37 protein-coding genes are annotated in these 42,654 nt (G+C 67.2%); 17 read left to right on the top strand and 20 right to left on the bottom strand.

What is annotated here, in order from left to right:
- Positions 1–211: 211 nt before the first annotated feature.
- From LPN03_RS11715 to LPN03_RS11705, 3 genes are all read left to right on the top strand, one after another.
- Entirely contained in the window at positions 212–1,198 is a 987-nt protein-coding gene (locus LPN03_RS11715; protein ID WP_262454349.1) for a hypothetical protein, read from the top strand.
- A gap of 94 nt (positions 1,199–1,292) precedes the next feature.
- Positions 1,293–2,063, top strand: a complete 771-nt coding sequence (locus LPN03_RS11710) for an EfeM/EfeO family lipoprotein (protein WP_262454348.1) — start codon at positions 1,293–1,295, stop codon at positions 2,061–2,063.
- 15 nt (positions 2,064–2,078) lie between these two features.
- On the top strand, positions 2,079–3,350 hold the full coding sequence (locus LPN03_RS11705) for a Dyp-type peroxidase (protein WP_262454347.1): 1,272 nt from the start codon (positions 2,079–2,081) through the stop codon (positions 3,348–3,350).
- Between the two features lie 73 nt (positions 3,351–3,423).
- On the opposite strand, the gene LPN03_RS11700 is transcribed toward LPN03_RS11705, so the two are convergent.
- From LPN03_RS11700 to rpmB, 6 genes are all read right to left on the bottom strand, one after another.
- Positions 3,424–5,355, bottom strand: a complete 1,932-nt coding sequence (locus LPN03_RS11700) for an NHL domain-containing thioredoxin family protein (protein WP_262454346.1) — start codon at positions 5,353–5,355, stop codon at positions 3,424–3,426.
- A complete protein-coding gene (locus tag LPN03_RS11695; RefSeq protein ID WP_165183185.1) occupies positions 5,355–7,448 on the bottom strand; it encodes a cytochrome c oxidase assembly protein in 2,094 nt (697 codons plus the stop codon). Before LPN03_RS11695 ends, LPN03_RS11700 begins: the two co-directional genes overlap by 1 nt.
- 229 nt (positions 7,449–7,677) lie before the next feature.
- The gene (locus LPN03_RS11690) at positions 7,678–7,965 is read right to left on the bottom strand and encodes an HU family DNA-binding protein (RefSeq protein ID WP_165183170.1); all 288 of its coding nucleotides are present in this window, start codon (positions 7,963–7,965) and stop codon (positions 7,678–7,680) included.
- A 339-nt stretch (positions 7,966–8,304) separates the two neighbouring features.
- Entirely contained in the window at positions 8,305–8,610 is a 306-nt protein-coding gene (gene rpsN / locus LPN03_RS11685; protein ID WP_165183169.1) for a 30S ribosomal protein S14, read from the bottom strand.
- 4 nt (positions 8,611–8,614) lie between these two features.
- Positions 8,615–8,782: a 50S ribosomal protein L33 gene (gene rpmG, locus LPN03_RS11680; protein WP_038465687.1), complete on the bottom strand. Its 168-nt coding sequence runs from the start codon at positions 8,780–8,782 to the stop codon at positions 8,615–8,617.
- On the bottom strand, positions 8,782–9,018 hold the full coding sequence (rpmB, locus tag LPN03_RS11675) for a 50S ribosomal protein L28 (protein ID WP_110502513.1): 237 nt from the start codon (positions 9,016–9,018) through the stop codon (positions 8,782–8,784). Before rpmB ends, rpmG begins: the two co-directional genes overlap by 1 nt.
- Positions 9,019–9,730: 712 nt before the next feature.
- On the opposite strand from rpmB, the gene LPN03_RS11670 reads away from it, so the two are divergent.
- Positions 9,731–12,352 (top strand): helix-turn-helix transcriptional regulator, encoded by a 2,622-nt coding sequence (locus LPN03_RS11670; RefSeq protein WP_262454345.1) that lies wholly within the window; start codon positions 9,731–9,733, stop codon positions 12,350–12,352.
- A gap of 33 nt (positions 12,353–12,385) precedes the next feature.
- On the opposite strand, the gene LPN03_RS11665 is transcribed toward LPN03_RS11670, so the two are convergent.
- Entirely contained in the window at positions 12,386–13,156 is a 771-nt protein-coding gene (locus tag LPN03_RS11665; protein WP_262454344.1) for an SGNH/GDSL hydrolase family protein, read from the bottom strand.
- 66 nt (positions 13,157–13,222) lie between these two features.
- On the opposite strand from LPN03_RS11665, the gene LPN03_RS11660 reads away from it, so the two are divergent.
- Complete coding sequence (locus tag LPN03_RS11660; RefSeq protein WP_262454343.1) at positions 13,223–14,650, top strand: MFS transporter; 1,428 nt, start codon at positions 13,223–13,225, stop codon at positions 14,648–14,650.
- Positions 14,651–14,729: 79 nt separating this feature from the next.
- Here LPN03_RS11660 and LPN03_RS11655 read toward each other — a convergent pair whose 3' ends face one another.
- On the bottom strand, positions 14,730–16,571 hold the full coding sequence (locus LPN03_RS11655) for an ABC transporter ATP-binding protein (protein ID WP_165183165.1): 1,842 nt from the start codon (positions 16,569–16,571) through the stop codon (positions 14,730–14,732).
- A gap of 108 nt (positions 16,572–16,679) precedes the next feature.
- Here LPN03_RS11655 and LPN03_RS11650 point away from each other — a divergent pair, with 108 nt between their 5' ends.
- The gene (locus LPN03_RS11650) at positions 16,680–17,150 is read left to right on the top strand and encodes a MarR family winged helix-turn-helix transcriptional regulator (protein WP_165183164.1); all 471 of its coding nucleotides are present in this window, start codon (positions 16,680–16,682) and stop codon (positions 17,148–17,150) included.
- Positions 17,151–17,322: 172 nt separating this feature from the next.
- Here LPN03_RS11650 and LPN03_RS11645 read toward each other — a convergent pair whose 3' ends face one another.
- The 7 genes from LPN03_RS11645 to LPN03_RS11615 form a co-directional block, all read right to left on the bottom strand.
- Positions 17,323–17,736: a VOC family protein gene (locus LPN03_RS11645; RefSeq protein ID WP_165183163.1), complete on the bottom strand. Its 414-nt coding sequence runs from the start codon at positions 17,734–17,736 to the stop codon at positions 17,323–17,325.
- 74 nt (positions 17,737–17,810) lie between these two features.
- Complete coding sequence (locus tag LPN03_RS11640; RefSeq protein WP_165183162.1) at positions 17,811–18,773, bottom strand: siderophore-interacting protein; 963 nt, start codon at positions 18,771–18,773, stop codon at positions 17,811–17,813.
- Positions 18,770–19,615, bottom strand: coding sequence for an ABC transporter ATP-binding protein (locus tag LPN03_RS11635; RefSeq protein ID WP_262454342.1), 846 nt, complete (start codon positions 19,613–19,615; stop codon positions 18,770–18,772). The genes LPN03_RS11640 and LPN03_RS11635 overlap by 4 nt, the downstream gene beginning before the upstream one ends.
- Position 19,616: 1 nt before the next feature.
- The gene (locus LPN03_RS11630) at positions 19,617–20,681 is read right to left on the bottom strand and encodes a FecCD family ABC transporter permease (RefSeq protein WP_410468586.1); all 1,065 of its coding nucleotides are present in this window, start codon (positions 20,679–20,681) and stop codon (positions 19,617–19,619) included.
- The gene (locus LPN03_RS11625; RefSeq protein ID WP_262454341.1) at positions 20,678–21,781 is read right to left on the bottom strand and encodes a FecCD family ABC transporter permease; all 1,104 of its coding nucleotides are present in this window, start codon (positions 21,779–21,781) and stop codon (positions 20,678–20,680) included. The genes LPN03_RS11630 and LPN03_RS11625 overlap by 4 nt, the downstream gene beginning before the upstream one ends.
- Positions 21,782–21,792: 11 nt before the next feature.
- On the bottom strand, positions 21,793–22,842 hold the full coding sequence (locus tag LPN03_RS11620; RefSeq protein WP_262454340.1) for an iron-siderophore ABC transporter substrate-binding protein: 1,050 nt from the start codon (positions 22,840–22,842) through the stop codon (positions 21,793–21,795).
- A 149-nt stretch (positions 22,843–22,991) separates the two neighbouring features.
- Positions 22,992–23,483: a MarR family winged helix-turn-helix transcriptional regulator gene (locus LPN03_RS11615; protein WP_262454339.1), complete on the bottom strand. Its 492-nt coding sequence runs from the start codon at positions 23,481–23,483 to the stop codon at positions 22,992–22,994.
- Between the two features lie 139 nt (positions 23,484–23,622).
- Between LPN03_RS11615 and LPN03_RS11610 the strand changes: the two genes are divergently transcribed.
- Positions 23,623–24,258, top strand: a complete 636-nt coding sequence (locus LPN03_RS11610; RefSeq protein WP_165183158.1) for an NADPH-dependent F420 reductase — start codon at positions 23,623–23,625, stop codon at positions 24,256–24,258.
- Between the two features lie 31 nt (positions 24,259–24,289).
- Here the strand turns inward: LPN03_RS11610 and LPN03_RS11605 are convergent, their stop codons facing one another.
- Complete coding sequence (locus LPN03_RS11605; protein ID WP_165183157.1) at positions 24,290–25,291, bottom strand: glutathione S-transferase family protein; 1,002 nt, start codon at positions 25,289–25,291, stop codon at positions 24,290–24,292.
- Here LPN03_RS11605 and LPN03_RS20945 point away from each other — a divergent pair.
- The 7 genes from LPN03_RS20945 (at position 25,290) to LPN03_RS11575 (ending at position 32,412) form a co-directional block, all read left to right on the top strand.
- Positions 25,290–25,703: an HAD family hydrolase gene (locus LPN03_RS20945; protein WP_410468587.1), complete on the top strand. Its 414-nt coding sequence runs from the start codon at positions 25,290–25,292 to the stop codon at positions 25,701–25,703. The genes LPN03_RS11605 and LPN03_RS20945 overlap by 2 nt on opposite strands.
- A gap of 119 nt (positions 25,704–25,822) precedes the next feature.
- Entirely contained in the window at positions 25,823–27,094 is a 1,272-nt protein-coding gene (locus LPN03_RS11600) for an ATP-binding protein (protein ID WP_262454338.1), read from the top strand.
- Positions 27,095–27,343: 249 nt separating this feature from the next.
- The gene (locus tag LPN03_RS11595) at positions 27,344–28,516 is read left to right on the top strand and encodes an ABC transporter ATP-binding protein (protein ID WP_262454350.1); all 1,173 of its coding nucleotides are present in this window, start codon (positions 27,344–27,346) and stop codon (positions 28,514–28,516) included.
- Complete coding sequence (locus tag LPN03_RS11590) at positions 28,516–29,214, top strand: ABC transporter permease (protein WP_165183154.1); 699 nt, start codon at positions 28,516–28,518, stop codon at positions 29,212–29,214. Before LPN03_RS11595 ends, LPN03_RS11590 begins: the two co-directional genes overlap by 1 nt.
- Entirely contained in the window at positions 29,211–29,954 is a 744-nt protein-coding gene (locus LPN03_RS11585) for an ABC transporter permease (RefSeq protein WP_165183181.1), read from the top strand. The genes LPN03_RS11590 and LPN03_RS11585 overlap by 4 nt, the downstream gene beginning before the upstream one ends.
- A gap of 43 nt (positions 29,955–29,997) precedes the next feature.
- Entirely contained in the window at positions 29,998–30,981 is a 984-nt protein-coding gene (locus tag LPN03_RS11580) for an ABC transporter substrate-binding protein (protein ID WP_165183180.1), read from the top strand.
- A gap of 9 nt (positions 30,982–30,990) precedes the next feature.
- The gene (locus tag LPN03_RS11575; protein WP_165183153.1) at positions 30,991–32,412 is read left to right on the top strand and encodes a dihydrolipoyl dehydrogenase family protein; all 1,422 of its coding nucleotides are present in this window, start codon (positions 30,991–30,993) and stop codon (positions 32,410–32,412) included.
- Positions 32,413–32,451: 39 nt separating this feature from the next.
- Here the strand turns inward: LPN03_RS11575 and LPN03_RS11570 are convergent, their stop codons facing one another.
- Positions 32,452–33,555 (bottom strand): serine hydrolase domain-containing protein, encoded by a 1,104-nt coding sequence (locus tag LPN03_RS11570; protein ID WP_165183152.1) that lies wholly within the window; start codon positions 33,553–33,555, stop codon positions 32,452–32,454.
- 36 nt (positions 33,556–33,591) lie between these two features.
- Positions 33,592–35,622, bottom strand: a complete 2,031-nt coding sequence (locus LPN03_RS11565) for a glycogen debranching N-terminal domain-containing protein (protein ID WP_165183151.1) — start codon at positions 35,620–35,622, stop codon at positions 33,592–33,594.
- Positions 35,623–35,827: 205 nt separating this feature from the next.
- Between LPN03_RS11565 and LPN03_RS11560 the strand changes: the two genes are divergently transcribed.
- Positions 35,828–37,792 (top strand): acyl-CoA dehydrogenase family protein, encoded by a 1,965-nt coding sequence (locus LPN03_RS11560; RefSeq protein WP_262454337.1) that lies wholly within the window; start codon positions 35,828–35,830, stop codon positions 37,790–37,792.
- A 131-nt stretch (positions 37,793–37,923) separates the two neighbouring features.
- Positions 37,924–38,265 (top strand): hypothetical protein, encoded by a 342-nt coding sequence (locus LPN03_RS11555; protein ID WP_262454336.1) that lies wholly within the window; start codon positions 37,924–37,926, stop codon positions 38,263–38,265.
- 65 nt (positions 38,266–38,330) lie between these two features.
- Here LPN03_RS11555 and LPN03_RS11550 read toward each other — a convergent pair whose 3' ends face one another.
- Together LPN03_RS11550 and LPN03_RS11545 are read right to left on the bottom strand one after the other, a co-directional pair.
- On the bottom strand, positions 38,331–38,756 hold the full coding sequence (locus LPN03_RS11550) for a universal stress protein (RefSeq protein ID WP_165183148.1): 426 nt from the start codon (positions 38,754–38,756) through the stop codon (positions 38,331–38,333).
- Positions 38,757–38,857: 101 nt separating this feature from the next.
- A complete protein-coding gene (locus LPN03_RS11545; protein WP_262454335.1) occupies positions 38,858–41,704 on the bottom strand; it encodes an FAD-binding and (Fe-S)-binding domain-containing protein in 2,847 nt (948 codons plus the stop codon).
- 96 nt (positions 41,705–41,800) lie between these two features.
- Between LPN03_RS11545 and LPN03_RS11540 the strand changes: the two genes are divergently transcribed.
- Positions 41,801–42,448: a GntR family transcriptional regulator gene (locus LPN03_RS11540; RefSeq protein ID WP_262454334.1), complete on the top strand. Its 648-nt coding sequence runs from the start codon at positions 41,801–41,803 to the stop codon at positions 42,446–42,448.
- The last annotated feature ends 206 nt before the right edge of the window (positions 42,449–42,654 follow it).

The raw sequence follows: 42,654 nt of genomic DNA, 5'->3' as shown, positions 1-42,654 counted from the left end.
GGGCGCCGAGGTCATGGGCGCCTTGGGCGGTGCGCTGGGCGGCGGAGTCAAGAGCATGATCCGCTCCATGGGCTCCCAGCTGGGCCGGAGTCTGATGCGGGACATGTTCGGCACCGCGCCCCGGAGGCGCCGCTAGTTGGTGAAGCCGGTCCGTAATGCTGGTCCGCGCCGGATTCAAGGCGGGCAGGTGTGACCCGGTACAGTGGACCGCGTGAAGAACGGGGCCAAACTCATCAAGATTGGTGCCGCATGGCTGCTGATCCTGATGCTGGCCATCGCGGCCGCCATTGTGACCATTTCGGTGGTCAACGCCCAGTCCTTCGGCCCGCAGCGGACAGTGCAAAATTACCTGGACGCACTGCGGGCCGGCGACGGGGCCAAAGCGCTGGGGCTGCTCAACGCCCGGGTGCCGGCCGGAAATGCGGCCGTGCTGGATGGTGCCGGACTGGCCAAGTCCCAGGAGTCCATCAAGGACGTGTCCATAGGTAAGCCCGTGGACCAGCCCAACGGGCAGCGCAAGGTCACCGTCAGCTACCACGTCAATGGCACGGAGCTCGCCACCGATTTTGAGCTGGAACCCGGGCCCAGCCACTGGCTGTTCTTTGACAGCTGGACCATCCTGCCCACCACCCTGCCCACCATCAACGTCTCCGTGGTCAACGCCACGGAGGCGCAAGTGAACGGCGTGGCCGTGAACATGCCGGGCGGCAAAAACACCTTCGCCGTCTTTTATCCCGGCAACTACGAAGCCGAATACCACTCTTCGCTTTTCGCCGCGTCGCCGGTGACCCGTTCCGTCAGCAGCCCCATGGCGAGCGTTCCCGCCGTCGCACTGGCCACGGGACCCACCAGCGAGCTGCTGAGCCAAGTGGATGCCACCATCCACCAATACCTGGACGGGTGCGCCAAGCAGGCCGTCCTGATGCCGGCCAACTGCCCCATGAGCGCGGCCACCGATAACAGGGTGGTCTCACCCATCGCGTGGAGCATTGTGAACTACCCGTCCATCTCGATCACACCCTACGGCGGGAAGTGGATCATGGGGCCGCTGACCGTCAAGGCCCAGGTGTCCTACCAGGAGCAAAACCTGTTCACCGGCGCCGTGGCCCCCGTCAAGCATGCCGAGGATTTTGGGTTCACCGCCAAGCTGGCCATCAGCGGCACCACGGTGAGCGTCACCCCCGTGGTCAGCTACTAGGGCTACGCAAAGGGTAATTAGCGAACGGAAGAGTGCCCTTATTGGGGTACTATAGGCAAGCCAAGCCTTACTTCGTCCCACGCCAAGGATCCGCATGCCCGATTCCCTGCCCGCACCGGCCCCCACCATGGACGGCGTGGTTGCTGCTTACCGCAACTACGTCTCCGGCCAGCTCGACACCCTCACCGGCCAGGTCCTCTCCCTGAAAGCGTCCATCGGCAACAACAGCCTGGAAGTGGCACGCCGGCAGTGGCTGGATGCGCAAATGACGTGGCAGCGCGTTGGTGCGGCCTACGGCAGCTTCGGCGATCTCGGTTCGGCCATCAACGGCCTGCCGTCCGGCCTGCCCAAGGGCTCCGCCGACCCAGGGTTCACGGGGCTCCACCGGCTGGAATACGGGCTGTTCCACGGGCAAGGCCCGGCCGAACTGGCTGCTGTGGCCAGCAAACTGTACGCCGGCGTCGTCGAACTTCACTGGAAGCTGCCCACCATGGAGCTGGCGGGTTCGGACATGCCGCTGCGGTGCCACGAAATCCTGGAGGACTCCCTCCGCGACAACCTTTCGGGCAACAACGACCAAGGCAGCGGGATGGCCCTGGCCCTGACCTCCGCCGACCTGGACGGCACCCGCGTGGTGCTGGCACTGATGCACACGCTGGTTGACACGCTTTCCCCCGGTTATACGGCCAAGGTAACGTCCACCCTGGACCGCCTCGGGAACGCCCTGGCACGGACGCAGGACCAAGGCACGTGGCCGGCCTGGCGCACCCTTCCGCTCGCGGCACGCCAGCCCGTGACCGGGGCGCTGGGCGCCGCGCTGGAGTCCCTGGCCTACGTGCCCGCCCTGTTTTCCACTGACGACTAACCCGGATCTGGACCCATGACCTCGAACCCACCCACACCCCCACGCCCGGGGCGCCGCTCCTTCCTGATCGGTGCCGGCTCCGGTGCCGCCGTCACAGCACTGGCCGCGACGGCCGCGAACGCCGCCATCCATTCCCCGCCAAGCACGACGCCGGCAGCCGCCACCGCGCCCGCCGTCCCCTTCCACGGGGCTACCCAGGCGGGCGTGTACCGCCCGGCGGACCAGCAGCGCCAGGCCTGCTTTGCCTCCTTCCGCGTGCTGGCAACGACCAAGGCGGAACTAAAAACCCTCCTGCAAGTGCTCACGGCGCAGGGCGTGAAACTTTCCACCGGCGTGCGTGCCGCGGACCCGGTCCCGGCCGAGTCGCTGCCCGCCATCGCGGGCGGTCCGCCGCAGAACTCTGGAGTGCTGGGCGAGGACGTGCCGCCGGACTCCTTCACCATGACTGTGGGGCTGGCGGCCAGCATTTTCGACAACCCCGCCTTTGGGCTGGCCGGAAAGAAGCCCAAGGGCCTGACGAAAATGACGGTCTTCCCCAACGACACCCCTGACCCGGCGTGGACGGGCGGGGACCTGCTGCTGCAGCTGTGCGCGGACTCCACCGACATGGTCCACTACGCGCTGCGGGAAATCACCAAGGCCACGCGCGGCCTGCTGGCCCTTTCCTGGAAGATCAACGGATTCCACTCGGCCCCGCGCCCTGCCGGCACCCCGCGGAACCTGTTTGGCTACAAGGACGGCATCGCAAACCCCGCCCAGGACGAGCAACTTGTGTGGATCACGCAGGGCTCGGGGCAGCCGGACTGGGCCGTGGGCGGCACGTTCATTGTGGTCCGGCTGATCCGCATGCTGGTGGAGTTTTGGGACCGGGTGGGCCTGGGTGAACAGGACGGCATGATAGGCCGGCACAGGGTCAGCGGCGCCCCCTTGGGTGCGGTGAAGGAGACGGACGTGCCGGACTACGCCAATGACCCGGACGGGCAGAACATCCCACTGGACGCCCACATCCGCATGGCCAATCCGCGCACCAAGGCCACGGATGCCTCACGGCTGCTGCGGCGCGGCTACAACTACGACCTGGGCGTGGACCTGAACGGAAACATGCAGGCGGGACTGATCTTCGCCAGTTTCCAGCGGGACATCCAGGCCCAGTTTGAAGCCACCCAGCTGCGCCTGGTCAACGAACCCATGACGGACTACATTGAACCGTTTGGCGGCGGCTACTTCATCGGGCTGCCGGGAGTGACGGCGGCCAACGGCTTCCTGGGCGAGGGATTGTTCACTTAAACCCCCTCCGAACGGGCACTTAACGTGGATGTTGCGCTGAAACATCCACGTTAAGTGCCGGTTCGGGAAGGTGTTAGTCCATGCCGCGCAGGTCCAGCGCCAGCTCCGTGGCACCGTCGGCGGCCAGCAGCACGGGAATTCCCCAGTCCTGCTGGTACAGGTGGCAGGCAGCGTGGTCAGGGATTTCCCCATTGGCGTCCTCCGGGCCGTCGCAGGCCGCTGCGCGCGCCGTCAGATGCAGCACGCCTTCGGGCACGTCGGGCGAGAGCACCAGGGTGCGGCTCAGGCCCACGGAGGTGCCTCCGCCGGACACCAGCAGCTCCGGCGGGGTGGAGGAAATCTTCAGCTGTGTGGGATCCCCCCAACGGTCGTCCAACTTCTGACCGGTGGGGGCAGAAAAGTTAACCTTCAGGGCCAGCTCGCCGGGCGCCACGTTCGTCTTGGGGCGCTGGGTCTGGGCAGCACCCTCATCCACCTGCAGGGCGTTCTTGGGCAGGGGCAGGCGGATCAGCTGGTGGCGGTTCGCCTCCACCACAATCAGCAGCGGCACCTCGCCGGACTCGTCCAGCAGCACGTCGCTGGGTTCCAGCAGGCCGCGCGCCAGGGTGCTGACTGTCTTGGAGGCGGGGTCGTAGCGCCGCACGGCGCCGTTGTAGGTGTCGGCCACGGCCACGGAGCCGTCCGGCAGCACGGCAACGCCCAGCGGGTGCTGCAGGCGGGCCTGGCCGGCGTCGCCGTCGCGGAAGCCAAAGTCGAAGAGCCCCTCACCTATGGCTGTCTCCACCGTGGTGCCCCCGGGGCCAAACTTCAGCACGCGCAGGGCCGAGGTTTCCGAATCGGCCACCCAGATGTTGCCCTGGGCATCCTCCGTAACGCCGGACGGCTGGGCAAACCAGGCCTGGTCGGCAGGGCCGTCCAGCAGCCCCTCCAGCCCGTTGCCCGCGACGATGGACACGGCCCCGCTGGCCGGCTCAAAGGCGAAAATCTGGTGCGTGCCCGCCATGGCGATGACCACCGCCCCCAGCGCTGACGAATACGCCACGTCCCAGGGCGAAGACAGCGCCACCTCGAGCGGCGCGGTCCCGAGGTGGGTCGCAGAGGCGGCAGCGCCGTCGTCGTCCACCCGGGCGGGGCCCGCCTCCAGAAGCCGCTGGACGCCGTTGCCGGCGATGGTGCGCACGCGGCCGTCGGCCAGCGTCACGCCGCGCAGGCGGTGGTTGACGGAGTCGGCCACGACCACGTCGTAGCCCACTTCCGCCGCCAGCTCACCCGGGAGCAGCGCCAGCCCGTGGGGCTCGTTGAATTCTGCGGCCTCGGCGGGGCCGTCGGCCAGGCCCTTGGCTCCCGTGCCGATGGTGCGCACCACGGCGGCCAGGTCCGAGCCCATCTCCACGAGGCGGTGGTGGCCGGTGTCCGAAACCAGGAAGTTGCCGCCGGCCAGCGGAAGGACCTTGCCGGGGAAGCGCAGGTCCCGGGCCACGGGCTCGGGTGCCACGTAGGGGCCGCTGCCGCGGTGCAGGGTGCCCTTGGCCTCGTGTTCGGCAATCAGTTCAGGGATGAAGGTGGCCAGCCCCGCGGCATGGCCCTCACCGGAGAGGTGCGCCACAATGTAGCCCTCCGGGTCCACCACCACCAGGGTGGGCCAGGCGCGGGCGGAGTACGCCTGCCAAGTGACCAGTTCCGGATCGTCCAGGACGGGGTGGGCAATGTCGTAGCGCTCCACTGCGGCGGCCAGGGCAACCGGGTCCGCTTCATGCTCAAACTTGGGCGAGTGCACGCCCACGGTGACCAGCACGTCGCTGTACTGCTGCTCCAGGGGCCGCAGCTCATCCAGCACGTGCAGGCAGTTGATGCAGCAGAACGTCCAGAAATCCAAGATGACAATCTTGCCGCGCAGCTTTTCCAGGTCCAGCTCGGCGCCGCCGGTGTTCAGCCAGCCGCGGCCCTGGAGTTCCGAGGCCCTCACGCGGACAGTGGCGGCGGTAGGGGTGGTGGTGGATTCCACTAGTGCATTTCTCCTTGTGAACGGCGTTCGGGTGTTCCGGGCGCGTGCGGGCCGGATGCGTGTGAACTTCGCAGCGGGCTCGACGGCGCGGAAGCGTCGCGTGCTGCCAGCTGGGCAAACATGTCATTGTAAGCGTTGAGGTCGGCGTCCTTATTCCTGTCCGCCGCCCTGTCCTTGCGCTTGGTCTCCCGGGCATCGGAGCGGGACCACATGTAGGCCACGCCCATGGCGATGGCCAGGGTGGGGATTTCACCGACACCCCAGGCCACGCCGCCGGCCGTCTGCTGGTCGACAAGCGCCGAACCGCCCCAGGCACGGCCCATGTTGCCAAAGTATTCACCCGACAGCAGGGCCGTGGCCATCATCAAGGAGACGCCAAAGAAGGCGTGGAAGGCCATGGTGGCCAGCAGCAAGAGCAGCCGGAAGGGGTAGGGGAAGCGGCGCGGCAAAGGGTCGCTGCCGATCATGCTCAGCACGAAGATGTAGCCCGTGATGGTGAAGTGGATGATCATCAGCTCGTGGCCCACGTGGTAGCGCATGGCCAGCCCGAACAGCGGCGAGTAGTAGAAAATGATCAGGCTGCCGGCGAAGTTGGCGGCCGCAAACAGGGGGTGGGTGACCAGCTGGGAAAACTTGGAATGGACCAGCACCAGGATCCACTCGCGGATGCCGCGGGAGCCGTCGCGGCGCGGGGCCAGCGCCTGCAGTGCCAGGGAAACCGGTGAGCCCATGGCCAGGAACAGCGGTGCAATGACCATCAGGGCCATGTGCTCCACCATGTGGGCGCTGAACAGCACGTCGCCGTAGACGGCAGGGCCGCCGGAGGTGATGTAGACCAGTACAAGCAGCCCAACAATCCAGGAAATGCTGCGCAGCACCGACCATTTGTCGCCGCGTCGGTGGAGCTTGAGCATGCCGGCCAGGTAGGCGGCCCCGGCCACCAGGGCGAAGGCCACCCATAGCCAGTCCATGCGCCACTCGGTAAACCAGCGGCTAAACGTCAGTTCCGGCGGCAGCGGGTACCCGGTGAGGATCTGCGCCGGGGACAGGGAGGACGTCACCAGTTCCCGTGACTGCGGCGGGGCCGATCGGCTCAGGCCCACGGCAAGGCCGCTGATGATGCCCATGATCAAAAGCTCCACAAAGATCAGCTGCCAGAGCAGGCGGCGGGTGGGTGCTGCCGCCGTGCTCTTCTTCCCCCCGGCCAGGCGGGGGATGATCCAGGTACGGTGCATCCAGCCGATGACGCCCAGCACCATGGTGGCGGAGAACTTGGCCAGGATCAGCTGGCCGTAGGTGGAGTAGAACAAATCGTGCCAGTTGGTCACGCGGATGGCCGCGTTGACAATGCCGGAGCCTGCCACGCCGGCGAACGCAAAGATCGCCAGGGCGGAGAAGCGCTGGAGGGTTTGCGCCGTGAGCTTGCCCAGGACGCCGGAGACCACCACCAGCACAATGATCCCGCCCACCCACAGCGAGGCGCCGGTGATGTGCAGGAACAAGGAGTTCACGGCACCGTTGTGGTCCGCGCTGGAGGCGGAGTGGCCCACCAGGGCTTGCGGGACGAAGGCCAGCAGCGCCACCACCAGGGGGACGGCGAGGCCGCTGACGCTCCTGATGCCAAAAACCATGGTGGTCACGACGGCGGCGCAAATCACCACGGCCAGCCACGCCTGGCCCACCGGCAGCCCCGTCACGAAGAAGACCAGCTGGTTGTTGTAGTCCTGAGTGCCGGCGATGGGAAGGCCGGAGACGCTGGAATAGGTGAGCACCAGGACGGCGATTGCGCTCAGCGTCCACACGCAGCCGGCCACTGCGGCAAGGTTCATGACCCGGGTAAAGGCGGGGTGCTCGGGCACTGGGGCGCGCCTTCCGGCGTCGTCCTTCTGTTTGCCGGTGTGCGGCCGCCGCGCCTTGGCGTCCTTGGGCAGGATGACGACGGCGAACACCAGCGCGCCCACGACGGTGGCCAGCGCCATGTTGTGAATGGTGGTGGCGGCGGGCAGGCCCCAGCGGGTGAACGCGCCGGGATCGGCGAGCTTTTGGACGGCGGCGGCGCCGGTCCACATCAGGGCGCCCACCATGCCGGCCATTCCGGCCACGAAGCCCAGCCACCACCAGCGGCTGCGAATGCCATCGGCAAAGGTGCCGGGGACGGCAGGGGAGGCTATGGCGGGGGACGCTTCAACAGGTGGCACCCTTCCATTGTCTTGCACGCGGCGCAGATTGGGCGAATCAGGGAATGCACAGGAAGAGGGTTAAACAGCGTGGGGGCGGCCGGCGCATGCGCCGTCCGCCCCCACGTGAAGTGTCGTAGAAGGACTACTTCTTCTTGGCGACTGCAGCCTTCAGCTTGGAGCCGGCGGACAGCTTGACGCTGTGGCCTGCTGCGATCTGGATGGCCTCACCCGTCTGCGGGTTGCGGCCGGTGCGTGCTGCACGGTCGGTGCGCTCAACGGAGAGCCAGCCCGGGATGGTGATCTTTTCGCCGGCTGCAACGGAGCTCTCGAATACCGAGAACAGGGCGTCCAGCACGCCGTTCACTGCGGTCTGGCTGGTCTCAGCCTTTGCAGCAACTTCAGCTACCAGTTCGCTACGATTCTTAGCCATGTTTGTCCTCCTGGACGTCAAGAATTTCTAATTCCACGCGGTTGCGTGTCAACCACTGCTAGCGAACATACCAGCAAAACCGCGGAACTGACGGCAAATTCCGCCATTTCTCGGCGTTTTTCGGGCCACTTTGAGGGCTTTTTCGCTCTCAGCCAAGCTGCGGAGGGCCTGCGGGCGGCTATCCGCCCCTTGAGTCAGCAGCGATGGCGACTTTGGCGGATGCTTGGCCACCATCGCTGCATACTGACCAAGGCGTCAGCGCCACTGGGCAAGCCGGCCGCCGAAAGAGGGCAGCAAAAAGGCGGCGACCCGAAGGTCGCCGCCTTTTTCAGCGGGATGTTACCAGCTGGACTTCTTGATGCCGGGCAGTTCGCCAGCGTGCGCCATCTTGCGGAAGCGGACACGGGAAATGCCGAACTTCTGGAGCGTTCCACGCGGACGGCCGTCGATGGCGTCGCGGTTGCGGACGCGCACGGGCGATGCGTTGCGGGGGAGCTTCTGCAGGCCCAGGCGGGCAGCTTCGCGCTCTTCCGGAGTGGAGGCGGGGTTGACAAGGGCCTTCTTCAGGGCGAGGCGCTTTTCGGCGTAACGCTCGACGATGACCTTGCGCTTCTCGTTCTTCGCGATCATGGACTTCTTGGCCATAGTCTTAGCGCTCCTCTCGGAATTCGACGTGCTGACGGATCTTGGGATCGTACTTCTTCAGGACCAGGCGGTCCGGAGTGTTACGACGGTTCTTGCGGGTCACGTACGTGAAACCGGTACCCGCGGTGCTCTTGAGCTTGATGATCGGACGTACGTCCCTGTCCTTTGCCATTAGAGCTTCACCCCGCGAGCCAGAATCTGGGCGACAACGGCGTCAATACCGCGCACGTCAATGGTCTTGATGCCCTTGGCGGACAGCTGCAACGTCACGTTGCGGCGCAGGGACGGAACCCAGTAGCGCTTCTTCTGGATGTTCGGATCGAACCGGCGCTTGTTGCGGCGGTGCGAGTGCGAAATGCTATGTCCAAAGCCCGGCTCGGCTCCGGTCACCTGGCAATGTGCTGCCATGATCACTCCTAGTTAAATATGTGGATACGGTTCACTGCTGCAAACCGTGCGCTGAGGCAGCGTCCGCCCTTGGACAGCATGATTCCCCGCCTCATTTTCATGATGAAAGGAAAAGGTGCCCGTCCGGCGAATACCCGAATGCACGCAACTTGAGCCCCTAACTACCGGCCCACGGGAGGATAATCACCGCAAACCGGAGCAATTGCACACGCTCCGCGCCACCTAGCGCCTACCCAGTCTAGTGGCACGTGCCGTTTAAGGCGAATTGGCCCATATCACTTCGCGGCCAAAGAAGGAAGCACCGCGGGTCAGTACAGCGGGCCAGTTCAGCGGGTCAGTGCAGCGGGGAACAATTCCTGCGGGGCCAGATACCCGCGATGTCCGGCCCGGAATGGCCCGGCCGAGCATCCTGGGCATGGCGCCGCGGACTGGTCCGTGCGGCGCGCAAAAGAGGTTGTTTGGCCGGATCCGCGGGATTGGCCACGGCGGCCCCCAATGGTCTGCCGTGGCCCAACGTCTCCCCCACCGTGAACTGTCCCGCTGCTCCGGACGCCTTTTCAGGCCCCGCCGGAATTCCCTTTTTGGCCACGGCCGCTCCCCTTCCCCTGAGCATGCAACGCGTAAATCCATTCCCACCCCTTACGTTAGGGACGGCATCCACGCGGCACATCAGTAGTTACTACGCAAGTTCCCGGGCGGTAATGTTTTCCTTGTGAGTGCGCCCGCGATATTCCCGACTGCCTGGCCCGTTTTGGAGCGCGACGGCGACCGGATGCGGGCCCTGCGCGCGTTCGCCACGGGCGTCCAAAACTTGGGTTCGGCGGGGCTCCCCAACCATGCCACGGGGCACACTGCGGGCTTGGTGGTTGCCGGCGAGCCGGGCGTGGGGAAAACGACCTTTGCTTCGGGGCTTGTTTCGGCCTTGCTGGCGGACGCCCGCAACTCCCCGCTGGTGGTGCCGGTCTTGTGCACCGCCACCAGCAACTCCCTGCCGTGGTCCTCACTGGCACCGAGCATGTCCACCGAATCCCTGGCGGCAGCAATGGAATTGGTCGCCAGCGCACCCCCGAAACCGCAGGCCAGGCCGGTGCTGTACCGGATCGAGGACGCACACCTGCTGGACACCATGAGTGCCACGTACATCAGCTGGCAGGTTCGTGCCGGGCAGGCGGAGCTCGTGGCAACGGTCCGCCAGCTCTCAGCCTTGCCGGAGTCCCTGCAAATGCTGCTCAAGGATTCCGTGGTGGAATCGCTGCGGCTGGACCCCCTCGACGCCGCAGACACCCGCCTGCTGTTGGACAAGGCCGTGGGCGGGCCCGTGGACCCTGACGCCGCCCGGCACCTTTACACGCTGACCCGCGGCAACCCCATGTACCTGCGCGAAGTGGTCCGTTCGGCCCTGCAGTCAGGGGACATGTTCAATACCTCCACGGGATGGCAGTGGCGCAGGGCCAGCGCCGTCCCGGGCACCTTGTCACGCCTCATTGAGCGCGACATGGCCGGACTCCCCGACGCCCTCCGGGACGTGTTGGAGCTCGTTGCCTTCAGCGAGCCCATCGCCTTGCCGCTGCTCTTGAAAATGGTCCGCCCCCAGGACTTTGACGCCTGCCTGCGCGCCGAGCACATCGCATTTGTCCAGCCCCCGCGCAGCCTGGTCCCGGATGTGGTGTCCGCCCATCCCCTCAAGGGCGAGGCCATCCGCGCGGCGGTCAGCGTAAGCAACCGGCTGCGGCTGCACCAAATGGTGAACGTGCACCGGGCCACGGCCGACGACGGGAGCCCGGCTTCCATGCTCCGCTCCACCTTCTGGGCCCTGGAATGCGGGCTGGACGTTGCCACGCCCACGCTCATCAGGGCGTCGTGGCTGGCGGGCGAGCTGCAGGACTTCGGGCATGCCGTGCTGCTGGCTGACGCTGCACTGGCCAGGACAGGGCTGAGCCCGGTGCAGCGGCTGGGCACCCTGGCAGCCAAGGCCTTTGCGGCCAGCTTCATCCCGGGGTCCGACGGCGGCGTGGCGGACCTGGAGTCCGCCTGGGTGCTGTTGCCCGCCGCGGCCCGCCAGGAGGCGGAACGCCACCATGTTGGCCCGGACGCCGTGGCCGCACAATTCCTGGAGGGCGCCCTGGCCGTCACGGCCCTGCGCGCCAATTTCAAGCTGTTCCGCCACGACTCCCCCGCGGCCGCCCTCGAAGCCCTGGACCAGGCGGAATTGCTGCTGGGGCCCGTGGCCAAGGCCACGCTGGAAGGGCTCCGCGTGCAAATCCACGGTTGGGCCGGCAACTTTGCCCCCGTCATCGAAACGGGCGAGGCCGCACTGTCGGCCAACGGTGGCGAGGTGGACGAGCCCATGCTGGCCTACCTGTCCATGTTTGCGCTGGGGCTCGGCCACCGGGGCGGACTGTTCCGCGCCCTTGACCTGTGCCGGGAAGGGCTGCAGGTGGCGCGCCGGTGCACCGCTGACTATCCGTGGGCGGTGGGTGAGCTGCGCAGCGTGGCCCACCACCTGATCCTGTGGATCGGGGACATTGAACAGCTGGAGCAGGCGCGGCTGGAACGCCGCGACTTTGACCCTCCGGGCATCCAGTACGACTACACGCTGGACCTGGTGGCATCCGCCAACGTTGCCCGGGCCCAAGGGCGCTGGATGGCGTCCGCCGCCGATCTGCAGCTGGCCGTTGAGAAATATGGCGCTTTCGACCGCAACGGACTGGGCGCCTACGCCCGCGCAGCCCTCGCGGCCGTCCTGGCGCTGGCCGGGCGCAAATCGGAAGCGGCGAAGGCCCTGGCACGGTCCCGGGGCGGCGCACTGCGCGGTTCACGCAACATCGAGGCTGAGATCCTTTTCATGCAGCTCACCGCCCAGGCCGTCCTGGGCGATGCCGGCCCGGCCGAAGCCCTTGAACTGGCGGACTGGGCCGCCGCACGGGATGCCCGGGTCACCGAGCTGGACGCCCTGCACCTTTACGTGGAGCTGGACCCCGCAGCGGGCGCCGCCGTCGTGCCCCGGCTTGTTACCTGCGGGAAAATGATCGACGGCGGCCGCGCCCGGTGGCTGGTGGAGCATGCCCTGGCGCTGCTCGCCTCCGATCAGGTGGCGGCGCGCCGGGCTCGTGACAGCCTTGCCGTGCATGGTGTGTGGGTCGGCGCCAGGAATGCGCGGCCGGCGCTGACGGCGCGCGAACATCAAATTGCGGTGCTGGTCGCCGCCGGGCTGGGCAACCGCGAGATCGGCGAACGGCTGGTCGTTTCGGTGCGGACGGTGGAAAGCCATGTGGGCAGGATCTTCACCAAACTGGGGATCAACAGCCGGGACCAGCTCGCAGCCAGGCTGTAGCGCAGGCTCCCGAAGGCTGCACTGCCCACACTCCTATAGCGGCGTGCGCAGCTGCGGCCACCGGGCGGAGAGGTTGTCCCCGGAGGACACCCCGCGCAGGCGGCGGCCAATCCACGGTCCCACGTACTCCTTCGTCCAGGTGGCGTTGTCCCTGAGTGATTCCGCCGTCGTTTTGACCTGGATGGGCGGCAGTTCCGGCATGGGAATGCGGGCCGCCTCGCCCAGCGCCTCCAGGACCCGGTTCGCCATGTTGACGTGCCCGGGCGTGGACATGTGCATGCGGTCCACGTCCCACAGCCGCCAGTCGTTGTATTCGCGGAAGCGCCAGTAGTCCACCAGCTCGGCTCCGGTGTTTTCGGCCGCCTCGCGGACCAATTCGTTGTACACGGCGGTGCGGCCGCGGATGCCGGCAAAAACCTTGGAGGAGCTGGCATCAAAGCCGGTAAAAACCAGCACCCGGGCACCCGTAGCTGCCAGCTTGGCCAGGCCGCCGGAGTATTTGGCGATCATGGCGTCAATGTCCACCTTGGGCCGCAGGATGTCATTGATGCCGGCATAGATGGTGACCAGGGTGGGGTCCAGGGCCACCGCGGCGTCAATTTGTTCCGCCAGGATCTGCTTCATCTTTTTGCCGCGGATGGCCAGGTTTGCGTAGCCGAAGGTGCCTTCGGGGCGGGCCAGCGCAAGCTGTTCGGCCACACGGTCTGCCCAGCCGCGCACCTGGTTGGGGAGCGTGGTGTCCTCGTCGCCGAGGCCTTCCGTAAACGAGTCGCCCAACGCCACGTACCGTTGTGAAAATTCCACCTGTTCTCCTTGCCGCCCCATCTATAACTAGGCTAATCCTATGTGTGAGAATCCGTGCCGGCAGCTGTGAGCTCCCCCGCATCCATCTGGGGCCCCCAATACCGCAGCGCCACCGCCGGCTTCTTCGGCCTGGCGTTCATGGTTGCCTATTCCAGCGCCGCCATCACCACCGCAATGCCACGTGCCGCCAACGAACTCAACGGCCTGCCGCTTTACGGGCTGGCGTTCGGCATCACCATGGCCGCCTCCGTGGTGTCGATGACGCTCGCCGCAATTTGGATTGACCGGTCCGGCCCGCAAACCCCGCTGCTGGCCGGCGTCGGCATTTATGTGCTGGGCATGGGCCTGGCCGCCGCCGCACCCACCATGGAGCTGCTGGTTGCCGCGCGCGCCCTGCAGGGCTTTGGTTCCGGGCTCGACGGCGTGGCCCTGTACGTGGGGATCGCACGGGTCTTCCCCGTGCACCTGCGGCCCAGGATGTTTGCCGCCCTGGCCGCGGCGTGGCTGCTGCCCTCCATTGTGGGCCCGGCCCTGTCCGGGGTGGTGACCGACCATTTCGGCTGGCGCTGGGTGTTCGCCACGGTTCCCGTGCTGGCCCTCGGGGCCGCCGCCATCATCTACCGCGGCACCAAGGGAAGCGGCATGAATGATGCTCCGGCGCGCGCTGACGGGCTTGCCGGAAACCCTGGATCTCGACAGGCTCGATCACCGGGGACAGGCCTGTCACTGGGGACAGGCCGATCACCGGGGAGTGGCCGATCACTGGACGTGTGGCGCGCCCCGGCCTGGGCAATTGTCGCGTCGGTGTCCGTGCTGCTGCTCGGCGACGCCAGCGCCCGCACCCGCGGTTGGTGGCCCGCGGAACTGGGTGCCGCCGTCGTGCTTCTCTGCATGGCCGTCAGCAAGCTGCTGCCACGGGGCACCTGGCGGATGGTGCGCGGGCTGCCGGCGTTGATCCTGATGCGCGGGCTGATGGGCACTGCCTTCACCATCGCGGATGTATACCTTCCGCTGTATATGATCGACCAGCGTCACCTGCCCGCCTGGCTGGCCGGGCTGTCCCTGTCTGTGGGCGGCGTGACGTGGGCCGTGGGCGCCTGGCTGGCCGGGCGGGGGCGGTGGAAGCCGGCCACGTCGCTGCATTGGGGCTCGCTGTCGATGCTGGCGGGCATGGCCGTTTCCTCACTGGTGCTGGTGCCCGGCTGGCCGGTGTGGATCGCCTGGGTTGGTTGGATCGCGGCCGGATTCGGCATTGGCCTGGCCTACCCCACCCAGTCGGTGCTGGTGCTGGAGCGTTCGGCCGTGCACGAACAGGGCGCCAATTCGTCAGCCCTGCAACTGAGCGAAACACTGACCACGGCTGCCGCGCTGGGCGTGGTGGGGGCCGTTTTTGCTGCGCTGCTGTTGCTGGGGACTGCCAGCTACGTCATGGCGTTTGGCGTGGCCGTGCTGCTGGCCCTGGCCACCCTGCTGGTCTCGCGCCGGGCGGCCTGACGCGGGGCAAAAACCGCCCACGATGCCGCAACGGACATTTGAACCTGATATATCGGGCTCACTAGTCCGTTTCGGGATCCTAGGTGGCCGGCTCCAGTTCCTCGCCCGCCGCGAGGAGGCTGGCATATGCTCCCCCGGCGTCCCGGAGCACGGCGGGCGGCCCCACTTCCACCAGCTCGCCGCCGGCCAGCACGGCCAGCTGGTCGGCATCGTCCACCGTGGAGAGCCTGTGGGCGATGGTCAGCGTGGTGCGTCCGACGGCGAGCTGGTCCAGTGCCGCCTGCACCTGCGCCTCCGTGGTGTTGTCCAGCGCCGAGGTGGCCTCGTCCAGGATCAGCACCTTGGGGTTGCGCAGGATGGTGCGGGCAATGGCCAGGCGTTGCTGCTCGCCGCCGGAGAAGCGGTGGCCGCGGGCGCCGACCAGGGTGTCCAGGCCGTCCGGCAGCCCGGCCACGAGGTCGGCGATCCGGGCCGCGCCGAGCGCCCGCCACAGCTCGGCGTCGCCGGCATCCGGTGCGGCCAGCAGCAGGTTGTCGCGGATCGAGGCGTGCACCAGGTACGTCTCCTGGGACACCACGCCCACAATGCGCGACAGCACGCCCGGGGCAATGTCCCGGACGTCAACGCCGTCAATCGTGATGCGGCCCGCCGTGGCATCGTGCAGCCGGGGCACCAGCGCACCCAGGGTCGACTTGCCCGAGCCCGTGGGACCCACCACGGCCGTCGCGGACCCGGCGGGCAGCGCAAGGTCGATTCCGCGCAAAACGTCGGGGCCGCCGTCGTACGCGAAACGGACACCCTCGAAACGGACCTCGCCCCGGACTGTGGCAGGATCCAGCGGCACGGGCGATACCGGCGCGGTGATGTCCGGGACCAGGTCGAGGTATTCAAAGATGCGGCTGAACAGTGCCATGGCCGTGACCCATTGGACGCCCAGGCTCAGCAGGCCCATGATGGGGCGGAATATGGTGGCCTGCAGCGCCGTGAACGCCACGATGGTGCCGATGGACATGGTGCTTCCGGGCAGGCCGCCAGCGAAGTAGATCAGCGCCGGAATGGCGGAGAAAATGATGCCCATGGTGGCCATGCGCCAGCGCCCGGCCAGCTGCGAGCGCAGTTCCAGGCCGATCAGGCGCTGGGAGCTGGCGGTGTAGAGAGCGGCGTCCCTGCCCGTGGTGCCGAGGGTTTTCGCCAGCCGCACTCCGGAGATGGACAGCCCCTCCTCCACCTGGGTGTTCATGGTGGCGAGCTCGGCCTGCATGGTGGTGGTGATGTCGCGCCGGAGCAGGGCCACGCGGCGGGAGAACCAGACGGCCGGCGGGATGATCACCAGCGACAGCAGGGACAGCCGCGGGGAGAGCGCCACCATGGCCACCGCCGTGCCCACCGCCGTGGTCAAGTTTGACGCAACGCCCGTGGCCGTGGAGGTGATGACAGTCTGCATGCCGGAAATGTCGTTGTTCAGGCGCGACTGCACCTCGCCGCTGCGGGTCCGGGTGAAGAATGCCAGCGACTGCTTTTGCAGGTGGATGAACAGGCGCGTGCGCAGCGTGTGCATAATTTCCTGGCCCATGGCCGTGGCCATCCACGTCTGGACCACGCCAATCGCGGCAGTGGCTGCGGCCACCGCGATCATGGCGCCGGCAAGCCATGCCAGCAGCGGCATGTTTTTCTCCGGCAGTGCCCGGTCGATGATGCCGCGCACCAAAAACGGCTGGGCGAGGCTGATCACGCTGGATGCGGTAATGAGGAGCACGACGACGGCGATGGTCCCCTTGTGTGGGGCGAACAGGGCCGCGATCCGCTTCAGGCTCACCGGATGGGCCTTGATTTGGCTCTTGTCTGCGGGGTTGACGCGGGCGGGGCCGCGGTCGGCGCGGGGGCCCTGGCCTCCGCGGGGGGAAGTATTCATCTCCGTCATGGGGACCTCCGGAGGTTGTGCGGGGTGCGGAATTCGCACCAACTAATAAGGAGGTTACCTCACTATGAGGTTGTAGGTCAAACGTGCGGCCTTGGATAGACTGGGGGCATGGCAAATTTTGGTGGTTCCGCAGACCTGGGCGAGTTGTTCCACGCCGCGTTCCGCGGGCTGCGGCGCACGTGGGCGGAGCAGCTGGCGCCCTGGGAACTGACGCCGCACCAGTGGCGGGCCCTGCAGACGCTGGTGCGCGGCTGCGGCCCTGGGGCCGGCTCAGGCGCCGGCTCAGCCGCCGGTGCCTCGGCCGCCGGCCTGCGCCTAAAGGACTTGGCGGACCGGCTGCGCATTGCGCCGCGCTCCGCCACCGAAGTGGTGGACCAGCTGGAGTCCAAGGACCTGGTGCGCCGGGACGCAGACCCGAGCGACCGGCGGGCCACCCTGGTGGTGGCCACGCCGGCCGGGGAACAACTTTTTGCCGAGGTCAGCGCCGCGCGCCGCGACAAGTCAATGGAATACTTTGCGCAGCTGGCCGAACCGGACCGCACCGAGCTGGCCAGGATTCTGGCCCAGCTCAGCCACTAGCACATAGACGCTCCCTCATCTTTCGCGGCCCCGCGAACGACGCTCCCTCATCTTTCGCGGCCCTGAGAACGACGCTCCCTCATCTTTCGCGGCCCTGAGAACGACGCTCCCTCATCTTTCGCGGCCCTGAGAGCGACGCTCCCTCATCTGCCGGGTGCCGTGCCGCCGGGGGCTACGCCGCGGGGGTGCCGGCGATGTTGACCAGCCACGGCACACCGAACTTGTCGGTGAACATTCCGAAGGTGTCACCCCAGGGCGCCTTGGCCAGCTTCTCGGCGATGGTGCCGCCGTCGGACAGCTGGTTGTAGTACCCGGTCAGGGTTTCCTCGTCGTCCCCGGACAGCGAGACCGTTGAGTTGGCGGTGATTGCCATGGAGCTGGGGACGTCGGCGCCCATGAGGACCAGGCCGTTGTCGGCCGTGAGCTGGCCGTGCATGATCTTGTCTGCCTCGGCCGGGTCATCGGAGGCATGGAATTCGGCAAAGGTGCTCAGGTCCAGCTTGCCGCCGAAGACGGAGTGGTAAAACTCCATGGCCTCCTTGGCGTTGTCGCGAAAGTTCAAATACGGGTTCAATCGAACAGTCATGATTGGTCTCCTGATGGGTTGGGTCCTATTGGGACACCTGACATTATCCCCGCATTGGAAACCCCTGTCAGCAGTTATCCCGGCAGGGCCCGGCCCATCCGCCAATAACCCATGAAGGCCACCGCATTCCGGTCCATGCCCACATCCCGCACCAGGTACCGGCGCAATCCGCGGACGGTGGCGGCCTCCCCGGCAATCCACGCGTACAGGCCTTTTCCCGGCGCGGATTCCGGGGTCTCCCAGAGAACTGCACCGTCAATGTCGACGTCTTCGGGCTCCTCACCCCGCAGGCACGCGGCAGGCAGAATCAGCTGCCGAACGTCTGTTGCCAGCAACGCGCCGTGGCCGCAGCCATTCCTGGCATGCCAGCGCACTTCCACCCCTGCCGGGCAGGCCATGTCCAGGAAGTCAGCCGCGGTGGGCACCTCCAGCACGGCGTGCCCGGAAACATGCGAAGGCAGCGACTCCAGGATCGCGGCGATGGCCGGCACTGCGGTTTCGTCCCCGGCCAGCAGGACCCGCCCGGCGGTGCCCGGGGCAAATTCAATGCCCAGGCAGTCCCCCCACCGGGCGCACGGGCCAACCACCATCAGCGGATCCCCCGGCCGCGCGGCAGCAGCCCAGGATGCGGCCGGTCCGAAGGCTCCCGGGTGCAGCACAAAGTCAATGTCCAGTTCCCCCGCGCTCGCCTGCCTGCCCGACGACGCCGGAACCTCCGCGCGCAGCGCCCTCACGGTATACGTCCGCATCACCCCGCGCGCAGCTTCATCCAGCGAGCGCCAGCGCTGGTACCAGTCATCCTGCAGTGAGCCGCGGACAGTGTTCAGCTGCGGGAGGTCCTTGCCGGGCGAGGGAATGAGCACCTTGACCCGCAGGTCCAGCGTTTCCCCGCCCGGGCCCGCGCCAAAAAGCGCCAGGTCTGCTCCGGTGAAGGTGATGCGCCGGAAGTGCGGCGTCAGCTGCTGAACCCGCGCAACGGACAGCCGGAATGCCCGCATGGGGCTGACCGGATCCTCCGCCACGGCTACTGCACTCATGCGGGCGCCCCCGCCAGAGAGGCCCCCGCACCCAGCAGCGCGGCGCGGCGCCCCAGGGGAACCACCAGAGGGGTGCCTGTGACAGGGTCCGGGACCACCACGGATTCCAGGCCAAACACCTCGCGGACCAGCGCGGCGGTCAGCACGGCCTCCGGCTTGCCTTCGGCCACCACCCGGCCAGCTTTCATGGCCACCAGATGGTCCGCGTACCGTGCCGCCAGGTTGAGGTCGTGCAGCACAATGGCCACAGTGGTCCCCCTGCGAGCGTTGAGCTCGGACACCACATCCAGCACCTCCACCTGGTGGGCGAGGTCAAGGTAGGTGGTGGGCTCGTCCAGCAGCAGCACCTCTGTTTCCTGGGCCAGCGCCATGGCAATCCACACACGCTGGCGCTGCCCTCCGGAGAGCTCGTCCACGGTGCGCCCCGCCAGCCCCAGCGTTCCGGTGACGGAGAGCGCTGCCGCCACGGCGTCGTCGTCGGCCCCGGTCCACTGGCGGAACCAGCCCTGGTGGGGGCTGCGTCCGCGCCCCACCAGCTCGGAAACGGTGATGCCCTCCGGCGCGGTGGGGGCCTGCGGCAGGATGCCCAGTTCGCGCGCCAGGGCACGGGTGGGCATCCTGTGGATGTCCGCCCCGTTGAGAAGTACAGCGCCGGACCGGGCCGAAAGCAGCCTGGCCAGCCCGCGCAGCAGCGTGGACTTCCCGCAGGCGTTGGCGCCCACAATGTAGCTCACCTTTCCCGCGGGCAGTTCCAGCGAGAGCCCCTGCACGATGGGCGCACCGGCATAGCCGAGGGTGATGTTCCGGGCGCTGAGCCGTGCCGGGTGTGAATTGAGGGCCATGTCAGCCTCCTTGGTTGGAGCGGTTGGATGAAATAAGGAGCCACAGCAGGAACGGCGCCCCGAGCGCACCGGTCACCACACCCACCGGCAGGGAGACCCCGGGGATGGCATTGACGGCGGCCAAGTTGCCGGCCAGGACAATTCCTGCACCCACCAGCGCAGCCACCGCCAGGGACGGGGCCCCGTTGTTGAGCCGCCTGGCGATAGGCCCGGAGAGGAAGGCGACGAAGGCAATGGGCCCGGCCGCGGCCGTGGGAAGGGCGGCCAGCAGCACGCCAAGCAGGGTCAGCAGCAGGCGGGCACGCGGAACGTTGAAGCCAAGCCCGGCGGCAGTGTCGGCACCGAGTGCCAGCCCGCGCAGCTGCCGCGCGCCCGGCCCGGCAAGCGGCAGGAGCACCAGCAGGGCTGCGGCCAGGAACGCCACGCGCTGCCAGTTCGCCGGGGCCAGCGAGCCGCTCAGCCACACCATGACATCCCGCGCGTTGCCTGTGTCGGCGCGGGATAGCAGAAACGTGACGGCGGCCTGCAGGAACGCTGCCGCCCCAATGCCCACCAAAATCAGCCCCGTGCCGCCCCGGCCGCGCGCCAGCCAGGTGATCAGCACCGCCACCACCAGCGTTCCGCCCATGGCCGCCAGGGACACACCGGCCCCGCGTGCGCCAAAGACCACGATTGCGGCAACAGCGGCCGCACTGGCACCGTAGCTGATGCCGATGATGTCAGGGCTGGCCAGCGGGTTGCGCAGCATGGCCTGGAAAATGGCCCCTGCCACGCCGAACGATGCCCCGGCCAGCAGGCCCAGCAGCGCCTGCGGCAGCTTGTTTTCCATGACGATAAAGCTGGCACCGGGAATCTCGGCCCCGCCCAGCAGCCGCAGGAAATCCGGCACCGTGACGGTGTAGCTGCCCAGCAGGACATTCGCGAAGAACAGGCCGGCCACGGCCGCGCCGAGGATTCCCGCAACCCAAGCACGACGGCGGCGGGGCGCCTTGCGCCGTTCACGCACGCAGGCGCCACCCAGGACGGCGGCACCGGCGGGCAGCTGCGCCTTGTCCAGGACGCTCACAATTCGGCCCGCCGCCCGCGGCGGACCACGGCAATGAACACGGGCGCCCCGATGAGGGCGGCGAGAATGCCCGCCGGAACCTCCCCCGGCAACAGGACCACCCGCCCCGCCACGTCCGCCGTCAGCAGGATTGCCGGGGCCGCCAGGAGCGACAAGGGCAGCAGCCAGCGGTAATCCGGCCCAACCAGCCCGCGCAGCAGGTGTGGAACCACCAGCCCGATGAAGCCGATGGGGCCCGCAAGTGCCGTGGCGGAACCGCACAGCAACACAATTCCCACGGCGGAGACCGCCCGCCCCGGTCCGGGGCGGTGGCCCAGCCCGCGGGCCATGTCGTCGCCGAGGGCAAGGGTGTTGAGCAGCCGCCCGGTGGCCAGCAGGATCGCCGCGCCTATCGTGACGAACGGCAGCACGGCCCCGACAGCGTCCCAGGACTTTCCGGCCAGCGCACCCACCTGCCAGGTCCTGAAGAGCTCCAGGGAGTCCTGGCTGGTGACGAGCATGGCGCTCATGAGCGATCCCATTCCCGCGGCTGCGGCCGCCCCGGCCAGTGCGAGTTTTACAGGGGTGGCCCCGCTGCGGCCCAGGCTGGCCACACCGTAGACCACCACGGCCGCCACGGCGCTGCCGGCAAAGGCAAACCACGGATAGGAGGACACCCCGGCTGCGCCGAAAAAGAAGATTCCCGCCACCACGGCAAGCGAGGCTCCCGCATTGACACCCAAAATGCCGGGATCGGCCAGCGGGTTGCGGGCCACGCCCTGCATGGAGGTGCCCGCCAGGCCCAGGGACGCGCCCACCACCAGCCCGGCGACGGTTCGCACCAGGCGGGAGGCCACCACGGCGTGGTCGCCGTTGGCGGGGTCAAAGTGCGCAAGGGCATCAAACACGGTTGGCAGCGGCACAGTGCGGGCGCCGAACGCCAGGGACATCAGCACGGCCGCCGCCAGCGCGGCTGCCAACGCCAGCAGCCAGGCCAGCTGGCGAACGGCAATGAAGCCCCTGCCTGGCCGCCCAAGCACCCCGGCGGCAGGCGGCAGGGGCACAGCGGAGGGGACCGGCGTCGTAATTCCTAAGGGCGGTGTCAGTGCGGGTGCACCCATCCGGACGGGCCCTACGCCTTCGAGGCCGCGGCGCCGAGCTGCGGCAGGAACGCTTCCAGCGCCCAGGGCAGGCTCAGCGGGGAGGAGGCGGAGATTGCGTACGTGAGGGTGTTGTCCGAATCGGCCACGAAGGCACCCTTCCTGATGGCGGGAATCTGGCCCAGGAGGGGGTCCGTGGTGATTGCGTCCTTCGTCTTCTTGTCCGGCACCCAGCTGACAAAGACCTGCGACACCAGCTCGTTGGCCTTTTCGGCTGACCATGGGATGAAGAATCCGGTTTTCCCCTGCCCTGCGGCGACCACCACGGGAGCCAGCTGCATGCCGATGCTGGCCAGGAACTTGGGGCGGTTGTCGCCGGAGAGGTAGACGTTGACGCCGTCGCTCTTGTCCGGCTCCAGGTTGCCGTAGATGAAGGTCTTGCCCTTGATGGCAGGGTACTTGGCGGCCTGCGCGGCAATGGTTTTCTCCGTGGCGGCAATGAGGTCCTGGGCAGCCTGGGACTTGCCGAGGGCGGCACCGATCATGGTGGTGGAATCCTGCCAGGACGTGGCGTACGGGGCTTCCGGGTAGGCGATGACCGGGGCGATCTTGCTGAGCTTGTCATAATCGTCCCGGGTCAGGCCGGAGTAGGCGGCCAGGATGATGTCCGGGTTGACCTTGGCCACTTCCGTGAAGTTCACGCCGTCCGCCTCGGAGTACTGCACCGGGGCCATTGCGGTGCCGAACGCCGCGCCCGCCCTTTCCAGCGCCGTGTCCTTCCACGGGGTGGAACCCTGCGCGTTGCCGCCCCAGTCGTCCTTCGGCATTCCCACGGGCACCACGCCCAGCGCCAGGGCCACGTCCGCGTTGACCCAGGACACCGTGGCAATTCGCTGCGGGGCTGCCGTGAGGACCGTGTTGCCGAACTTGTGCTTGACCGTGATGGGGAAAGCGTCCGTGGCAGCATTCCCGGATCCGCCGGCCGAGCCGACCGCACCGGTGGAGCAGCCGGTCAGTGTGGCGGCGGTGGCCGCCACCGCCAGCAGTCCGAGCGAAAGTCCCTGTCGACGCGATAATTCCACAATTGATCCTTACCGTAGCTGTGATGGCGGCCCGCAGAAGTTAAGCAAGCCTTACCTACCCTAGCGGATCTTCTGGACAATAGGGAACACTAATGTGACGTAATAGCTGGGGCGTTACGCTCCGCCTGCTGCCTTACGGTTACCCGGGCTTACGGCGCCGGCGTGCGCAGGATCCAGTGGTTGGCATCCAGGCCGCGCATCAGCTTGCGGCCAATGCGGGCCAGGTCGGCTACGTCCTCTTCGTCCAGCTGGTCAAAGACCAGGCCCCTGACGGTTTCCATATGAAGCGGCGCCAGCTCCCGGATCAGTGACAGCCCGGAATCCGTGATGGTGGTAGACGTAACCCGCGCGTCGTCGGCATGGGTGGCGCGCTCCACCAGCCCGCGGGCCTGCAGCTTCTTGGCCACGTGGGAAAGCCTTGACAGCGAGGCGCTGGTCCGCGCTGCGAGCTCGCTCATCGGCAGAGTCCCGGTGGATGCCTCGGAGAGCATGGCCAGCACGTTGTAGTCAAAAAGCGACAGCTTTGCAGCCTGCTGCAGCGGGGCTTCAAGCGCCCCGGGCAGCAGCGTGGTGGTGGACAGCAGCGCCAGCCACGCGGCGCGTTCATCGGCGCTCAGCCAGCGCGGCCCCGGTTCACTCATGCCAACCATCTTTCCACGGTTGCCCGGCGCCAGACGGGACCCGACAACTTTTTACTTGACACATCAACTAAACTCACCTAAATTTACTTGTAGCTTCAAGTAAATACTTCCAGCACACCCCTTGGAAAGCAGGAACACCATGAGCACCATCACCATCATTGGCTCCGGAAACATGGCCCGCGGCATCGCAACACGGGCCCTCGCCGCTGGACGGAGCGTGGAAATCCTCAACCGCGACGAGGCCAAGGCAGCGGCCCTGGCCGCCGAACTTGGCGCCAACAGCACCTCGGGCAAGCTGGGCCAGGTCCCGTCGGGCGAGATTGTGGCACTAGCCCTGCCGTTCGACGCCGCCAAGGAAGTGGTGTCGGCCTACGGCGACACCCTGGCCGGCAAGACGGTCATCGACATCACCAACCCGGTAAACTTCGAAACTTTTGACTCGCTGGTGGTTGCCCCCGGCACGTCCGCTGCCGAGGAAATCGCAGCCCTGACGCCGGCCAACGTGGTCAAGGCCTTCAACACGACCTTCGCAGGTACGCTCGCCACTGGCGAAACCAGCGGACAGGCACTTGACGTGTTCATTGCCGGCGACAATGCCGAGGCGGCCGCGGCGGTCTCTTCCCTGGTGTCCGACGGCGGAATGCGCCCCATCGTTGCCGGGCCGCTCAAGCGGGCCCGCGAGCTTGAAGGCTTCCAGTTCCTGGTCATGACGCTCCAGGCCAACCCGGCCTTCGAGACCTTCAACTGGAACACTGGCTTGAAGATCGTGGACTAGTCCCCAGGCGCTCCCACGCGCGGAACGGCCCCTACGCGTCCACCGGGCGGGTGGGGGCCGTTCCGTTGCCAAAGGGCCGCCCGCCCAGCGACTCGCGGCCGTGCGCCGTGGCCCATCCCGAGGTGTCGGGGCCCAGCGGGACAATCTGCGTGGGGTTCAGGTCCTCATGCACCACGTAGTAGTGCTTCTTGATCTGTTCAAAGTTGACGGTGTCGCCAAATCCGGGCGTCTGGAACAGGTCCCGGGCGTAGGCCCACAGCACGGGCATTTCGATGAGCTTGTTCCGGTTGCACTTGAAGTGCCCGTGGTAGACGGCGTCAAAGCGGACCAGTGTGGTGAACAGGCGAACATCCGCTTCGGTAATGGTGCTCCCCATCAGGAATCGCTGCGTGGCGAGGCGTTCCTCGAGCCAGTCGAGAGCGGTGAACAGGCGTTCGTAGGCAGCGTTATACGCTTCTTGCGAACCGGCGAAGCCGCAGCGGTAGACGCCGTTGTTGACCTCGGTGAAGATGCGCTTCATCACCGGGGCCATGTCCTCGCGCAGCGCTTCCGGGTACAGCTCGGGCGCTCCTTCCCGGTGGAATTCGCTCCATTCGGTGGAAAAGTCCAGCGTGATTTGCGGGAAGTTGTTCGTCACCACGGCCCCGCTGGGCACGTCCACAATGGCGGGGACGGTGATCCCACGCGGGTAGTTTGGCGTGCGCTTGAAGTACGCGTCCTGCAGGCGCGGAATGCCCAGCACGGGGTCCAGGCCGTCCGGGTCCAGGTCAAACGTCCAGCTCCGCACGTCATGCGTGGGGCCGCAGACACCGATCGAAATGGCGTCTTCGAGGCCCAGCAGCCGGCGCACAATGGTGGAACGGTGCGCCCACGGACACGCCCGCGCCACCACCAGGCGATACCGCCCGGCCTCCACGGGGTAGCCGTCAGCGCCGTCCCGGGTGATCCGCGTTTCAATGTAGTTGGTGTCCCGCGTGTACTCGCTGCCCGTCACGTACGTGCCCTTGGTGCTGAAATCCTGCTGAGTGTCCATGAAGCCAGCCTATGCCCGCCGCCGGAAACCCGACAGGTCCCGGCCCCGCGCGCAAGCCAAGCACGACGGCGGCAGGCTGGATCAGTGGCCGCCACGGCTAAGCTGGGGATGTGGAAATTCGAGCCGTCTTGCCTGGACTTCTTTTCCTGACGCGGCGCCCACCCTGCGGCGCCTGCGGGACCTCGGACTTCGCGTCGGCGTCATCACCAACGGCAATCACGAACACCAATCAATGAAAATCGCGAGACTCGGGTTGGAACCACTGCCGGACGTGTTCTTCAGTTCAGAACAGATGGGCCACGCCAAACCCGACAAATCAGCGTTCGCCTGGACCGTGCGGGCATCGCAAGGCAGTTGGCCCAGCACAGGGGACGCGACGGAAACCAGCCATGGTGCGCTCAAAAAGGTTTAGTAGATTTACTCAAAAAGGTATCGTACGAATGCTCAAAATGGTAGTGTAAAGGCACTCAAAAGAGTATGGTGGCCGCATTCAAAGGGCGCGGGAACATGGCAGCGGAGGAGACTGGTCGCGTGCAAGGCTACAGCAGACGGATCGTTGACAACTCAATCGATGAACTCTTCCCTTCGTTCGCCGCCATCTCCATTGACGGGGCCCGCGCGATCGGGAAGACCTCAACAGGGGCACAACGGGCAAAAATGATTCTCAACCTGGACCTCCCTGAAATTCAGCAGTTGATCCAGGCAGACCCAAACTATTTGGGCCGGGCGGACACCCCCGTTCTCATCGACGAGTGGCAAAACGTCCCCGAGGTTTGGGACCGGATCCGCCGGCTCGTAGACAACGACGCAACCGGAGGACGGTTCATCCTGGCCGGAAGTGCCGCACCCATTGGTGTCCGGCTGCACTCCGGCGCTGGCCGAATCATCAAATTCCGGATGCGCCCGCTCTCCATCGCGGAACGCGGCTTGGCCACCCCCACCGTCCGGGTCCGCGATCTTCTCGAGCCAGGCGCCACGAACATCACCGGCTCCAGCGATGTCGACTTGCGAGGCTACGTTCGTGAAATTATCGCTTCTGGATTCCCGCAAGCCCGGCAGATGAACGATCGTGCCCGTGGGGTGTGGCTGGATGACTACATCGAGCGCGTCATCACCCACGATTTTACCGAACAGGGCCACCGCATCCGGCGACCGGAACTTCTGCGGGGATGGTTGCGGGGCTACGCCTCGGCCACAGCTTCCGCAACCACGTTTACAAAAATCGGGGCCAGTCTGGACCCGGGTGAACCGGCTGGACCGGCCAAAACAACGTCGATCGCCTACCGTGACGTTCTTAGCAGCCTCTACTTGCTGGACCAAGTCGATGCCTGGTCGCCCAGCAAGAAGATTTTGGCACGTGCCGCACTCGCGCCGAAGCATTTTCTCGCCGACCCGGCCCTCTCTGCGCGCCTGCTCAACCTCAACGAGGCCAAGCTGATGTCCACCACCGGACCGGCCACCAACACCGGTGACCGGACCCGGCTCGGTGACTTCTTTGAGGCACTGGTCGCCCTCAGCCTGCAGACATATGCCGCGGCCAACGATGCCCAGCTCTCCCACTTCCGCGACCATGACGGGCGGCGCGAGATTGACTTCATCCTCCACCGCGGGCACGCTGAAGCAGTGGGCTTTGAGGTGAAGCTCAAGTCCTCAATCAATGACAACGACGTTCGCCATCTGCTCTGGCTCAAGCAATCACTCCCCGAGCAAATAGTCGACCTCGTCGTCATCAATAGCGGCACCCACGCCTATCGCCGCAAGGACGGCGTGGCTGTAATCCCGCTCGCGCTGCTCACCGCCTAAAGCTCCACCCAAGCCAACCACCACCAACCCACGCCCGACGGCGGCACCCGGGCGCCGCCGTCGTCCGCGCTAAGCGAAACCCGCCAACATGCGGCCCAGGAGCTTTACTCTCCAAAATCACCCTGCATATGATCGAGGGCAGCAGGTGAGTGCCACCTACAGTGAGGACCTTCCATGGCGGCCCCAGAAGCAGTCCGCTCCCCCGCGGGCAATGCCGCAAACCAAACCATCAGCCAGGCCGGATCGGCAATGGTGCAATTTCAGGGCGTGCAGAAGGCCTACCAGGCCGGCCAGCCCGCCGTCGACAACCTGAACCTGAGCATCGACGCCGGCAGGATCACCGTCTTCGTGGGCCCGTCGGGCTGCGGGAAAACAACCTCGCTGCGCATGATCAACCGCATGGTGGAACCCACTGCGGGCACCATCACGGTGGGCGGGCGGGACATCAGCACCATCCCCGCACACCAGTTGCGCCGCTCCATGGGCTACGTGATGCAGTCCGCCGGGCTGCTCCCCCACCGCACCGTGCTGGACAATGTCACCACCGTGCTGCGCCTGAACCGGGTGCCGCGCGCCGCAGCCCGCGCCCGCGCCGCCGAACTGCTGGAGACCGTGGGCCTGTCCGCCGACATGGGCAAGCGGTACCCCAACCAGCTCTCCGGCGGGCAGCAGCAGCGCGTGGGCGTGGCCCGGGCGCTGGCCGCAGACCCTCCCATCCTGCTCATGGACGAGCCCTTTTCCGCCGTGGACCCCGTGGTGCGCGCCGAACTCCAGCAGGAACTGCTCAGGCTCCAGCGCGAGCTCGCCAAGACCATCATTTTTGTCACACACGACATTGACGAGGCCACGCTCCTGGGCGACAAGGTGGCCGTCTTCGCCACGGGCGGGCGCGTGGCCCAGTATGCCGATCCGGAGGAGATCCTGCGGGCCCCCGTGGACGACTTTGTGGCGGCATTTGTGGGCCGGGACCGCGGCTTCCGGCACCTGTCCTTCAGCCCTGGCGCCTCCGTGCCCGTCCACCCGGCGCCGTCGGTGGCGTGGGACGGCGCCGCCCTGATGGACGACGGCGCTGCTGCCGCCGGCCTGCGCCCGGAAGCTCCCGGCGCGGACGGTTCCGGCTGGCGGCTGGCCGTGGATGGAGGCGGGCGCCCCCTGGGCTGGCTGGCACCAGGCACTGCCGGTACCCCTGGCACCGCCGAAGCCGGAGGCCCGCTGGTGCCCGGCGGATCCCTGTTCCACACAGGCGACCCCCTCCGCAATGCCCTCGATGCGGCCTTGTCATCCCCGTCCGGGCTGGGCGTTGCCGTTGATGCGGACGGCCTGGTGCAAGGCGTGGTGCGTGCACCGGAGGTGCTGGCGGCCATCGAGGCAGCCCGCGAATCCCGGACCGCCGAAGGCCAGACCCCTGAAGGCCGCGGCTGATGCAGTGGTTCCTGGCCAACCTGCCGCAGGTCCTCGCCCTCAGCGGATCCCACCTGGTCCAGGCCGTGGTGCCGCTGGCACTGAGCGTGGTCATCGCCGTCCCGCTGGCGCAGCTGGCCCGCCTGAACAAGGGCCTGGGCGCCTTCATCCTCTCCGCCGGCTCCCTGCTGTACACCGTCCCGTCCCTGGCGCTGTTTGTGATCCTGCCCGGCATCCTGGGCACCAAGATCCTGGACTTCGCCAACATCATCGTGGCCCTGACCATCTACGCCGTGGCACTGCTGGTCCGCTCCACCCTGGACGCACTAAACTCCGTGGACGACGGCGTCCGGCAGTCCGCCACCGCCATGGGGTTCAGGCCCCTGCAGCGCTTCCTGGCGGTTGACCTGCCGCTTTCCGTACCGGTGCTCTTTTCCGGCCTGCGCGTCATCTCCGTCAGCAACATCTCCCTCGTTACCGTGGGGGCGCTGCTGGGCATTCCCAGCCTGGGCTTCTTCTTCACGGACGGGTTGCAGCGCAATTTCCCCACGGAGATTGTGGTGGGCATAGTGGGCACCCTGGTGCTGGCGCTGCTCATGGACCTGGTCCTGGTGCTGCTGCAGCGCCTCCTCACGCCGTGGCTGCGCACGGCAACACCGGCACCAACGGCACCAACGGCAACACCGACGACGGCGGCACAGCCGGGGGTGGCCGCATGAGCCTGCCCGCCACCACCTACACCGCCACGGGCCCCTTCGCCGAAGGCTGGCAGTGGCTCACGGACCCGGCCAACTGGCAGGGCCCCATGGGCATCCCCGTGCGCATCACCGAACACCTGGGCTACTCGGCGCTGACCCTGCTCATCTCCGTGGCGATAGCCGTCCCCATCGGACTGTACGTGGGGCACACGGGCCGGGGACGCGTCGTCGTGGTTTCCCTGGCGGGGCTGCTGCGGGCCCTGCCCACGCTGGGCATCATGACTCTGTTTGCCCTCATGGCCACCTCCACGCTGTCGCTCATGCCCGCCATCTGGTCGCTGGTGCTGCTGGCCGTCCCGCCCATCCTGACGGGGACCTATGCGGGGATTTCCGCCGTCGACCCCCAAATAGTGGACGCCGCCCGCAGCATGGGAATGACGGGGCGCCAGGTGCTGTTCCGGGTGGAGGTGCCCAACGGACTGGCCGTGATTCTGGGCGGCTTCCGTTCGGCAGTGCTGCAGGTGGTGGCGACGGTGGCTGTTGTCGCGTTCATCAGCCTGGGCGGGCTGGGCAGGTTCATCATTGATGGATTGGCCGTGCAGGACTACGGTCAAGTACTGGGTGGGGCCGTGGTGATTGCCTGTGTGGCAATTGCCCTTGACGGCGTCCTCGCCCTGCTGCAGCGGCTGGCCGTCTCGCCCGGCCTCAAGGAGCCCGCCGGGACACCGGAGCCGGCGGCCCGGACACGGATTCACCCATAGCTAAAGTGCTTACAGGTACTACAGGAGGAAAAACATGAAGAACATGTCCCAGCCCGGCCCGGCACAACCAAGCCGCAGGGCGATCCTGGGCGCAGCCGCGGGGCTGACCGTGGCCCTGGCCGTGACGGCCTGCAGCAGCGGGAACCCGCTCAACACCGCTTCGTCCGCCGGCCCCACGTCATCGGCCAATGCCACGGCAGGCGGGGGCGGCGGCAATGGTTCCGTGGTGGTGGGCTCCGCCAACTTCCCCGAAAGCGCCACGATTGCCGAGATCTACGCCGGCGCGCTCAACGCGGCCGGTGTCACGGCCACCACGAAGCTGAACATTGGCGCCCGCGAGGTCTACGTCAAGGCTGTGGAGGACGGTTCCATTGACGTGGTTCCGGACTACTCGGGCAACCTGCTGGGCTACCTCGACCCCAAAACGACTGCAACCACACCGGCCGAGGTACTGGCGGCCCTGCCCAAGGTGATGCCGGCCGGCCTGTCCGTGCTGGGCGCAGCCGCGGCGGAGGACAAGGACGCCATGGTGGTGACGGCTGCAACCGCTGCCAAGTACAACTTGAAATCCCTCGAGGACCTTGCCAAGGTCTGCGGCCAGCTCACCCTCGGCGCGCCGCCGGAATTCGCCACCCGCCCGTATGGGCTGCCCGGGCTGAAGGCCAAGTACGGCTGCGTCCCGTCCAAGTTCACCCCCATCAGCGACGGTGGCGGCGCCCTGACCGTCAAGGCCCTGCTGAACAATGACATCCAGGTGGCGGACATCTTCACCACATCCCCGGCCATCCCCGAGAACAAGTTCGTGGTCCTGACCGACCCGAAGAACAACTGGCTGGCCCAGCAGGTGGTGCCGCTGATCAAGACGGCCAAGCTGTCCGACGCAGCCCAGATGGCCCTGGGCCAGGTGTCCGGGCTGCTGACCACCGAGGACCTCATCGCGCTGAACGCAGAGGTCAGCGGAGCCCAGAAGATGGACCCGAAGGCCGCCGCAGCCAAGTGGCTCAAGGACAAGGGAATCACCAAGTAAGGGGATGACATGAGCGGCCCAGCTGAATCCGTCGACATTGTGGTGGTGGGCATGGGGCCCGGCGGCGAGGCCGTGGCCGGGGAACTGGCGGCGGCCGGGCTCTCCGTGGTGGGCGTCGAGCAGCGCCTGGTGGGCGGGGAGTGCCCCTATTTTGGCTGCATTCCCTCCAAGATGCTGATCCGGGCCGGCAACGCCCTGGCCGAGGCCCGCCGCGTGCCCGGCCTCGCCGGGCAGTCCACGGTGGAGCCGGACTTTTCGGTGGTGGCCCGCCGCATCCGCCAGGAGGCCACGGACAACTGGGATGACGCCGTCGCCGCGAAGCGCTTCACGGACAAGGGCGGCCGGCTGGTCCGCGGCACGGGGCGGCTTTCCGGCCCGCACCAGGTCACCGTTTTAATGCACGACGGCGGCGAGGCCACCTTCGCAGCCCGGCTCGCCGTGGTGCTCAATCCCGGCACAGACCCCGCCGTGCCGTCCACTCCAGGCCTGGTCGGCACGCCGTTTTGGACCAACCGGGAGGCCCTGCAGGCAGAAACGGCACCCGCGTCACTGCTGGTGCTGGGCGGCGGGCCCATCGGCGCCGAGCTGGCCCAGGCCTTTGCCCGCTTCGGGACCCGTGTCACGGTGGTGGCGCGCGGCCCGCGGCTGGTCCCCCGTGAGGAACCGGAAGCTTCGGAGCTGCTGGCGGACGTGTTCCGTTCCGAGGGCATCGAGGTGCTGCTGAACACGAACACGAGCTCCGTTTCGCATGTCCCGGGCGGCTTCACCGTGGAGCTGTCCAGTGCTGGCGCGGACAGCGCCGGCCCTTCCGTTTTGCAGTTGGATGCGGAGAAGGTGCTGGTCGCCACGGGGCGCAGCTCCGTGCTGGGCACCCTGGCGCTGGACGCCGCAGGGATTGCCTGGGACGGTTCCGCGGCGCCCGCCGTGGACGGGCATTTGCAGCTCACGGACGGGCTGTACCTTATGGGCGACGCCGCAGGGGCCGGGGCGTTCACCCACCTGTCCATGTACCACGCGAACATTGTGGCCGGTCACATCCTGGCCCGTCACACTGGGCAGCCGGACCGCGGCACCACGGAATCCCACGCAGTGCCGCGGGTGACGTTTACGGACCCGGAGATCGGCGCCGTCGGCCTGACGGAACGCCAGGCGCGGGAGGCGGGGCTGAATGTGCGGATTGGGGTCACCGACCTGGCGGCGTCCACCCGGGGCTGGATCCACCAGGGACAGGGCTTCATCAAATTGGTGGAGGACGCGGACAGCGGCACCCTGGTGGGTGCGGCCTCCGTGGGGCCTTCCGGCGGCGAAGTCCTGTCCATGCTGGCCCTGGCCGTACATGCGCGCATCCCCGTCAGCACCCTCAAGTCGATGATTTACGCTTACCCCACATTTCACCGCGCCGTGGAAGCAGCCCTCGCCGGCCTCCCCTGACGTCGAAGTTCGAGATAACCACCGCCCCGGGGACAGAATTCAGCCCGCCGCGAGCATCACCTTGCGCACGGCCGCACTGAGCTGCATGGCCCGGCCTGCCGTGCCGCCTTCCTCGGCCCGGGCCGGAATGTAGCCAAAGCCAATGCCGTAGAGCGGGTCGGCGTACCCCAGCGCGGCATTGGCGCCGTCGTGCCCGAATGCCTGCGCGCTGCCGAAGTCCATGCGCGGCTGGGACTTCATGAAGGTGATGGCGAAAGCGCTGGTGTCGCAGAAGATGCGGTCCAGGCCCCAGACCTGTTCCTGGGACATGGCGGCGATGGTTTCCGGGCTGAGGAATGGCTCCAGGCCGTCAAGGCCAGTGGTGGCTGCCGCATAAACGCGGGCCAGGCCGTCGGCGCACCCCACGCCGGCGCCGCTGCAGCTGCCGGCAGCCCGCACGCTGCGGATGTTGGGCAGCGCCAGCAGGTTTCCGGCCTGGACATTGCCGGACACCCCGGCCAGGGACCCGGGATCCAGGAAGCCGCCGGCAGAGCCGTCGTCGAACAATACGGGCCGGAACCTGGCCTCCTCGGAGTCCGGCAGTCCCAGGAACATGTCGGCGGCAAAGGGCTCGCGGATGCGCCGGTTGTAGATGTCCTGCAGCCGTTCCCCCGTTACCTGGCGGCACAGCTCCTCCAGGAACACGCCCATGGTCAGCGCGTGGTAGCCGAAGGTGCCGGAGCCGGGGCGCCACAGCGGAGCCATGTCCGCCAGCCGGCCGGCCACGGCGGGGAGGTCGTTGTAGTCCTCCATGGCAAAGCCGCCCTGCACCCCCACCAGCCCGGCCTGGTGGGACAGCAGCTGGCGCACTGTCACGGCACCCTTGCCGTGCCGGGCAAACTCGGGCCAGTACGCGGCCACCGCGGCGTCCAGGTCAATGAGCCCGTCCTGCACCAGCAGGCTGAAGGCCAGTGCGGCCACGCCCTTGGAGACGGAAAACACGCCAGTGAGCGAATCCGGCGTGGAATCGGGCCCGCCCGCCAGGTCCACCACCTTCGTTCCCCCCACATAAACAGCCAGCTGGGCGCTGTAGGCGGGATCGGCGTCGAGCATGGACTCAAAGAGCTCGCGGACGGGGGCAAACTGCTCGGTGGCAAAGGTCATGGGTCCAGCTTAGGGAACAAGGGAGCCAACGCCGCATCACATCGGCGAGATTTCGGCTTTCCCGCGGGAGTCGACGTCGACGGTGAACTGGACGCCGCCGGCCCATAGCCCGGAGACGCTGAACGGGCCGAACGGAGTCGGCACCTTGCCGGCGGCAACGGGGAGCCGGCCCGGGCCCTGGGGTTCCAGCCTGAGCGCGGCCAGCAGAATCGGCACGGCCGACGCGGCTGCCCATGCCTGCGGCCGGCACGATGAGGGGTACGGGAGGGGGCCGCCGGCCTCCGGGGAGTGCCCGGAAAAAAGTTCCGGCAGCCGGTAGTCAAAGGAAGCAGCCGCATCAACCAGCCCCGACGCAATGCGCGCGGCGTCCGTCAGGTGACCCGTGCGGGCCAGGCCCTCGAGGATGATGGCTGAATCGTGCGTCCACACCGTTCCGCAGTGGTAGCGCAGCGGCCAGTATCCCCCGTTGCTGGAATCCAGGGTGCGGATGCCAAAGCCGGAGAACATGCCGGGCTGCATGAGCCGGGCAGCCACCACGTCACTTTCCTCCGGGGAAAGGATGCCGCTTCCGAGGAGGTGGCCCATGTTGCTGGCGACGCCGTCAACGGCCCGTTTATCCGCGTCCAGCGCGAGGGCGGGGTACGGTCCCAGCTCGTCACGGCACCAAAAGCTCGCGCGGAAGTTGGCGGCGAGCGCCGCCGCGTAGGCCCGCCATTCCTCGGCTCCCGGCCGTCCGAAGGCCTCCAGCAGTTCCGCCCCGTCAAGGGCCGCCCGGTAGGCATAACCCTGGACCTCGGCCAATGCGATTGGGCCCACCGCCTGTGTGCCGTCCTGCCAGCGGATGGAATCCCCGGAATCCTTCCATCCCTGGTTGGCGAGGCCGTGGCCGGTGGTGTCAAGGTATTCCAGAAAGCCGTCGCCGTCGGCATCGGCCCAATCCCGCAGCCACCCCAGGGCCGCTTCAAGGTTGCCCAGCAGTGGCTGGACGTCCCCGTCAGGCATCCCCCACTTCCAGGCGTCATGCAGCAGGCTGATCCAGAGCGGCGTCGCGTCCACGGTGCCGTAGTAGACGGGTGGCAGGCGGAGTTCCCCGTTGTGGGAGTTGGCCGGCAGGCGGAGCTCCCCGCGGCGCACTTCATGGAGGATCTTGCCGGGCTGCCCCGCCGTTTCGGGATCATGGACAGTGCACTGGCGTGCCGCCAGCGTGCGCAGCGTGCCGGCGGCGAGCGCCGGATCCACGGGCAGCAGCATGCGCGCGGCAATGAGGGAGTCGCGGCCAAACAGCGTGAAGAACCACGGGGCACCTGCCGCCAGGAACACCTCCCCGGGGGCGTCGACAGGGGACATGCGCAGGCCCTGCAAATCCGCTTGCGCCCGCGCCACGAGGGAGGCCAGCCGCGGATCCTGCGCCGTCACCAGCAGCGGCGCAGGGGCTGGAACGCCACCTGACATGAAGGGCGCCTTGGCGTCGTCGGCCTCCACCCACCAGGCAAGCCGCGCCTCCCCTCGCGGCGGGATGGTGACGTCCCAGCGGAACGTGATGCCGCCGTCGTACGTTTCCGCCGAGGCACCCGGCGCGCCAATGGAGGCTGTGACCTGCCCTGTCTGCGCCACCCAGTGCCCGCCGTCACGGTGCGGCGTTGCAGGGTGCCGGGGGGCGCCGGACTTGACGCTCATCATGGGTGAAAAATCGATTCCCAGCCGGAGTTCGACGGCGACGGCGGCCGGCTCTTGTTGATCGGAGGCAATCAGAATGTCCTCCGTGATCCTGCCCGCCTGGATAATCCTGCGCCGGGTCACCGTCACCAGCGGGTCGGCGTTCCCGGGGTCCAAGGAACGGACAAGCCCCACAAAACATGCCTCCGAACCTTGTGCCGCGGATTCACCAATGAACTCCGGCTCCTCACCGTTAACAGTGAGCACGGCCTCATCCACCACCCTGGTGTCCGCACAGTAGATGCCCTGGGCCCCGTGCCTGCGCAGCTGCCCGTCGCTGCCCGACCAGGCCTGCAGGGGTGCAACGGCAAGCACGGCCAAGTCGTGGAGAAGGGGCTGGGGCGAAATCAAGGGGCCTCCCGGCGAAAATGTGGGGTGAAACTGTGCGGTGGACTGTTCGGCGATACCCTCCATGGTGCCGCCAATTCGCCGCCAGGAACACCCTTGCGGCCAAGCCATTGCCGCCCCACCTACCCACGGGTAGCATCAAGGCATGAGCCCTTCCTGAGCTCCCCTGGCCGGTTCCCGCGACGGCGCCGGCGGAATCGAGGAAGTCATGAGCACACATGTTGGCGGCCCGGCGGCCGCAGCGCGCGCCCAGGTGACGGCGGAGGATGCCCGGAACGTTGCGGAGGCGGCCCGTGAATCCTCCTGGGAACGGCCCAGCTTCGCCAAGGGCCTGTACCTGGGCGACTTTGACCTTGGGCTGATCCACCCCCACCCGGAATCCACTGCCGAAGAGGCCGAAGAGGGCGATGCATTCCTCGTGGCCGTGGAGGACTACGCCCGGACCCTGGATGCCGCCGTTATCGAACGCGATGCCAAGATTCCGGATGAATACATTGCCGGGCTGGCGAAACTGGGGGTCTTTGGCATGAAGATCCCCAAGGAATATGGCGGACTGGGCCTGAACCTGACGTACTACGGTCGCGCCCTGGCCATCCTGGGCAGCGTCCACCCCGCTTTCGGCGCCCTGGTTTCGGCCCACCAGTCCATCGGGGTGCCGGAGCCGGTCAAGGTTTTCGGCACGCCTGAGCAAAAGCAAAAGTACCTGCCGCGCTGTGCCGCCGGCGCCGTCACCGCCTTCCTGCTGACCGAGCCCGACGTCGGCTCGGACCCCGCGCGCATGGCCTGTGCCGCTGTGCCCACCGACGATGGCAGCGCCTACCTGCTGGACGGGGTGAAACTGTGGACCACCAACGGCGTCATTGCCGAGCTGGTGGTGGTCATGGCCATGGTTCCCTCCCGCGGACTGGATGAAAACGGGCGGAAGACCGGCGGCATCACGGCCTTCGTGGTGGAGGCCGACTCCCCCGGCATTACGGTGGAGCACCGCAACCAGTTCATGGGGCTGCGGGGCATTGAAAACGGCGTAACCCGCTTCCACCAGGTCCGGGTGCCGGCGGAAAACCGGCTGGGCCGCGAGGGCCAGGGCCTGAAAATCGCGCTGACCACCCTGAACACCGGTCGCCTGTCCATACCGGCCATGGCCGCCGGTTCCGCCAAGTGGTCACTGAAGATTGCCCGCGAGTGGTCCAACGCGCGCACACAGTGGGGGCGGCCCGTTGGCCAGCACGAGGCCGTGGGCAAGAAACTTGCCTTCATGGCCGCCACGGCCTTTGCGCTGGAGGCCGTGTTTGAACTGTCCGCAGCATTGGCCGACGCCGGCATGAAGGACGTGCGGATCGAAGCGGCGCTTGCCAAGCTCTGGTCCTCCGAAATGTCCTACCGGTGCGCGGATGAACTGGTGCAGATCCGCGGCGGGCGCGGCTATGAGACCGCCGAATCGTTGGCAGCCCGCGGCGAACGTGCCGTCCCGGCGGAACAACTGCTGCGTGACCTCCGGATCAACCGGATCTTCGAAGGTTCCACGGAAATCATGCACCTGCTCATAGCCCGGGAGGCCGTTGACGCGCACCTGGCCGCGGCCGGCGACCTGGCCTCCACGTCTGCCACCCTGGCGCAAAAGGGCAGGGCGGCCGTGAATGCCAGCGGGTTTTATGCGAAGTGGCTGCCACAGCTGGCGGTTGGCAAGGGCCTGGACCCGCGCTCGTACAACGAGTTTGGGCCGCTGGCGAAGCACCTGCGCTTTGTGGAGCGGGAATCGCGCAAACTGGCCCGCCAGACGTTTTACGGCATGGGCCGCTGGCAGGGAAAAATGGAATACAAGCAGGCCTTCCTGGCCCGGATTGTGGACATCGGAGCTGAACTCTTCGCCATTGCCGCCTGTTGCAGCCGTGCCGAAATGCTCCGGCTGAAGGACCCCGTCCAGGGCAGGTCCGCGCTGAAACTCGCCGACGCGTTTGCCGGCCAGTCGCGGCTGCGGGTGGAGTCCCTCTTCAACGAGCTGTGGCACAACACGGACGACGCCGACAAGTCGCTGGCGGCGTCCCTGCTCGACGGCGAATTCACCTGGCTCGAGGAAGGGGTCCTGGATCCGTCCGAGGGCACCGGACCGTGGATCGCGGACACCACGCCGGGGCCGTCAAAACAGCAGAACCAGCACCGCAAATATCGCTGAGGTAACGCCACGGGCGATTGCGTCACATCTTGGTGTCATTCCCGTGGCGCGCCGTGCCGTGGCCGGCAGCGGCAACGGGCGCGCCTAGCGTTGGAAAGTACACAAGTTTGTGGACGATATGGGGCGCTGCCATGGATTATTTCCTGAACAACTCTTACCTTCTGGTGTACACCGGAACCCTGCTGCTCGGTGCAGTGATGTTTGCGATCGTCATGGTCTGCTTTGTGGCCGTGACATCCGTTCTTGCCGTGGCCTACGGGCTGGTGAACGGCGCGCGCGGCATCTTTGACGTTGCGGTGAAGTCGCGGCCGGTGGTGGTGCCCGAACCCACCGTGATGCGCCATTCCAGCAGGACTGTGGTGGTCCTGCCGGCCCGCAAGGCCGCCGTCGAACCCGCCGTCGAACCCGCCGCCGAACCCGAAGCCGAGCCCGAAGTCGAGCCCGAAGCTGCCGCACAGGGAAAAGCCGCTTAAACACCATGCCCCCACCGGCTGCAGCCGGCGGGGGCATGGTTGCGGCCACTGGCCGTCAAGAATTGCTAGTCGTCGGTCTTGACGATGTAGACGTCGCACGGGGCGTTGTGGGACACGGCGTTGGCCACCGACCCCAGCACGCGCTTGAGGCCCTGCATGCGCACATTGCCCACCACAATGAGGTCCGCCTTGAGCTTGGCAGCCTCTTCGAGCAGGACGTCGGCCGGCTTGCCCAGGGCCGAGGAGTACTCCGTCTGGACGCCGGTGACCTTCAGCTCGTCGGCAACGCGCTGGGCAACACGCTCAGCTTCGTCTGCCGTGGACAGGAACCACTCGTCGTTGCCAATCTCCACCTTTTCGGTCTTGTCCTCGCCGAATGCCGTGACAACACGCAGTGTCGACCCCAGTGACTTGGCCAAGTTGGCCGCGACCCGGGCAGCCTTCATGGACGTTGAATTGCCGTCGACGCCGACGATGATGATTCCTGCCATTTTTTCCATCCTTAGTTTGGAAACGTGCAAAGCCTTGCTGATTCACTACCTTAGCCAAAGAATGCTGCATTGAGGCTCAATCGTGGGGCAACTAACCGCGGCTATTTTGCTGTCACTGCGTCCGCAAGCAGTTCCAGCACGTGCCGGTAGTCCTCCCCTGTGGCCCGCGTCATGCCCAGTTCACAGGTCCGGTTGCAGGAGGCGTGGGCTGAGGCCGCCATGGCCGCCACGTCCGCGGCCTGGGCATGTGTGGCCGAAGCGGTCAGTTCCGGGTGCAGCATGCCGCGGTCCCCGGCGAATCCGCAGCAGCCCCAGCTGTCCGGCACCTGCACGGATTCCGCCACCGCCCCGGCCACCCTTTCCAGCGCCGGGTTCAGCCCCATCCTGGTTGAGGAACACGTGGGGTGCAGGGCCAGCGAGTCAATCCGCGCCCAGCCCTCCCCGAGCAGGGGCAGGATTCGCTCCGCCGTGAATTCCACGGCGTCCACCACCCGCAGCGCCCGCTGCCCCGGCGCGGGTACCTCGGATTCAAGGGTGTGGATCAGCCCCTCGGTGCAGCTGGAGGCGTCGCAGATGATGTCGAGTTCGCCGTCGCGCGAGGCCTCCCGGAGCAGTTTCAGCGTCTGGGCGTGCATGTGCGCCAGCCCGGCCGCCATGCCCTTGGACGACCACGGCGTGCCGCAGCAGGCGCCATCAATGCCCTCGGGGACCAGCAGTTGAAGCCCGGCGCGGGCGCACAGCTGCTCAAAGCTGGCCTGCACGCCGGAATGGCCCGGATCCCCGGTCCCCACTGGCCCGAACATCGTGTTGACGCAGGCGGGGAAATACACGGCTGCCGGTTCCCCGGAAGGCGCGGGCCGCCGTCGTGCCTTGCCGCCGGCAGGCAGCTCGGCGGAATACAGCGGCAGCCTGTCCGCGCCAAGGACCTTCCGCCCCAGCTTGTTCACGGGAAGCACGACGCCGGCCGGCACCTTCGCCGCCATCGTCAAGGCCAGCCCGGCCCCCTGGGTGACGGCGCCCCAGTGCTTGGCGGCCGTCTCCCAGGCACCGTTCTCCAGCTTCCCTGACGCGTCGCGCCGCAGGTGCTTGACCAGGTTGCCGGTGTTGATGTCCACCGGGCAGGCGGTCTGGCACATGCCGTCCACGGCGCACGTGTCCACGGCCTCGTAGTTGTAATCCGCCTCCAGGGCTTTGGCGAGGGCCGCGTCGCCGTCGGCCAGGGCGGCCTCGATGGCGCGCAGGGTCACAATGCGCTGGCGCGGGGTGAGTGTCAGGTCCTTGCTGGGGCACACGGGTTCGCAGTAGCCGCAGGACACACAGCGGTCCACCTCGGCATCGACGGCGGGCGGGGCCGCCTTGATGTGGCGCAGGTGCGCGTGGGGGTCCGTGTTGAGGATGACGCCGGGATTGAGCATGCCTGCCGGGTCGATGAGCGCCTTGATCCGGCGCATGACGTCGTAGAGCTCATCGCCGTACTGGCGCCGCACAAAGGGGGCCATGACGCGCCCGGTGCCGTGTTCGGCCTTCAGCGAGCCGCCTTCGCCCAGCACCACCTCCACCATGTCCTCGGTGAAACCCGAATAGCGCTCCAGCTCAGCGGTGCTGGCGAAGCGGTCCGTGAGCATGAAGTGGATGTTGCCGTCCTTGGCATGCCCAAAAATGACCGAATTTTCATAGCCGTACTTCACAAACAGCTTCCCCAACGCCACGCAGGTGCGTCCCAGGCCGGGGACCGGGACCACCACGTCCTCCAGCAGCGCCGTGGTGCCGGGCGGCCGGGCGCCGGCGATGGCGGCATACAGGCCCTTGCGCAGCTGCCACAATTCAGCGCGGGCCTGTGTGTCCGTGCTGAATTCCGCGGGAGCGTCCAGGCCCAGCGTGCCGGCAACCCTGCCGGCAGTGGCGCCCAGCTCCGCCAGCTCGCCGGCATCCCCGGACTGATATTCCACCAGCAGGGCGGCCTGGTTTTCCACCCGCAATTCCCGCACGACGCCGGGCACGCGGCTCAGTGCCTGGCCCACCTTCAGCGACAGGGAGTCCAGGAGTTCCACGGTGGCCGCACCGCTGGCGACCAGCGCGGGCAAGGCGCTGTTGGCCGACTCAAGGTCCCGGAACACCAGCAGCCCCGAGGTGGCATGGGCCAGGCGGGGTACCGTGCGGAACACGGCTTCGGCCACAAAGCCCAGCGTGCCTTCACTGCCTACGATCAGATGGGCCAGGATCTCGGCGGGGCTCTCAAAATCCAGCAGCGAGTTCAGGCCGTAGCCCATGGTGTTCTTCATGGCGAACTGGTGCTCGATGATTCTTCTGGAGCCCGGATTCCCCCGGACCCTGGCGGACAGCTCCAAAAGCCCCGCAAAAATGTCCGGTTCCTGCGCGCGGAGGCGAGAATCGGCGTCGTCCGCGCCAGTGTCGATGACTGTGCCGCTGGGCAGGACGACAGTGAGGGACTCAAGGGTCCGGTACGCATTGTCACGGATGCCGCAGGCCATGCCGGAGGAATTGTTCGCCACCACGCCGCCAATGGTGCAGGCGGCCTCACTCGCCGGGTCGGGGCCGAACTTGCGGCCAAAGCGCAGCAGCCTGGCGTTCAGGGCGCGGACGGTTACCCCGGGCTGCACGCGGACCCGGGCACCGCCGTCGAGCACGTCAATCTTGCGGAAGTTCCTGCGCACATCCACCAGCAGGCCGTCCGTGACGCCCTGGCCGCTGAGGCTGGTGCCGCCCGAACGCAGGGTTAGCGGGAAGCCGTGGGCGGCGCTGGTTTTCAACAGCCGCGCCACTTCCTCCGCGCTTTCCGGCACGGCGACGGCCTGCGGGATGAGGAGGAAATGCGAGGCATCGTGGGCGTTGGCGTGCAAGTCAATGGCCCGGGTCCTTGTCTGCCCCGGGTCCGCCATGACCGCACGAATTCGAGCAATTGCTTCCGGTCCTGCCTGAGCAGACATGCCCTCATCCTTGTCCGTGGTGGAATTGCTGACATTCAAATTGTCTGACAAGTATACTCAAATTACAGTCGCGACACCCCAAGGACAAATGAACCCATGACCCGCCCCATTGCCACCAAAACCGTGGTGGATGCCGTGACCGACGATCTCCGCGGGCGCATTCTCACTGGCAGCCTCACGTCCGCCGAAGCCGTCACGGAGCTGGAAATCGCCACCACTTATGGCGTTGCCCGGCCCACGGCCAAGGCCGCGATCGAGAAATTGGTGGGCGAAAACCTGCTGGTCCGTGGCACACACAAGAGTGCCCGCGTGGCCCGGCTGGGACCCGATTCCGTGCGCGACATTTACCTGGCCCGCGCGTATTTGGAGAGTGAAATCCTGCGGCGCCTGGCCACCTCACGGGCCGTGCCGGAGGACGCCGTTCGCGCCAATGCGGATATTCTGGCCGCTGCGAGCTCCGGCGATTTGGCGCTGGTGGAACCGGACCTGCGCTTTCACACTGCCCTGGTCGAGGCGGCCGGCAATGAGCGGATTGCGCGAATGTACAGCTCACTGATGAGCGAAGTCCGCCTGTGCATGACGCGGGTGCAATCCCTGCACCTATTGAACAGCGAGTCCATTCACGCCGAACACAGCCTAATCCTTGACGCTGTGGCCGCCGGGGATGCCGAAGGTGCCGCCCGGATTCTGGACCGCCACCTGGCCACAGCCCGAGAGCGCCTGGCCGAGGCGTTGGGAGAGTAGCCCGGGACGGCTCCGTTGGTCGAGCAGTGAGCTCTGCGAACGCGTCGAGACCCAGGGGCGGTGAACCGTTGGCCAGGGAACCCCGGTGGTCGAGCAGTGAGCCCTGCGAACGCGTCGAGACCCTGGGTGTTGCTCCCTCCACAGGGGGACCTGAGCGCAGGTTTGTACACATGTTCTATAATGTCTTTGTTTACTCGAACATGCGG

It is taken from the genome of Arthrobacter sp. A2-55 (assembly GCF_025548615.1).
In the GTDB taxonomy this organism is placed as follows: domain Bacteria; phylum Actinomycetota; class Actinomycetes; order Actinomycetales; family Micrococcaceae; genus Specibacter; species Specibacter silviterrae.
This window is presented reverse-complemented; position numbering and strand designations above follow the sequence as displayed.

Bases quoted from the DNA above. Each gene is read 5' to 3' on its own strand.
- LPN03_RS11605 (WP_165183157.1), bottom strand. From the start codon at position 25,291: ATGGACACTCAGCAGGATTTCAGCACCAAGGGCACGTACGTGACGGGC.
- LPN03_RS11690 (WP_165183170.1), bottom strand. From the start codon at position 7,965: ATGGCTAAGAATCGTAGCGAACTGGTAGCTGAAGTTGCTGCAAAGGCT.
- LPN03_RS11595 (WP_262454350.1), top strand. From the start codon at position 27,344: ATGGTGCAATTTCAGGGCGTGCAGAAGGCCTACCAGGCCGGCCAGCCC.
- LPN03_RS11550 (WP_165183148.1), bottom strand. From the start codon at position 38,756: ATGGCAGGAATCATCATCGTCGGCGTCGACGGCAATTCAACGTCCATG.
- LPN03_RS11615 (WP_262454339.1), bottom strand. From the start codon at position 23,483: ATGAGTGAACCGGGGCCGCGCTGGCTGAGCGCCGATGAACGCGCCGCG.
- rpmG (WP_038465687.1), bottom strand. From the start codon at position 8,782: ATGGCAAAGGACAGGGACGTACGTCCGATCATCAAGCTCAAGAGCACC.
- LPN03_RS11625 (WP_262454341.1), bottom strand. From the start codon at position 21,781: ATGGGTGCACCCGCACTGACACCGCCCTTAGGAATTACGACGCCGGTC.
- LPN03_RS11640 (WP_165183162.1), bottom strand. From the start codon at position 18,773: ATGAGTGCAGTAGCCGTGGCGGAGGATCCGGTCAGCCCCATGCGGGCA.
- LPN03_RS11705 (WP_262454347.1), top strand. From the start codon at position 2,079: ATGACCTCGAACCCACCCACACCCCCACGCCCGGGGCGCCGCTCCTTC.
- LPN03_RS11555 (WP_262454336.1), top strand. From the start codon at position 37,924: ATGGATTATTTCCTGAACAACTCTTACCTTCTGGTGTACACCGGAACC.
- LPN03_RS20945 (WP_410468587.1), top strand. From the start codon at position 25,290: ATGAAGCCAGCCTATGCCCGCCGCCGGAAACCCGACAGGTCCCGGCCC.
- rpsN (WP_165183169.1), bottom strand. From the start codon at position 8,610: ATGGCCAAGAAGTCCATGATCGCGAAGAACGAGAAGCGCAAGGTCATC.
- LPN03_RS11635 (WP_262454342.1), bottom strand. From the start codon at position 19,615: ATGGCCCTCAATTCACACCCGGCACGGCTCAGCGCCCGGAACATCACC.
- LPN03_RS11710 (WP_262454348.1), top strand. From the start codon at position 1,293: ATGCCCGATTCCCTGCCCGCACCGGCCCCCACCATGGACGGCGTGGTT.
- LPN03_RS11580 (WP_165183180.1), top strand. From the start codon at position 29,998: ATGTCCCAGCCCGGCCCGGCACAACCAAGCCGCAGGGCGATCCTGGGC.
- LPN03_RS11650 (WP_165183164.1), top strand. From the start codon at position 16,680: ATGGCAAATTTTGGTGGTTCCGCAGACCTGGGCGAGTTGTTCCACGCC.
- LPN03_RS11610 (WP_165183158.1), top strand. From the start codon at position 23,623: ATGAGCACCATCACCATCATTGGCTCCGGAAACATGGCCCGCGGCATC.
- LPN03_RS11695 (WP_165183185.1), bottom strand. From the start codon at position 7,448: ATGGCCGGCATGGTGGGCGCCCTGATGTGGACCGGCGCCGCCGCCGTC.
- LPN03_RS11540 (WP_262454334.1), top strand. From the start codon at position 41,801: ATGACCCGCCCCATTGCCACCAAAACCGTGGTGGATGCCGTGACCGAC.
- LPN03_RS11545 (WP_262454335.1), bottom strand. From the start codon at position 41,704: ATGTCTGCTCAGGCAGGACCGGAAGCAATTGCTCGAATTCGTGCGGTC.
- LPN03_RS11570 (WP_165183152.1), bottom strand. From the start codon at position 33,555: ATGACCTTTGCCACCGAGCAGTTTGCCCCCGTCCGCGAGCTCTTTGAG.
- LPN03_RS11575 (WP_165183153.1), top strand. From the start codon at position 30,991: ATGAGCGGCCCAGCTGAATCCGTCGACATTGTGGTGGTGGGCATGGGG.
- LPN03_RS11590 (WP_165183154.1), top strand. From the start codon at position 28,516: ATGCAGTGGTTCCTGGCCAACCTGCCGCAGGTCCTCGCCCTCAGCGGA.
- LPN03_RS11645 (WP_165183163.1), bottom strand. From the start codon at position 17,736: ATGACTGTTCGATTGAACCCGTATTTGAACTTTCGCGACAACGCCAAG.
- LPN03_RS11585 (WP_165183181.1), top strand. From the start codon at position 29,211: ATGAGCCTGCCCGCCACCACCTACACCGCCACGGGCCCCTTCGCCGAA.
- LPN03_RS11560 (WP_262454337.1), top strand. From the start codon at position 35,828: ATGAGCACACATGTTGGCGGCCCGGCGGCCGCAGCGCGCGCCCAGGTG.
- rpmB (WP_110502513.1), bottom strand. From the start codon at position 9,018: ATGGCAGCACATTGCCAGGTGACCGGAGCCGAGCCGGGCTTTGGACAT.
- LPN03_RS11655 (WP_165183165.1), bottom strand. From the start codon at position 16,571: ATGACGGAGATGAATACTTCCCCCCGCGGAGGCCAGGGCCCCCGCGCC.